Here is a 55534-nt window from a genome sequence, read left to right on the forward strand (position 1 = left end):
GTCGCAGACCGGCGCGGGCGACGTCGTACAGCTGCGGGCGCCGCGGGTCGGCGGCGGCTACCCGCTGATCGTGGAGCCCTGGCGGGTGACCGAGGTGCTCGAGCGGTTCGCGCCGACGAGCATCGAGTGGAGCGACAAGCTCACGCTGCTGCCCGTGGCGTGGTGGGGCCGGCACAACGGGGTGCGCAGCGTGCTGCTGTCGCACGAGCGGCTCGGCGACATGTTCGCCATGCGCACCGGCCTCGTGGCAACGTCGAAGGTCTCGATCGGCCTCCTCAACCGAGTCCTGGTGCGCAGCTTCGACGCCGTCGTGGTGACCTCCCGCTACGCCGGCGGGGAGTTCGCGACGGCGGCCGAGACCGCCGGCTGCCCGGTGCTGCGGGTGCCGCTGGGGGTCAACCTCGGTGCCTTCCGGCCGGCGGTGCCCGCCCCCGCGGCGGGACCGGTACTGCGCCTGGTGCACGCCGGGCGGCTGTCGCGGGAGAAGTCGCCCCACCTGGCGGTGGCGACCGCGGTCGAGCTGCACCGCCGCGGCGTACCCCTCCACCTCGACGTGTACGGCGACGGGCCGCACCGGGCCGAGCTCGAGGCGCTGGCCGCCGGAGCGCCCGTCGCGTTCCACGGATACGTCGGCGGACGGGCGCTGCTCCGAGAGCGCCTGGCCGCGGCCGACGTCGCGCTCTCGGTCTGCCCCGGCGAGACGTTCGGGCTGGCGGTGCTGGAGGCGCTGGCGTGCGGCACGCCGGTGGTCACGGCCGACCGGGGTGGCGCGCGGGAGCTGGTCGACCCGCTGTGCGGGGCCTGGGGTGCCCCCGAGCCCGGGGCCCTGGCCGACGCCGTACTGCGCCTGGCCGCCCGTCCCGCGGCCGCCCGCCGCCGGGCCGCCCGCCGCCGCGCCGAGCTGTTCCCGTGGTCGGCGACCGTCGAGCGGATGCTGGCCGTGCACGGTGGGGAGCAGGTGGGGGCGCTGAGTGCGTAGCGGGTCGGCGCTCAGGTGGCCGGTCAGGTAGCCGGTCAGGTGGCCGGTCAGGTAGCCGGTCATGTAGCCGGTCAGGTAGCCGGTCATGTAACTCGGTGTTCGGACGTCCACCACGGTGGAGGTGCATCCACCACGGAGTCAGGACCGGTCACAGCACCGTGGTAGTGGCACGAACACCGAGTTACATGTCTCCCGCCCCACCCCCCGGGCCCGGCCATCCAGCCCACCTCGCTGGACCGCACGGCACCCAGCGCCTCGACCCGGAGCACGACGACCGACGGCCGCAGCGTGGCGGCGGGTTGAACGCCCCCGCAACGGGGCAAGAACGCCGCAACGCCTCCCTGGAGGCGCGGTGGGCACTAGATTGCTGCCACTCGACCGGCGCGGTTCGGCGCGCCACAGACCCAAGGAGAACCCCCATGTCGTACAACCAGCCGCCGCCCCCGCCGCCGGGTGGTCCGGGTGGCCCCGGTGGCCCGAGCAGCCCGCCGCCGCAGGGCGGCTACGGCGCCCCGCAGTTCGGCGCCCCCGCCGGCGGCGCACGTCCCGGTGAGCTGCTCAACCGGTTCCTGGCCCGCCTGATCGACTTCGTCATCCTCGGCGTCGTCTTCGGGATCATCTTCTCGGTGCTCTCGGCGATCATCTACACCGGGTTCACGACCAGCTTCTTCGAGTACTTCCTCGTCTACACCCTGTCCTTCGTGCTCCAGGCGGTCGGCTACGTGGCCTACTTCGCGCTGCTGGAGTCGAGCCGCGGCCAGACGGTCGGCAAGATGGTGCTCAAGCTGCGCACGGTCGGCCCCGACGGGGTCAGCAACCCGACCCTCCAGGAGGCCGTCAAGCGCAACGCCTTCGCCGGCCTCGGCATCCTCGGGATCATCCCGTTCCTGGGTTGGTTCTTCCTCGGGTGGGCCGCGCCCATCGGCGCCGCCATCTTCATCGCCATCACGCTCAACAGCGACCAGCCCAACCACCAGGGCTGGCACGACAAGTTCGCCGGTGGCACCCGGGTCCTCCAGGTCGGCTGACCCGAGCCACCCGCCAGGGGCGTCCTCCGACCGGAGGGCGCCCCTTCGTCGTACCCGGGACCGGGGCCTAGCCTTCAGCCATGGGCCTGTTGACACCGATCGCGGTCAAGCTCGGATCGCGTCCCTGGATGCCGAAGCTGCTGCCCCAGATCACCTGGGCCGACACCACCCTCCAGCGCGTCACCCGGGGCAGGGTCACGCTGCTCGACATCGCCGGGCTGCCCAACCTGATGCTCACCGTGCGCGGGCGCAAGTCGGGCGTGCCGCGGTCCACGCCGCTGCTCTGCGTGCCCTGGAAGGGTGGCTGGCTCATCGCCGGGTCCTACTTCGGCGCACCCAAGGCACCGGTCTGGGCGGCCAACCTCCGGGCGGCGGAGACGGTGGAGGTCCGCTACAACGGCCGCCACCACACCTGCTCGTGGCGCGAGCTGACCGGCGAGGAGAAGCAGCGGGCCTGGAGCCACATGCTGGTGATCTGGCCCAACTACCAGAAGTACACCGAGTGGACCGACCGCGAGATCCCAGTATTCCTGCTGAATCCCCAGTAAGGCGAGGCTTGCTTTAGTCTTCGCCCCATGGGGGGCGGCGCCGAGAGGACACGTTTCGCGGCAGACCCCGCGCCGCCGTACGACGGCGGGCGGGTCTGCTTCGCGAGCGACCTCGCGCGCCACGGCACGCGGCACGCGCTGCGCACCGCCACCGGCGCGGTCAGCCACGCCGAGCTGGCCGAGCTGGTCGGCATCGCCCGGCTCGGCCTCGACGCCCTCGGCGGCCGCCAGCTCGTGCGGCTCCGCCCCGCCCCCACCGTCGACTTCGTCGTCGCCTGGCTGGCCGCCCTCTCGGGCGGTCACGCCACGCTGCTCACCCACGACGACGGACTGGCCCGGGCCTACGCCGCCTCCGCCGAGCACGACGGCGGCGCCTGGCGGCCGACCGGGCAGTGCGCGCCCGAGCTCCATCCGGACCTCCGGCTGCTGCTGAGCACCTCCGGGTCCACCGGCTCCCCCAAGCTGGTGCGCCTGTCGGCAGCCAACCTGGAGTCCAACGCGACCGCCATCGCCGGCTACCTCGGCCTCACCGCCGACGACTGCGCGCTGACCACGCTGCCCCTCGACTACTGCTACGGCCTCTCGGTGCTGCACAGCCACCTCGCGGCGGGCGCCTCGCTGCTGCTCGACGACCGCTCGGTCACCGACCCCGCGCTGTGGGCCGCGGCGCGCGCCGCCGGCGTCACGTCGTTCGCCGGCGTCCCCTACACCTTCGACCTCCTCGGAGCAGCCGGCTGGCCGGAGCTGCCCACCCTTCGCCAGGTCACCCAGGCCGGGGGCCGGATGGCGCCCGAGCGGGTCCGTGAGCTGGCCCTCCGCGGCCGCGACGAGGGCTGGGACCTCGTGGTGATGTACGGCCAGACCGAGGCGACCGCGCGGATGGCCTGGCTCCCGCCGCACCTCGCGGCCAGCCACCCGGCGACCGTGGGGCTGGCCATCCCGGGAGGCGAGCTCCGGCTCGACCCGGTGGCAGGGGCCGAGCCCGGGGTCGGCGAGCTCGTCTACCGCGGGCCCAACGTGATGATGGGGTACGCCGCCGGCCCCGACGACCTGGCCCGCGGACCGGAGCTCGACGAGCTCCGCACCGGCGACCTCGCCCGCTTCACGCCCGAGGGGCTGGTGCAGGTGGTCGGCCGCCGCTCCCGGTTCGCGAAGCTGTTCGGCCAGCGGATCGACCTCGACCGGGTGCAGACGCTGCTCGCCCTCGGCGGCCACGACGTCGCGTGCGCGGAGGCCGCCGACGGCACCCAGCTGGTCGTCGCGGTGCCCGGGGACCCGGACGCGCTCCTCCTCGACGAGGTCGCCTGCGCGACCACCGCCGGCACCGGGCTGCCGGCGCACGCGGTGCGCGTCGTACCCGCGACGGACCTGCCACGGCTGCCCAACGGCAAGGTCGACCAGCAGGCCGTCGCCCGGCTGCGGCCGCGGCCGGTCGTCGCGGACGCCTCGGCGACCAGCACGATCAGTGCGCTCTACGCACGGGTCCTCGGCCGTGACCGGGTCTCCCCGGACGACTCCTTCCTCGGGCTCGGCGGCGACTCACTGTCCTACGTCGAGCTCTCCCTGCGCCTGGAGCGGCGGCTGGGCCGGCTGCCCGGCGACTGGCCGCGGCGCACGGTGGCCGACCTCGCCGAGCTCGTCGAGACGACCCTGCTCAACGAGGGCCCCCGGCGGCGCGGCTGGCTGCGGCTCGACACCACGATCGTGCTCCGCGCGCTGGCGATCGTGATGATCGTCGGCTCCCACTCCAACGTGTGGGTGCTGCTCGGCGGCGCCCACGTCCTGCTCGGCGTCGCCGGCGCCAACTTCGCGCGCTTCCACCTCTCCGACGAGGACGCCCGCGACCGCCTGGGCCGCGTCCTCCGCGCCGCGGCCCGGGTCGCCGTGCCGTCGGTCCTGTGGATCGGGACGGTCGCGCTGGTGACCGGCGACTACGGGTGGCGCACGGTGCTCCTCCTCAACGACGTGCTCGGCGGCAAGGACTGGTCGGAGCCGGCCTGGCACTACTGGTTCGTCGAGGTGCTGCTCATCCTCGCGCTGGGGGCCGGCCTGCTCGCCTCCGTCCCGCGGGTGATGGCGATCGAGCGGCGCCACCGGTTCGCCCTGGCCGCCGGCATCACCGCCGTGGCGCTCGTCCCGCGCCACGGGGCCACGCTGTCGTCGTACGACGGCGACGTGATGCACTCCTCCCTCTTCGTCGCCTGGCTCTTCGCCGGCGGCTGGGCCGCGGCCGTCGCGCGTACGACGCCGCAGCGGCTCCTCGTCTCGGCACTGCTGCTCGCCGGCACCTGGGGCCTCACCGGCGACCTGGCGCGCGAGGCCGCCATCGGCGCGGGGCTGCTGCTGCTGGTCTGGGTGCGCACGGTGCCGTGGCCGCGGCTGCTCGTGGGCGTGACCGGCACCCTGGCCAGCGCCTCGCTCTACATCTACCTGACGCACTGGCAGGTGTACCCGCACCTCGAGGACCGGTGGCCGGTCCTCGGCCTGGTGGCCTCCCTCGCCGTCGGCGTCCTCGCCTGGCACCTGGTCGGCCGGCTGCTGGCCGGGACCCCCCTGCTCGACCGACCGCGTTCCCCTTACCCGTCCGACCATCTCGACCGACCCGACCTACTCGACCGACAGGAATCCCGATGATCGTCCGCCCCGCTGGCCGGCTCCCTCGTCTCGCCCTCGGCGTCGCCGCCGTGACGCTGCTCGCCCCGCTGCTCGCCTCGTGCGGCGAGGACGAGCCGAAGCTGGTGATCTACAACGCCCAGCACGAGCCGCTGCTCGAGGAGCTCGCGCCGGCGTTCACCGACGAGACCGGGATCGAGGTCGAGCTGCGCCACGGCAAGGACCTGGAGATGTCCAACCAGCTGGTGCAGGAGGGCGAGGCGTCGAAGGCCGACGTGTTCCTCACCGAGAACTCCCCGGCCATGTCCCAGGTCGAGGCCGCGGGCCTCTTCGAGGAGCTCCCGGCTGACCTGGTCGCGCCGATCCCCGAGCTCTACCGGCCGCAGAGCGGCCTGTGGACGGGCTTCGTCGCGCGGTCGACGGTGCTGGTCTACAACACCGACCTGATCGAGGAGTCGGAGCTGCCCGACTCGATCCTCGACCTGGCGGAGCCGGAGTGGGAGGGCCGGATCTCGTTCTCACCGACCGGCGCCGACTTCCAGGCCATCGTCGCCGCCGTGCTCGAACTGGAGGGCGAGGCGGCCACGAAGCGGTGGCTGGAGGGCATCAAGGCCAACGGCACCGTCTACGACGGCAACAACGTCGTGCTCGAGGCGGTCGACTCCGGCGAGTCCGAGGTCGGCATCGTCTACCACTACTACTGGGAGCGCGACCGCAAGGAGAACGGCGACGTCAGCGACAACAGCCAGCAGCACTACTTCACCGACCAGGACCCCGGCGCGTTCGTGAGCGTCTCGGGCGCCGGCATCCTCAAGTCGAGCGACATGAAGGAGGAGGCCCGCCGGTTCGTCGAGTTCCTCGTCAACGAGAGCGGGCAGCAGATCCTCGCCGACAGCTACGCCCTGGAGTACCCGCTGAACCCGGAGGTCGAGCTGGAGGGCGTGACCAAGCCGTTCTCCGAGCTGGAGCCGCCGCAGGTCAACGTGTCCGACCTCGACGCCGAGGCCGTGGTCGACCTGATGACCGAGGTGGGCTTCCTCTGAGCCCTCCGACGGGCCGGGTGACCGGGGGCGCCTCGCCTGTCCTGCTGGTGACGGGACTGGCGGTGGCCGCGCTCACCCTGGTGCCGCTCGGCTACGTGCTCTGGACGACGGCCGAGCTCGGCGCCCGGGAGGCCTCGGAGTTCCTCTGGCGGCCGCGGATCGGCGAGCTGCTGTGGAACACCGTGCGGCTGCTCGTCGTGGGCAGCCTCGCCAGCGTGGTGACCGGCGTGGCGGGCGCCTGGGTGGTCGAGCGCACCGACGTGCCCGCGCGCGGCTGGTGGCACGGACTGCTGTGCGCGCCGCTCGCCGTACCCGCCTTCGTCAACGGCTACGGCTGGGTGTCGACCACGCACGCCGTCCAGTCCTTCTGGGGCGCGGTCATGGTGGTCACGCTGTCCTACTTCCCGCTCGTCTACCTCCCGACGGTGGCGGCCCTCCGGCGGCTGGACCCGTCGGTCGAGGAGGTCGCCACGGCGCTGGGGCACGGGAGCGGCGGGGTGTTCTGGCGGGTCACGCTGCCGGCGATCAGCCCGGCCGTGCTGGGCGGGGCGCTGCTGGTGGGCCTCCACCTGCTGGCGGAGTACGGCGCCCTCCAGCTGCTCAACTACCCGACCCTGACCACGGCGATCCTGCAGCAGTACCAGACGGTGTTCAACGGCCCCGAGGCCACGCTGCTCGCCCTGGTGCTGGTGGTGTTCTGCCTGCTCCTCCTCGGCCTGGAGACCCTCGCCCGCGGCCGCCGCCGGCGAGCGCGGGTCGGTTCGGGAGCGGCCCGCAAGCCGGTGCGGCACGCGCTGGGCCGCGGCCGGCCCGCGGTGGCGCTGGCCCTCGCCAGCCTGGTGGCGTGGGCGCTCGCCGTACCGCTCTACGCGCTGGTCCGCTGGCTGGTGCGCGGCACCTCCACCTCGCTGGAGCTGGGCGAGCTGGCGGCGGCGACCACGACGACGCTCGGCCTGGCCGTGAGCGGCGGTCTCGTCACCACGGTCGTCGCCGTGCCGGTGGTCTGGCTGGCGGTGCGGCACCGGGGCGCGCTCACCACCGCGATCGAGCGGAGCGTCTACACCGCCAGCGCGATGCCGGGCATCGTGATCGGGCTGGCCATGGTGACCGTCTCCATCCGGCTGGTGCCCGAGCTCTACCAGACGGTGGTCGTGCTGGTCGCCGGCTACGTCATCCTCTTCGTCCCGCGAGCGGTGGTGAGCGTCCGCTCGGCCTTCGAGCTGGTGCCGCCGGTGCTCGAGGACGTCGCCCGCAACCTCGGCTGCTCCGGCCTCGCCGTGGCGCGCCGGGTGACCCTGCCACTGGTCGTGCCCGGGCTCTTCGCGGCGGCCGCGCTGGTCGCCCTCGCCGTCTCCACCGAGCTCACCGCCACGCTCCTGCTCGCGCCGACCGGCACGACGACGCTGGCGACCCAGTTCTGGTCGGACGCGTCCGCCATCGCCTACGGTGCCGCGGCGCCGTACGCGCTGGCGCTCGTCCTGCTCTCGATCCCGTCGACCTGGCTGCTCGGCCGGCTCAGCCTGAGGAGCGGCTCATGACGTCCGCGCTGGAGATCCGTGGCCTGGAGGCGGGGTACGCCGGCACGCGCGTGCTCCGCGGGCTCGACCTGATGATCCAGGACGGGGTGACCGCCATCCTCGGCCCGTCGGGGTGCGGCAAGACCACGCTGCTGCGCGCGATCGCCGGGTTCGTCCGGCCCACCGCCGGCCGGGTGTCGGTGGCCGGCGTGGAGGTGGTGTCCGACCGCCGCGTCGTGCCGGCCCGGCAGCGCGGGCTCGGCTACGTGCCGCAGGACGGCGCCCTGTTCCCGCACCTGACCGTCGAGGCCAACGTCGGGTTCGGGCTGCCGCGCGGACGCCGCCGCGACGCGGCGCGGGTCGCCGCTGCCCTCCGCCTCGTCGAGCTGCCCGCCGAGCTCGCGCAGCGCTACCCCCACGAGCTCTCCGGGGGCCAGCAGCAGCGGGTGGCGCTCGCCCGGGCGCTGGCTCCCCAGCCGCGCCTGGTGCTCCTCGACGAGCCGTTCTCCTCGCTGGACGCCTCCCTGCGCGAGGAGACCGGCCGCGCCGTCGTACGCGCGCTGCGGGCGGCCGGCGCCGCCGCCGTGCTGGTCACCCACGACCAGGGCGAGGCGCTGTCCCTCGCCGACCAGGTCGCGGTGATGATGGGCGGTGCCTTCCTGCAGGTCGCCAGCCCGGCCGAGGTCTACCTCGCGCCCGCCGAGCCGCGGGTGGCCGCGTTCCTGGGCCATGCCGCGCTGGTGGCGGGGACCGTCCCGGCCGACGCGGGCCCCGGCGGGTCGGTGACCTGCGCCCTGGGCGCGCTGCCGCTGCGGACCCCGACGGCGCCGGGCCCGGTGCAGGTGGCGATCCGCGCCGAGCAGGTGCAGATCTCCCCGGTCGAGGGACCGGTTGAGGGACCGGACGAGGGACCGGTCGAGGGGCCGGGCGACAGGCTGCACGCGGCGACCGGCGCGGTCCTCGACGTCAGCTTCTACGGGCACGACGCCACCATCCGCGTCGCGCTGGACTCCGGCGAGCGGGTCTCCGCCCGTACTCCCGCCGACAGCGTGCCGCGGACCGGCGACCGGGTGCGGGTCGGCGTCGTCGGCGACGTCGTGGCCTTCCCCGCCTGACCCGCGCCCCAACAGTTCTTGTCGCCCGTAAGGGCGTTCTTCGACGAAATCCGTTGGGGCGTCAGCCGAACCAGCCCGAGGGACCGAGCTCCGCACCCATCCGCGGCACGTACTGGTCGAAGTAGACGCGGGAGATGAGCTCGCGGCGGGACCGGACGTCGGCCTTGTCGAAGACCGACTTGAGGTGGTCCTGGACGGTGTAGGCGGAGAGGTGGAGGGTGGCCGCGATCTCCTTGGTGTCCACGCCCTGCAGCACCAGCTGGGTGACGTCGCGCTCCCGCGGCGTCAGGCCGAAGGCGGCGACCACGAGCGCCACGATCTCGGGCGGACGAGCCTCCTCGATGGTAATCACCACCTCGCCCTCCCGGTCGCCCGCCGACGACAGCGGACCGGCGTGGAGCACCAGCCACAGGCCGCTGGCGGTGCGCAGCCGGCAGCGCGGAGGTACGTCGGTCTCGCCGCGGCCGTAGCGCCGCGCGGCGCCGATCAGTGCGGCGACGGGAGCCAGCGGGTCGCCGTACGCCGGGCTGGTGGCGAGGTCGGCGAGCCGCTCCTCCGCACCGCGGCTCAGCTGCACGATCTGGTTGTCCCGGCCCACGATGACCACCGCCGGGCCGGACACCACGGGCCCGGGGCCGGTGACGTCGGCGAGCCGGGTCAGCATGCCGGTCCGCACGCCGTGGGCGAACGGGACGGAGAGGCCGGCGAGGAAGTCGACCTCGCCCTCGTCGAACGGCCGGTCGTCGTTGCCGCGGAAGAGGGCCATCGCCCCCCAGACCTGGCTGCCGTCGCGGAAGGCCAGCCGGGCCTCGTCGCCGAAGTCGAAGAGCGGCTTCATGAAGGTGGCCATCCGCCCGGAGCGCTCGACCTCCCCGCGGTGGACCAGGTGCACGCCGGCCGCCGGCACCTCGGCCTTCGCCAGCTCGGTGAACGCGGTGGCCTCGACCGTGCCGTACTCCAGGAGCCCGAACTCGTGGTCGTGGCTGTCGAGGTCGCGCAGGGCGCCGTACTTGCGGGCGCTGGTGAGCATGTGCGTGCTGGGGTCGTGGGTGCCGACACAGGCGCTCACCCACGGCACCGCGCGGGCGACCGAGGCCACCGCCTCCTCGAGGAACGTGTCGAGGTCCAGGCCGGCGCGGGCGACGACGTCGACGTCCTGGCGCACTCTCTCGGCGGTCAGTCCTCGGGCCATGGAAGCAGTGTGGAGCACGACCAGGGGTGCTCGTATCCCACTTTTCTGGGTTTTGTCCCTCCCAGATCCACCGGCCGCGGATCACCCATGCCGCGGGGATGGTCGCGACGGGTCCGCGGGTCCGAGGCTTGGCGGCATGCCCAGCACCCACGCCCCGCGGCTCCCGGACCCGGCCCCACGTCTCCTGGTCGTCGTCGCCCACCCCGACGACGAGGCCTTCGGCTGCGGCTCGGTGCTCGCCCACGCGGCGGCGAACGGGCTCCGGACCACGGTCGTCTGCGCCACCCGCGGCGAGCGCGGGGAGCCTGCGCCCGGCTCGGGGCTGACCCCCGCCGACCTGCCTCGCGTGCGTGAGGCCGAGCTGCGCGCGGCGTGTGCGCTGCTCGGCGTCGAGCGGGTGGAGCTCCTCGACCACCTCGACTCCGGGGTGGCCGGCCCGCCCAGCGCGGGCTCGCTGGCCGCCGCCGACCCCGCCCTGCTGCGCGACCAGGTCGCCGCCTTCGTCGACGACGTCCGGCCCGACGTGGTTGTGACCCTCGACGCCAGCGACGGCCACCGCGACCACGCCGCGGTCCGCGACGCCACCGCCGCCGCGCTGGAGGTCGTCGCGCACCGGCCCGCGGCGACGTACCTGTTCTGCCTCGCCCGTTCGCTGATGCAGGCGTTCACCGGCGAGGAAACGCTCGGCACCCCGGACGCGGGGATCACCACCGTGGTCGACGTCGCCGAGCACCTGGACCTCCGCTGGCGTGCGATCCGCACGCACGCATCCCAGGTCCCTCCCTTCGACGCGATGGACCCGGAACTCGGGCGCGGGTTCCTCGCCGTCGACCGGCTGCTGCGCATCGACCCGCCCTGGCGCGGCGGGCCGGTCGAGGACAGCTGGATCCCTTCCACCCCCACCGAACGAGAGGCTGCCTCATGACCACCACGCCCGACCTGACCGCCCTGGCCGAGCTCCGCTCCGCCTGCGAGATCCACCTCCCCACCGACCCCGGGTACGACGCCGCCCGCACGCCCTGGAACGTCGCCGTCGACCAGCGGCCGGCCGCGGTCGCGGTGCCCCGCACCGTCGCCGAGGTGCAGGCCGTGGTCCGCGCCGCTGCCGCCGCCGGGCTCCGGGTCGCGCCGCAGAGCACCGGCCACGGCGCCGCCGCGCTGGCGGAGCGGTCGCTAGAGCACGTCGTACTCCTGCGGCTCTCGGAGCTCACCGGGGTGAGTGTCGACCCGGCGACCGGAACGGCGCGGGTCGTCGGCGGCACGCTCTGGGGCGACGTCGTCCGCGCGGCGGCCGCCCACGGCCGCACCGCGCTGCACGGCTCGGCGCCCGACGTCGCCGTCGCCGGCTACGTGCTGGGCGGCGGGCTCTCCTTCTACGGCCGCCAGCACGGCGTTGCCGCCAACTCCGTGCGCGCCGTCGAGATCGTCACGGCCGACGGCTCCCTGGTCCGGGCCAGCGCCCACGAGAACCCCGACCTGTTCTGGGCCGTCCGGGGCGGTGGCGGCAACCTCGGCGTCGTCGTCGCGATCGAGATCGGCCTGCTCCCCTACGCCGACGTCTTCGCCGGGATGCTGCTCTGGGACCGCGAGCGGGCGCCGGAGGTGGTCCGTGCCTGGGTCGAGTGGACGAGGAGCGCCCCGGAGTCGGCCACCACCTCACTGCGGGTGATGAGCTTCCCGCCGCTGCCGGACCTGCCCCCGTTCCTGTCCGGGCGGGACGTCGTGGTCATCGACGGCGCCGTGCTGGAGGCCGACGACCGGGCCGCCGAGATCCTGGCGCCCCTGCGCGCGCTCTCGCCCGAGCTGGACACGTTCGGCCGGATCCCCGCCGCCGGGCTACTCGACGTGCACATGGATCCGCCGGGCCCGGCGCCCGCCGTCGGTGACCACAGCGTGCTCAGCGGGCTCGACGACCGCGGCGTCGACGCCTTCCTGGCTCAGGTCGGCCCCGGCACCGCCACCGGCCTGACGTTCGCGGAGCTGCGCCACCTCGGCGGCGCGCTCACCAGGCCGGTCGCGGGCGGCGGCGCCATCTCCTCGGTCGCGGGTGACTACGCCCTGCTGTGCGTCGCGATGGCACCGACGCCACAGGCGGCGGTCGCCGGCAAGGCCGCGGCCTTCGCCGTCGTACGGGCGATGTCGGCCTGGTCGCGCGTCGGCCTGGTGCCGACCTTCGCCGAGACCAGGGTCGACGCCTCCCGGTTCTACGACGGCGACGACTGGGCGGCGCTGTGCCGGATCCGGGACGCGGTCGACCCCGGTCGGTTGTTCACGGCCAACCACCCGCTCTGACGGTCTGGGTCGGCCGCACGCCCCAACAGATCTTGTCGTCCGCGCCCGCGATCATCGACAAGATCTGTTGGGGCGCGCCTCAGCCCCGGGCCTTCGCCGTCTTCCGGTTGTTGGCCTTGCGCAGCGCGTCGACCAGCTCGTCCTTGTTCATCTTCGAGCGGCCGTGGATGTCGGCCTTCCGCGCGAGGTCCATCAGGTGGTCCTTGGTGGCGTTGGCGTCGACGCCGCCGGCGGTCTTGCTGCTGCTCTTGCGGGCCGCGGCGCCGCCCTTCGCGGCCTGCTTGTCGGAGGGGCCCTTCTCGTCCTTGGGCTCCCAGTGGTCGCCGACCTTCTCGAAGGAGTGCTTGAGCGCGGAGAAGGCGGTGCGGTGGGCGCGCTCGCCCTCGCCGTACTCCTCGACCGCGCTGTCGTGCGCCTTGCTCCAGGTGCGCTGCGCCTTCTTGGGCGAGCGGCGGAGCGTCGACGGGAGCTCCTTGCTGGCTGGCATGTCGTTCACCTCCATGCGTCGGGTGTCCTTGAGCGGTACCCGACGGGAGGTGGCCGATACGACGCCGGCCGGCGAGCCCTCAGGCGGCGGCGCTGCCGGGCATGGCGACCGGTGGACAGCTGCAGCCGTCGCCGCACGCCAGGTGGACGTGGATGCCGTGCCCGCATCGGGGGCAGAGCATGTCGTGGGACAGGGGGCCGGTGAGCCCCGGAGCGGTGTTCCACATGGCCGACACCTCCTCTCGCGCTGGTTGTCCGTGCCCATCGGCGCGCTGCGAAGCCGCTGAAGTGGTCGACCCGAAGATGCTCGCGAAGTCATCGCGCACGGCCGCGTCGCGACGGACGCAGGGAGTGGAGTACGACGAAGCCCGGCCCCCGCGAGGGGGCCGGGCTTCGAGTGCCGTGGCAGGTAGTGGATTCGAACCACTGTAGGCAATGCCGGCTGATTTACAGTCAGCTCCCTTTGGCCGCTCGGGCAACCTGCCGGGCTCGTCCCCTCGCTCCGACACACCGGTGTTGGCGGCTCGAGGACGACGCGAAACAATAGCGCAGCCGGGGTCCCACCCACGAATCAGCCCGGCCCCGTCCGTACCGCCGAACCAGCAGGTGAAATCCATGGCCGACTCCTCCTTCGACATCGTCTCCAAGATCGACCGGCAGGAGGTCGACAACGCGCTGGGACAGACCGCGCGTGAGATCGCGACCCGGTTCGACTTCAAGGGCACCGGCGCCACCATCGAGTGGAAGGGCGAGGACGCCATCGAGATCACCGCGTCCGCCGACGACCGCGCCAGCGCCGTGCTCAACGTCTTCCAGGAGAAGCTGATCAAGCGGGGCCAGTCGCTCAAGATCCTCGACGCCTCCGAGCCACGGCCCTCCGGCCAGCAGTCGAAGATCGGGATCGCCCTCAAGGAGGGCATCTCGTCCGAGGACGCCAAGAAGATCTCCAAGCTGATCCGCGACGAGGGGCCCAAGGGCGTGAAGACCCAGGTCCAGGGCGACGAGCTCCGCGTCTCGTCGAAGAAGCGCGACGACCTGCAGGCCGTGATCGCCCTGGTGAAGGCGCAGGACTACGACTTCGCGGTGCAGTTCACCAACTACCGCTGAGCCGGGCCCGACGGGCCCCACCGCAGCCGTCGGACCCTGCCCCTCACCACGCCCGGCGCAGCAGCGCCAGCACCTCCGGCCCGCGCACCGGCGCCGGGTTCGGGTACGGCGCCGCCGCGACCCGGTCCGCCACCGGCGGCAGCGCGTCCTCCGGCACGCCGAGGTCGCGCAGCCGGACCGGACCGCCGCACGAGGCGGCCAGCCGGGAGATCGTGTCGGCGGGGTTGTCGCCGGCGGCCCGGGCCAGCCGGGTCGCCGCCTCCGGGGCGTGCGGCAGGTTGAACCGCAGCACGTGCGCGAGCAGCAGCGCGTGGAGCTCGGCATGCGGGAGGTCGAACGTGCCGCCGAGCACGTGGGCGAGCTGATGGTGCAGCCCCATCTGCGCGGTGGCCAGGCAGGTGCCCGCGAGCCAGGCGCCCTGCTGCAGCCGGCTCCGCGCGGCGAGATCGTGCCGGTCGTCGAGCACGGTCGGCAGCGAGCCGAGGATCAGCGCCGTCGCCTCCGTGGCGAAGGCATCGGTGACCGCCGTCGCGTCGGGCGCCCAGAGCGCCTCCACCGCGTGCGCGAGCGCGTTGAGCGCGCTCCGCAGGGAGAGGCCCGCCGGCATCGCGAGGGTCAGCTCGACGTCGTACACGACGGTGCCGGGCAGGAGCGACCGGTCGCGGCGGGTCACCTTCTCGCCGTCCCGCGTCTCGCCGAGGACCGGCGTCACCTCCGAGCCGGCGTACGTCGTCGGCACCGCGAGGTGCGGCATCGGGCTCCTCGCCACGAGCGCCTTCCCGAGACCCACCGCGGAGCCGCCGCCGACCGTCACGACCGCGTCCACCCGTGCCTCGCGGACGGTACGCATCACCTGCTCGGTCACCGCGACCGGCGTGTGCACGACCGGACGGTCGAACCGCGCGACCGCCAGCTCACCGAGATCCCGCGCGACCTCCTCCGCCGCCGCCCGGGCCGAGCCGCCGGCCACCACCAGCACCCGGCGCACGCCGAGCCGGTCGACCTCCCCCGGTATCGCCCGGCGCGCTCCTGCCCCGAGCAGGACGCGGGAGGGCACGGTCTCGTGGACGATCACCCGGTCGACGCTAGCGCCGCTGCGTGGACCTGTTGCAGCGCCCTGCCCGCGGGCCTACGTAGGTTGGAGCAACTCCCCCCACTCGAACCTAGGCTGGAATCCATGGCGAACCTTCGCTCGGCACAGAAGGCGATGACCCGGGGCCTGTTGCTCGAAGCAGCCCTGCAGCTCTTCCGCGACAAGGGCTACGCCGCCACGACCGTCGACGACATCGCCACCGCCGCCGGCACCACGCGAGTCACCTTCTACGCCTACTTCACGTCGAAGGCCGACGTGGTGCGGGCGCTCATGGTCGAGTGCCTCAACGAGGTGCTGCGCCGGACCAGCACGCCCGAGGGCGGCTCCACCGCGCTGGACCTGGTCCACGCCGTGGCCGACGGACGGGCCGAGGCGATCGGGTCGTGGCTGCGGCAGACGTCGGAGCTGTGGCCGCTGGTGCGGCCCATCATCCGGATCGGACGCGACGCGGCGGCCGCGGAGCCGGAGCTCCGGGGCCTCGTCGGCCGGTGGCTGGAGGAGGCGATCAGCGACATCGCCGAGGGTCTCGAGCTCGCCGGGCGGTTCGAGCCGCACCAGCGCCACTTCCGCGGCGTGCTGGCGATGGCCGAGCTCGACTACGTCGCCCAGCACTGGGGCGACAACGACTGGAGGCTCGACCGCGAGCAGATGCTGACCGAGCTGAGCGCGAGCTGGGCGCGGCTGCTCGGCGAGCCCACCGAGTAGCCCGGCGGCCCGCGGGCCGTCGTACTTCCGAGTAACCGACGGCTCGGCGCACACTGCCGTGGTGAAGACCGTCACCGCCTCGTCCAACTCCATCACCATGCGACTGCACACCGATCCCGACCACGGCGTGGTCGGCGCCGTGGCGACCGCGATCTCCCGAGCCGGCGGCGTGGTGACCGCGATCGACGTCGCCGACTCCAGCCACGACCGGCTGGTCGTCGACGTCACCTGCTCCTCGGCCGACGCGGAGCACGCCGCCCAGCTGGAGGAGGCGGTGCAGGCGGTGGCCGGGGTGACCGTGCACAAGGTCTCCGACCGCACCTTCCTGACCCACCTCGGCGGGATCGTGGAGATCGCCTCCAAGGTGCCGCTCAAGACCCGCGACGACCTGTCCCTGGCCTACACCCCCGGCGTGGGCAGGGTGGCCGCCGCCCTGGCCGACCACCCCGAGGACGTCCGCCGGCTGACCATCAAGGGCAACACCGTCGCCGTGGTGACCGACGGGTCGGCGGTGCTGGGCCTGGGCAACCTCGGCCCCGGTGCCGCCCTGCCGGTGATGGAGGGGAAGGCGGCGCTCTTCAAGAGGTTCGGCGACATCAACGCCTGGCCCATCTGCCTCGACACCCAGGACACCGACGAGATCGTGCGTGCCGTCGAGCTGATCGCTCCTGGCTTCGGGGGGATCAACCTAGAGGACATCGCCGCACCCCGGTGCTTCGAGATCGAGGCGCGGCTGCGCGAGCGGCTCGACATCCCGGTGTTCCACGACGACCAGCACGGCACCGCGATCGTCGCGCTCGCCGGCCTGACCAACGCGCTGCGGGTGGTCGACAAGCCGCTGTCCTCGACGCGGATGGTCGTCGCCGGCGCCGGCGCCGCCGGGACCGCGATCGTCACGCTGCTGCTCGCTGCGGGCGTCTCCGACATCGTCGTCTACGACCGCGAGGGCTGCCTGGTGGAGGGCGACGCCTCGCTGTCGGCCTCCCACGCCGACCTCGCCGCGCGCACGAATCCCCGGAGGGTGCGCGGGACGCTGCGCGACGCCCTGCAGGGGGCCGACGTCTTCATCGGCGTCTCCGCACCGGGCATCCTGCCTGCGGAGTGGATCGCGGAGATGGCACCGCAGCCCATCGTGTTCGCGATGGCCAACCCAGACCCCGAGGTGGACCCGGTGGCGGCGTCGAGGTACGCCGCGGTGGTGGCCTCGGGCCGCTCGGACTTCCCCAACCAGATCAACAACGTGCTGGCGTTCCCCGGCGTCTTCCGCGGCCTGCTCGACGCCCGCGCCAGCGAGGTCACCCTCGCGATGATGCTTCGCGCCGCCGAGGCCATCGCCCACGTGGTCAGCGACGAGGAGCTCAACCCCTCCTACATCATCCCCACGGTGTTCCATCCCGAGGTGCACCACGCGGTCGCGAGCGCCATCTCCGGCGCCTGAGCGAGGATGGAGCGGTGGACGCCTCCGCGAGCATCGAGATCGACGCGCCGCTCGACGTGGTGTGGCAGGTGATGGTCGACACCGACCGGTACGGCGAGTGGAACCCGTTCGTCGAGCGGGCCGAGACGCCGCAGCCGCCCGCCGTCGGCAACCCCATCGTCCTGCACGTCCGGTGGGCGAACGGGGGGCGCGCCCGCTCGCCGGAGCGGATCACCGCGCTCGAGGGCCCGGCCGTCGACCCGGGCACCGGCGCGACCACCGCGGTGATGACCTACGTCTACGAGGGGGTGCCGGCCCGACTGGGTCTGGTGCGCGGCACCCGCCACCAGCGGCTGAGTCAGCTGCCCGGTGGCCCGACGTCGTACGACACGGTCGAGGAGTTCCGGGGCCCGTTGGTCCGGCTGGCCGGTCCGGGCCGGGTCGCCGACGGCTTCCGCCGCCACGCGGAGGCCCTCAAGCAGCGGGCTGAGTCGCTGGCGCGCTGAGCCGGTCGGCGTTGCGGGCGGCCCACAGCGCGAACCCGAGGACGGCGACGCCGCACAGGATGTCCGCGACGACGTGGGCCTGGCGCCACCAGACCATGTCGAACGCTCCCGGCGCGGTGTAGTGGCCGACGCCGATCAGCCCCGACACCGAGTAGCCGACCAGGGCGAACGCGGCGGGAACGATCCGGCGCCGCAGCCAGAGCACCACGCCCGCGACGCCGGCAGCCGTGAAGAGGAACCAGCCGGCCGCGATCAACGTCACCGAGGGCGCCGGCACCGCTGCGTCCGGTCCGGGCACCGGGTAGTCGTCGTAGTTGACGTAGTTGTCGACGTAGTGCACCACCGACACCAGCACTGCGATCCCGAGCAGCCACCACAGCAGCCGCGACGCCTGCAGATAGCTCACCGTCCCAGGCTAGGCGCCGCCGGCCGTCGGCGCGACGGCCGGCATGACCGACGTCACACCACCTCGGTGCCCACCGGTCGGCGCAGGAATGGGGTGCTCGCTCGGCGCGGACTACCCTGGGAAAGCCTTGCCGCGCGGCTGTCGAACGCTCGCTGGACAAGTGTCCACCGTTAAGTGGAACACGTTCTAGAATGCGTCCTCAGGAGCCGCCCGAGACGTCAGGGGCGCGGCCGTCGCCAACATGTTGAGAGAAGTGGACCGAACGTGAGCCAGACCAAGCAGGTCAAGCAGCTGGACCGGGTGATCATCCGGTTCGCCGGGGACTCCGGCGACGGCATGCAGCTGACCGGTGACCGGTTCACCCAGGAGTCGGCCGTGTTCGGCAACGACCTGGTGACCCTCCCCAACTTCCCCGCCGAGATTCGCGCGCCCCAGGGCACGCTGCCGGGCGTCAGCTCGTTCCAGATCCACTTCGCAGACCACGACATCCTCACCGCCGGCGACCGCCCCGACGTCCTGGTCGCGATGAACCCGGCTGCACTCAAGGCCAACGTCGGCGACCTGCCGAAGGGCGCGGCGATCATCGTCGACACCCACGACTTCACCAAGCGCAACCTCGACAAGGCCGGCTACGACGTCAACCCGCTGGACCTGCTCGGCGACAGCAACGACATGCTCGGCGACTTCCAGGTCCACCCGGTCGACCTGACCGGCATCACCGTGGAAGCGGTCAAGGAGTTCGGCCTGTCCCGCAAGGACGCGGCCCGTGCGAAGAACATGTTCGCCCTCGGCCTGCTGTCCTGGATGTACGGCCGGCCGACCGAGCCGACCGTCGCCTTCCTCGAGCGGAAGTTCGCCAAGGTCCCCGACATCCTCGGCGCCAACATCGCCGCCTTCAAGGCGGGGTGGAACTACGGCGAGACCACCGAGACCTTCGTCGTGCAGTACGAGATCAAGCCGGCGAGGATGCAGGCCGGCACCTACCGCAACATCACCGGCAACCTCGCACTCTCCTACGGTCTCATCGCTGCCGGCGTGCGCTCGGGGCTTCCCGTCTTCCTCGGCTCCTACCCGATCACGCCCGCGAGCGACATCCTCCACGAGCTGAGCCGGCACAAGGCGTTCGGCGTCACCACGCTGCAGGCCGAGGACGAGATCGCCGGCATCGGTGCCGCGATCGGCGCCTCCTTCGCCGGTGCCCTCGGGGTGACGACGACGTCCGGCCCGGGCGTCGCGCTGAAGTCCGAGGCGATGGGCCTGGCGGTGATGACCGAGCTGCCGCTGGTCGTCGTCGACGTCCAGCGCGGCGGCCCGTCCACGGGCCTGCCGACCAAGACCGAGCAGGCCGACCTACTGCAGGCGATGTACGGCCGCAACGGCGAGGCTCCGCTGCCGATCATCGCGCCGCAGTCCCCGGGCGACTGCTTCGCCGCGGCGGTCGAGGCGGCCCGGATCGCGATCACCTACCGCACCCCGGTGATGCTGCTCTCCGACGGCTACCTCGCCAACGGCTCCGAGCCGTGGGCCGTGCCGGCCGTCGAGGACCTGCCCCGGATCGACCCCGACTTCGCCACCGCCCCCAACCACGCCTCGAAGCCGACCGGCGCCGACGGCGCCGCGGAGCCCGACACGTTCTGGCCCTACCTGCGCGACCCCGAGACCCTGGCCCGACCCTGGGCCGTCCCCGGCACACCCGGGCTGGAGCACCGGATCGGTGGTCTCGAGAAGGCCGGCACCCTCGACGTGGGCCACGGCAACATCTCCTACGACCCCGCCAACCACGACCAGATGGTGCGGCTGCGCGCGGAGAAGGTGCAGCGGATCGCCGACTCGCTCCCGCCACTGGAGGTCGACGACCCCTCCGGCGAGGCGAAGGTCTTCGTGATCGGGTGGGGCTCGACGTACGGCCCGATCGGTGCCGCCTGCCGGCGGGTCCGTCGCGCCGGCTACAACGTCGCCCAGGTCCACCTGCGCCACCTCAACCCCTTCCCCAAGGATCTCGGCGCGATCCTGAAGCGCTACGACAGGGTGCTCGTGCCCGAGATGAACCTGGGACAGCTGTCCCGCCTGCTCCGCGCCGAGTTCCTGGTCGACGCGGTCGGCTACAACCACGTCTACGGCCTCCCGCTCAAGGCGGCGGAGCTGGCCGAGGCCGTCGGAGCCCTGGTCGGCGAGGCTGAGGGTCGCGACGTCGACCTCGGCGAGCACGGCCTCAACCAGCCCTCGGACCACGAGGAGGTCCCCGCATGACCGCCCCCACCAGCACAGAGCTCGGCATCCCCGGGTTCCGCTCGGGCACCGAGCTGGTCCCCGCCGTCGAGGAGGGCCACACCCAGACCGCCAAGGAGTTCTCCTCCGACCAGGAGGTCCGCTGGTGCCCCGGCTGCGGCGACTACGCCGTGCTCAAGGCCGTGCAGTCCTTCCTGCCCGACCTCGGCCTGCGCCGGGAGAACATCGTGTTCGTCTCCGGCATCGGCTGCTCCAGCCGCTTCCCCTACTACCTCGACACCTACGGCATGCACTCCATCCACGGACGTGCCCCCTCGATCGCCACCGGCATCGCGACCGCCCGCGAGGACCTCTCCGTGTGGGTGGTCACCGGCGACGGCGACGCCCTCTCCATCGGCGGCAACCACCTCATCCACGCCCTGCGCCGCAACGTCAACATGACGATCCTGCTGTTCAACAACCGCATCTACGGCCTCACCAAGGGCCAGTACTCACCCACCTCCGAGGCCGGCAAGGTCACCAAGTCGACCCCCGTCGGCTCCATCGACCACCCGTTCAACCCCGTCTCCCTCGCGCTCGGCGCCGAGGCCACCTTCGTGGCCCGCACCATCGACTCCGACCGCAAGCACCTCACCTCCGTGCTCGCCGCCGCGGCCGCCCACCGCGGCACCTCCCTGGTCGAGATCTACCAGAACTGCCCCATCTTCAACGACGGCGCGTTCGACGCGATCAAGGACCGCGAGACCAAGGACCACGCGATCATCCCCCTCGAGCACAGCAAGCCGATCACCTTCGGCCTGCGTGACGAGGCCACCGGCCTGGGCGACAAGGCCCTCGTCCGTGCCGCGAGCGGCGGCGTCGAGGTCGCCGACACCGCGTCGGTGCCCGTCGAGCAGGTCCTGGTCCACGACGCCCACAACCCCGACCCGTCCACCGCCTTCGCGATCAGCAGGCTCACCGACGCCGGCTACCTCAACCGGTCGCCCATCGGGATCTTCCGCCAGGTCGAGCGGGCGACGTACGACGACCAGGCCCGCGCCCAGGTCGCCGCCGCCCAGGCGAAGGTCACCGGGACCGCCGAGGAGCGCCTCGCCGGGCTGATCGGCGCGGGGGACACCTGGACGGTCGCCTGAGCCCAGCGCCGCGCAGGCGCAGCCCAGGCACAGACGACAGTGGGCCCCGCCGGAAGGCGGGGCCCACTGCTGTCCTCCTCCGGTCAGCCGCAGGTGATCGTGCCGAAGTAGGAGTGCAGCTTGCCGTCGGCCAGGCCGTAGTTGAACCAGGCCGTCGAGGTCTGCTGGCGATCGCCCTTGATGTAGATCCGGTACTTGTGGTTGCACAGGCCGCTGAAGCGGAACACGAAGCGGCCACTGGTCCGGTCGGAGACCGTGGACTTCCGCGTCGCCCAGCGGTTGGTGCCCTTGCGTGCGGACTGCAGGTAGATGCGCTGGCCCTTCGCCGTGTAGGCGAGGCCCTTGGCGTAGAAGACGCCGTCCCGGCTGGTCTCGCCGGCGGAGAAGTTGTCGATGTCGTGTCGCGGCTTCGCGGCCTGCGCGGGCACGGTGGTGAGGCCGAGCACGACGGCGGTGAAGGCGGCGACGAGCGCGAGAACGATACGGCTGGAACGCATGGTGGGGGGTCCCCCTCGAGATCGGGATGATGCGTGGACGTGCCCTACCTGCCCCGCGTGCGCCGGCCCAAACCATCGAACGCGGGGAAATGCGAGGACCGGCCGACGGAGGGCTAAGGTCCCTCCGTGTCCGATGCTCGGCGCGGCTTCCTGCTCGGGGTGGCGGCGTACGCCATGTGGGGGGCCTTCCCGCTCTACTGGCCGCTGCTGCAGCCCAGCGGCGCCGTGGAGATCCTCGCCCACCGCGTCGTCTGGTCGCTCGTGGTGATGGGCAGCCTGGTGGTGCTGCTGCGTCGCGGAGCCGCGGTCCGGGCGGCGCTGACCGACCGGCGCCGGGCGGCCCTGCTCGGGGTCGCGGCGGCGGTCATCACCGTCAACTGGGGCACCTTCATCTACGGCGTCAACAGCGACCGCGTCGTCGAGACCTCGCTCGGCTACTTCATCAACCCCCTCGTGACGGTCCTGCTCGGCGTCCTCGTCCTGGGCGAGCGGCTCCGGAGCACGCAGTGGCTCGCGCTGGGCATCGGCCTCCTGGCGGTCGTGGTGCTGACCGTGGACTACGGGCGGCCTCCCGTCATCGCGCTGGTGCTGGCGTTCTCGTTCGGCAGCTACGGGCTGGCGAAGAAGGCGGCCGACGTCGGCGCGGTGGAGAGCCTGACCTTCGAGACCGCGCTGCTGACCCCGGTCGCCCTCGGCTACCTGGTCTGGCTCGGTGCCGTGGGCGAGGCCCACTTCGCCGGCCGGGGCCCCGGCCACGTGGCGCTGCTGCTCGGCGGCGGTGTGGTGACCGCGATCCCGCTGCTCTGCTTCGGCGCCGCCGCGACCCGGGTGTCGATGACGACGCTGGGGCTCCTGCAGTACCTCGCGCCGATCCTCCAGTTCCTGCTCGGCGTGACCCTGTTCGCCGAGCGGATGCCACCGGGACGCTGGGTCGGCTTCGGCCTGGTGTGGCTCGCCCTGGCGCTCTTCACCGCCGACGCCCTTCGCACTCGGCGCCGCCAGCTGGCGCTGGCCGCCGAGGCCGCCGCCCTGTGACGGACGGGGTGCTCGCAGCGCGTCAGGCCGAGCGGACGGCCACGACGTCGGCGAACGCCTCGAGCGCGCTGCGCACCGAGCCGGCCGGCAGGGCCTCGAGGAGCCGCTTGGCCTCCTGGGCGCGCGCCACGACGTACTCCCTGGCCTCGTCCATCGCGGGGTGCTTGCGGAGCAGGTCGAGCGCCTCGGCGTGGAGTGCCGCGTCGCCGGCGAGATCCGTGCGGCCGCTGTCGAGGAGCTCGAGGAGCCGCTCGTCGGCCGGGTCCTGCGATGCGCGGGCGATCAGCACCGGCAGCGTCGGCACGCCCTCCTTGAGGTCGGTGCCCGGGGTCTTGCCGGACTCCTCGCTCTCGGAGGCGATGTCGAGGATGTCGTCGGAGAGCTGGAAGGCCGTGCCGACCAGCTCGCCGTAGGAGGTGAGGGCGTCGACCACGGTCGGGTCCGCCCCGGCGAACAGCGCGCCGTAACGCGCCGAGGTGGCGATGAGCGAGCCGGTCTTGCCGGCAACGACGTCCAGGTAGTGCCGGAGGGGGTCCTCGCCGGGACCCGGCTTCACCGTCTCGAGGATCTGGCCCTCGACCAGTCGGGTGAAGGTCTCGGCCTGGATCCGTACGGCCTCCGGTCCCAGCTGGGCGGTCAGCTCGGACGACTTCGCGAAGAGGAAGTCGCCGGTGAGGATGGCGACCAGGTTGTCGAAGCGCGAGTTCGCCGAGTCGGAGCCGCGGCGCAGCTCGGCCTCGTCCATCACGTCGTCGTGGTAGAGCGAGCCGACATGGGTGATCTCCACGATGCACGCCGCGGTGAGCACCTCGTCGCAGTCCGGGCGAGGGCCGGTCTCGGCGGCGAGCAGCACGAGGAGGGGGCGGAACCGCTTGCCTCCGGCCGCCAGCAGGTGCCGCGCCGCCTCGGTGACGTACGGCGCCCGGCTGGACGTGTGCGCGAAGAGCTCCTCCTCGACCCTCGCCAGCCGCTCGCGCAGCCGCTCCGCCAACGCGGTGTCGGCGATCGGCAGGGCCAGGTCGGCGGGACTTGCAGGATCGGTCACCTGATGAAGTCTCCCGTACTGGTCACCAGGTCCAGCACCGGGCCCGGGAGCACCCCGAGGACCAGCGTGGCCGCCAGGCACACCGCCACCGTCGCGGAGGTCAGCAGCGACGACTGCGTCACCGTGCCCGCACCGCCCGGGTGCGGCTCGGTGAAGAACATCAGCCGGATGTGGCGCACGTAGAAGGCCACCGCGATGATGCTCGACGCGATCGCCACCAGGACGACCGGCCACGCGCCCGCCGAGAGCGCCGAGGTGAAGACCGCCCACTTGCCGATGAACCCGGCGGTGAGCGGGATCCCCGCCATCGAGAGCAGGAAGAACGCGAACGCGAACGCCATCAGCGGCGACCGCCGCCCCAGCCCCGCCCACCGGTCGTAGTGGGTCGCCTCGCCACCGCTGTCGCGCACGAGCGTCACGATGGCGAAGGCGCCGATCATCGCGAACCCGTAGGTCGTGAGGTAGAACAGCACGCCCTCCAGCGAGGTGTACTGCCCGTCGGCGAGCTCGCCGGCGCTCTGCACCCCGAGCACGCCGGTGAGCAGGAAGCCGGTGTGCGCCACCGAGGAGTAGGCCAGCATCCGCTTCACGTCGTTCTGCACCATGGCGAGGATCGCGCCGAGCAGCATCGAGGCGATCGCGACCACCCACAGCATCGGCTGCCAGCTCCAGCGCTCGCCGCCGAAGGCGACGTACAGCAGGCGGAGCAGGGCACCGAACGCCGCCACCTTGGTGCCCGCGGCCATGAACGCGGTGACCGCGGTGGGCGCGCCCTGGTAGACGTCGGGGGTCCAGGCCTGGAACGGCGCGGCGCCGACCTTGAACAGCAGGCCCACGGCCAGGAGCGCGATCCCGGCGAGCAGCAGGCCGTGGTTCGCCGCACCGGCGCGGACCGCCTCGTTGATGCCGGCGAAGGTGACCGACCCGGCATAGCCGTAGACCAGCGCGGCGCCGTACAGGAAGAAGCCGGAGGAGAAGGCGCCGAGCAGGAAGTACTTCATCGCGGCCTCCTGGCTGAGCAGGCGGCGGCGGCGGGCGAGCGCACACAGCAGGTACAGCGGCAGGGAGAGCACCTCGAGGGCCACGAACATGGTGAGCAGGTCACCGGCGGCCGGGAACAGCAGCATGCCGACGACCGCGAAGAGGAGCACCGGGTAGACCTCGGTGTGCTCCATGCTCCGGGTCGACGACTCGCGCTCGTGCTCCGTGCCGGGCAGCGCCGCGGCCTGGCCGGTGAACGTGCTCACCCCGCCCTCGAGCCGGCGCTCGGCGAACAGCGCGACGCCGCCGATCGCGAACACCAGGATCAGACCCCACAGGTAGACCGTGGGTCCGTCCACGACGATGCTGCCCTCGGCACCGACCAGGCCGTAGGCACGAGAGCCGGCCGCGCCGGTGTGCTCCTCGAGGCTCGCACCGGCCACGATCGTCGCGACCAGCGCGCCCACGACCGTCACGAGCGCGAGGGCCACCTGCGGCAGCCAGCGCCGGCCTCGGGGCAGGAACGCCTCGAGCAGGACACCGAGGCACGCGCCGCCGAAGACGAGGAACAGCGGGAGGAGCTCGGCGTACTCGAGCTCGGGCTTGGTGAAGTCCATCAGTGCGCCTCCTCGTCCCCGGCTGCCTCGTGGTCGTCGCCGGGCGGGACGTCCGGCTCGTCGTCCGCCACGCCGACCTGCTCCATCAGGTCGGCCACCATCGGGTTGCTGACCTCGAGCAGCGGCGCCGGGTAGAACCCGAAGAGGACCAGCGCCACGGTGAGCGGCGCGACCGCGACCAGCTCACGGAGCCCGAGGTCGCGGGTGACGGGCCGTGCCTCGGCGACCGTCCCGGCCGTCCCGGAGCCCGCCGGCGCCGCTGCCGGTGCCGGCGCCGCTGCGGGCGTCTCGGCAGCCGCCTCGACCGGCGTGGGGCCAGTCATCGAGCGCTGGTAGAGCCATAGCACGTAGATGGCGGAGAGCACGACCGCGGTGACCGCGATCGCGCCGACGTACCACGCGTAGTCGAAGGCGGCGACGAAGACGAGGAACTCACTGATGAACGGCGAGAGCCCCGGCAGGCCGAGGGTCGCCAGCCCGGCGACGAGGAACAGGCCGGCGAGCACGGGGGCCAGCCTCTCCTGCCCGCCCATCCGGCTGATCAGCGTGGTGCCGCGCCGGTCGCACAGGTAGCCCGCGGTGAGGAACAGCGCGGCCGTGGCGAGGCCGTGGTTGACCATGTAGAGGATGGCCCCGGTGCCGCCCTGGCTGCTCAGCGCGAACACGCCCACCGTGATCAGGCCGAAGTGGCTCAGCGAGGTCAGGCCGATCAGCCGGAACACGTCGTCCTGGCCGATGGCGAGCAGGGCGCCGTAGACGACCGAGATCAGGGCCAGCACCATCACCAGTGGCGTCGCCCACTGCGAGGCCTCGGGGAAGATGCCGAGGCAGAAGCGCATCATCCCGAACGTGCCGATCTTGTCGAGGATGCACACCAGCAGCACGCCCGTCCCCGGCGTCGCCCGCTCCGTGGTGTCGGCGAGCCAGGTGTGGACGGGGAAGAGCGGCGCCTTGATGGCGAAGGCGATGAAGAAGCCGAAGAACAGCCAGCGGCCCTCCGCCGTGCCGATGTCGAGGCTCTCCAGCTCCGACAGCAGGTACGTCGGGGACCCCGCACGCGCGGACACGACGTAGAGCCCGATCACCGCGGCGAGGAGGATCAGCCCGCCGGCGAGCTGGAACATCAGGAACTTGAGCGCGGCGGCGCCCCGGCCGTCCTTGCCGAACCCGCCGACGAGGAAGTACGCCGGGATCAGCGTGGCCTCGAACACGACGTAGAAGAGGAAGACGTCGGTCGCGCAGAAGACGGCCAGCGCCAGGCCCTCGAGCGCGAGGGCCCAGGCCACGAACGCCTTGGCGCCGGCGCCGGCCGGGTCGTCGGCCTTGACCCACTCCGCCACCAGCACGAGCGGCACGAGCAGCACGGTGAGCAGGACCATCAGCAGCCCGAGGCCGTCGATCCCGAGCGCGTAGTGGACCCCGAAGGCCCCGATCCACTCGTGGACCTCCTCGAGCTGGCGGCCGCCGTCGAGCTCGTAGCCGATCGCCACGACGGCGCCGACGACGAGCGTCGCGAGCGCGACGCCCAGTCCGGTCACCTTGCTGACCGTGGCGGGCAGCACGGCGACGGCGACGGCGCCGACGATCGGGAGCCAGATCAGCAGGGAGAGCACAGGGAAGTCACCCATCTCAGAGGTTCACCGCCACGAGGGTCAGGACGAGCACCACGGCGCCGGCGAGCAGCGACAGCGCGTACGAGCGGACGTAGCCGGTCTGCAGCAGCCGGAGCCACTGCCCGGTGCCGGCGAGCAGCGTCGAGCCGCCGGTGAAGGTCCCGTCGACGACGGTCCGGTCGGTGGCGACCAGACCGGTGACCAGGGTGCCGCCGGGGCGGACGACGAGGCCGTCGTTGATCGCGTCGCCGTAGAGGTCGGCGCGTGCGGCCCGGGTCGCGAACGACACGTCGGTCGGCGCCTCGCGGGGCACCTCCCGCTTGCCGACGAGGAACCACGCGAGGGCGACGCCGACGGCCACCACGGCGACGACCACCAGGGTGACCACGATGGCCGGCACCGGCAGCTCGTGGTGCTCCCCGTGCCCGACGACCGGGCTCAGCCAGTCGACGATCCAGTTGCCGGCGAGCAGCAGGCCACCGAGCACGGAGAGCGCGGCGAGCACGATCAGCGGCACCGTCATCACGGCGGGGCTCTCGTGGGGGTGCACGTCCTTGGCCCAGCGCTTCTCGGTGAAGAAGGTCATCAGCATCAGCCGGGTCATGTAGAAGCCGGTGATGCCGGCGCCGAGCAGCGCGCAGAGGCCGACCAGCCAGTTCTCGGCCAGCGCCGTCTCGATGATCTTGTCCTTCGACCAGAACCCGGAGAAGCCGGGGAACCCGATGATCGCGAGATAGCCCATCGCGAACGTCAGGAAGGTGACCGGAAGCATCTTGCGCAGGGCGCCGTAGTGGCGCATGTCGACGTCGTCGTCCATCGCGTGCATGACCGAGCCGGCCCCGAGGAACATGTTGGCCTTGAAGAACCCGTGGGTCAGCAGGTGGAAGATCGCGAAGGCGTAGCCGGCGGCGCCGAGCCCGGCACCCAGCATCATGTAGCCGATCTGGCTCATCGTGGAGCCGGCGAGCGCCTTCTTGATGTCGTCCTTGGCGCAGCCGATGATCGCACCCCACAGCAGGGTCACGGTCGCGACGACGACCACCGCCGTCTGGGCGACCGGGGCGAGCTCGTAGACGAAGTTGGACCGCGTGATCAGGTAGACGCCCGCCGTCACCATCGTCGCCGCGTGGATCAGCGCCGAGACGGGGGTCGGACCCTCCATCGCGTCGAGCAGCCACGCCTGCAGCGGCACCTGTGCGGACTTGCCGCACGCGCCGACGAGCAGCAGCACGCCGATCCAGTTCAGGGTGGTCTCGGTCGCGCCCGGTGCGGCGGCGCTGATCACGCTGAAGCTGGTGGACCCGAAGGTGACGATCATCAGGAAGATCGCCAGGCCCAGGCCCATGTCGCCGACCCGGTTGATCACGAAGGCCTTCTTGGCGGCCGCGGCGGCGGACGGCTTGTGCTGCCAGAACCCGATCAGCAGGTACGACGCCAGGCCGACGCCCTCCCAGCCCAGGAACAGTCCGACGTAGTTCTCCGCCAGGACCAGCATCAGCATCGCGGCGACGAACAGGTTCAGGTAGGCGAAGAACCGGCGGCGGCGCGGGTCGTGGGCCATGTAGCCGATCGAGTAGACGTGGATCAGCGAGCCGACACCGGTGATCAGCAGCAGGAAGAGCGACGACAGCGGGTCGTAGAGCAGGTCCAGCCCGATCTCCAGGCTGCCGGCCTCGATCCAGTCGTAGAGGTGCTGGGAGATCTGGCGCTCGCCCTCCTCGCGACCCAGCAGGGCGAGGAACAGCACCAGGCTGATCACGAACGAGCCGACGGACATCGCGGTGCCCAGCAGGTGTCCCCACCGGTCGGTGGCGCGGCCACCGAGCAACAGGATCGCGGCGCCGAGCAGGGGCAGCGCGATGATCAGCCACAGCAGCGCGAACGGGCCGTCGGCGGCCGTCGGGTCGACCGCGGGCGCGTGCGTCTCGGCGGCCTCGACCGCCGCGGCGGAGAGTGCGTTCATCAGTCGGCTCTCCTCAGAACTTCAGCAGGCTCGCGTCGTCGACCGAGGCCGAGCGACGGGTCCGGAAGATGGTCACGATGATCGCCAGCCCGACCACGACCTCCGCAGCGGCGACGACCATCACGAAGAACGCTGCGACCTGGCCGTCCAGGTTGCCGTGGTGGCGGGCGAAGGCGACGAAGGCGAGGTTGCAGGCGTTGAGCATCAGCTCGACGCACATGAACACCACGATCGCGTTGCGGCGGGTGAGCACGCCGATGGCACCGATCGTGAAGAGGATCGCGCTCAGGACGATGTACTCGGTCATGCCTCGTTCTCCTCGCTCGAGCCGGTGGCGGCGGACTTGCCCGCCGTCTCCGGCTTGTGCGCGGGGTCCACGCCCAGCTGCGACTGCACCTTGTCGATGTCGCGCAGCCCGGTGGGCCGCATCGTGCCGCGGGCGGCGAGCACCCGGCTGACCGACTGCGCCGCGGGGCTGCCGTCCGGCAGCAGGGCCGGGGTGTCCACGGCGTTGTGGCGGGCGTACACGCCCGGCGCCGGGAGCGGTCCGAGGTGGGCGCCCTTCTCGCCGTACGCCCGGACCCGATCGGCGGCGATCTCGGTCTGGGTGCGCCGCTGGCCGAGACGCTCGCGGTGGGTCAGCACCATCGCGCCGATGGCCGCGGTGATGAGCAGGGCGCTGGTGACCTCGAAGGCGAAGACGTAGCGGGAGAACAGCACGCTCGCGAGCGCCTGCACGTTGCCGGCCGCGTTGGCCTCCTCGAGCCCGACGGCGGTGCCGAAGCTGACCTGCGCCAGTCCCACGACGAGCAGGACCGCGAAGAGCAGTCCGACCAGCCAGGCGAGCGCACGCTGGCCCTTGATCGTCTCGACGAGGGAGTCGGAGGCGTCGACACCGACCAGCATCAGGACGAAGAGGAAGAGCATCAGGATCGCGCCGGTGTAGACGATGATCTGGACCGCGAAGAGGAACGGCGCCTCCAGCACGGCGTACAGCACGGCGAGGCTGATCATCACCACGGCCAGCAGCAGGGCGGCGTGCACGGCCTTGCGCACGAAGAGAATGCCCAGCGCCGCGATCACCATGATCGGCGCCAGGACCCAGAACGCGGTCACTGATCGGCCCCCTGGGCGGTCGGCGGTGCGGTGGGACCGGCGGGTGCCGCCGGGTCGGTCGGCTTGAACTCGCCGCGGTAGTAGTCCTGGTCGTCGTCACCGAGGCGCATCGCGTGCGGCGGGGCCTCCATGCCGGGGAGCAGCGGCGCCAGCAGGTCCGACTTCTCGTAGATCAGGCTCGCCCGGCTGTCGTCGGCGAGCTCGTACTCGTTGGTCATCGTGAGGGCGCGGGTCGGGCAGGCCTCGATGCACAGGCCGCACAGGATGCAGCGCAGGTAGTTGATCTGGTAGACGCGTCCGTAGCGCTCACCCGGCGAGAACCGGGCGCTCCCGTCGGGGTCGTTGCCGTTCTCGGCGCCCTCGACGTAGATCGCGTCCGCGGGGCACGCCCAGGCGCACAGCTCGCAGCCGATGCACTTCTCCAGCCCGTCCGGCCAGCGGTTGAGCTGGTGCCGGCCGTGGAACCGGGGTGCGGTGGGGAGCTTCTCCTTGGGGTACTGCTCGGTGACGACCTTGCGGAACATGGTCCGGAAGGTCACGCCGAAGCCGGCGACGGGGTCCCAGAGCTGCTCCTTGAGCGTGGGGCCCTGCTGACCGGCCTGCCCTGCGTGCTCAGCCATTCTTCACCTCGGTGTCGGTGTGGACGTCGGAGCGGAAGGTGAGCGGCGCGGCCGCACCGCGCACCGGTCCGCCGGCCGGCATCGGGGGCACGGGGTAGCCGCCCGAGCGGGGCTCGGCCACCGGAGCGGCCGCCGGCTCGTCCGACTTCTCGGGGATGAGGAACGTCACCAGCAGCACCACGAGGAGCACGCCGCCGGCGATCAGCCAGAACTGCGGGTCCTGGGCGAAGCCGTCGTCGAAGAGGCCCTCGTTGCGTGCGGCGCGCATCGTGGCCACGGCCACGATCCAGACCAGGGCGACGGGGATCAGCCGCTTCCAGCCGAAGGCCATGAACTGGTCGTAGCGCAGCCGCGGCAGCGACCCGCGGAGCCAGATGAACAGGAAGACGAAGAAGAAGACCTTGCCGAAGAACCAGAGCACCGGCCAGTAGCCCTCGTTGGCGCCCGCCCACACCTCGTCGATCCAGAACGGCGCGTGCCAGCCGCCGAGGAAGAGGGTGGTGGCGAGAGCCGAGACGGTCGCCATGTTGATGTACTCGGCCAGGAAGAACAGCGCGAACTTCAGGCTGGAGTACTCGGTGTGGAAGCCGCCGACGAGCTCGCCCTCGGCCTCCGGCAGGTCGAACGGCGCCCGGTTGGTCTCGCCCACCATCGCGATCAGGTAGATCACGAAGGACGGCAGCAGGATCAGGCCGAACCACAGGTCGTCCTGTGCGGCGACGATCTCGCTCGTCGACATCGACCCGGCGTACATGAACACCGAGACGAAGGCCAGGCCCATCGCGACCTCGTAGGAGATCATCTGGGCGCTCGATCGCAGCCCGCCCAGCAGCGAGTACGTCGACCCGCTGGACCAGCCGCCGAGGACGATGCCGTAGATGCCGATCGAGGCGATCGCGAGCACGAACAGCACCGCCACCGGCATGTCGGTGAGCTGGAGCGGCGTCCGCTCCCCGAAGAAGCTCACCTCCGGGCCGAACGGGATCACGCTGAAGGTGACGAAGGCCGGCACGGTGACGATCACCGGGGCGAGGACGAAGACCACCTTGTCGGCGGCCCGGGGGATGAGGTCCTCCTTGAAGGCCAGCTTCACGCCGTCGGCCAGGGACTGCAGGAGCCCGAACGGACCGTGCACGTTGGGACCGATCCGGTGCTGCATCCGGGCCACGACCCGCCGCTCCCACCAGATGTTGAACAGCGTCAGCAGCACGAGGACGACGAAGATCAGCACGGCCTTGAGGCCGATCACCCACCAGGGGTCGTTGCCGAAGGCGCTCAGGCCGTCGCTCATGCCCCGCCCTCCTTCCCGTTCGAGGCCGGACTGCTCGCAGCGGCCTCCGCGCCCTCGACCGGACGGCCCCCCGAGATGGTGACCGGACTCCCGGCCGACGCCAGGTCGGCGAGGACGCCCCGTCCCACGGAGCCGGCCGGCACCCACACCACGTCGTCGGCGAGGTCGTCGGCGATCTCGGCCGGCAGGGTCATCGACCCGCGGTCGCCGCGGAGCGTGACCGTCGCGCCGTGCGACTCGAAGACGCTGCGCGACACGAGGGCGACCGGGGTCCGCGCGGTGGCCTTGAGGTACTTGTCGCCGTCCTGCATGCGCCCGTTGTCGAGCATCTGCTTCCACGTCGCGAGGGCGAGCTCGCCGGCCCCGCGCTCCGGTCGGGCTGCCGCGGCCCCGGCGGCGCCGGTCGGCGCAGCGGGTCGCGGGCCGTCCCAGGGCCCGAGCTGCTGAAGCTCGGCCCGCGCCTCGTCGACCGTCCGGAAGCCGAGCGGGCTGCCCTGGCCGAGCAGCGCGAGCTCGTCGGCCACGCCCGCGAGCGCGCGCAGCTCGGGCAGCGACGACGGGTTGTGCAGGGCGGCCTCCCAGGAGCGCACGCGGCCCTCCCAGTTGACGAAGCTGCCAGCCTTGTCGGTCACCGGCGCTACCGGGAACACCACGTCGGCCGCGCTCGTCACGTCGGTCGCGCGGAGGTCCAGGGCGACCACGAACCCGGCGGCGGCGATCGCCGCGCGGGTGGCCGCCGGGTCGGCGGTGTCGTCGGGGTCGACGCCGGCGATCACGAGGCCGTGCAGGTCACCCGCGACGAGCGCGGCGACGATGTCGTCGGCGTCGCGGCCGTCGGCCTCCGGCAGCGACGGCACGCCCCAGGCCGTGGCCACGTCGACCCGCGCCCCGGGATCCGCCACCGGGCGGCCGCCGGGGAGCAGGTTCGGCAGGCAGCCGGCCTCGACCGCTCCACGGTCGCCCGCGCGGCGCGGCACCCAGGCCAGGCGAGCGCCGGACTTCGCGGCGAGCTCGGCGGCGGCGGTCAGGGCGCCGGGCACGGCGGCGAGCCGCTCGCCGACCAGCACCACCGACGTGGAGTCGACGCCGTGCTCGCTGCCGAGCAGCGCGTCGATCGCCTCAGGCTCCTGGCCCGGCGCGGTCCGCACCAGCCGGGCACCGAGCTTCGTCAGGCCCCGCGTTGCGAAGGGAGCGACGGCGACGACCTGGGTGCGCCCGGCCGTGACCCCCTTGCGCAGGCGGAGGAAGATCGCGCCGGCCTCGTCCTCCGGCTCCAGGCCGACGAGGACGACCTTCGGCGCCGACTCGAGGTCGGCGAAGGTGACGCCGCCGTTGTCGGGGGTCGTCAGCGCCACGGTCGAGGCGAGGAAGGCGGACTCCTCCGCCGAGAGCGGTCGGGCGCGGAAGTCGATGTCGTTGGTGCCGAGCGCCACGCGGGCGAACTTGCTGTAGGCGTAGGCGTCCTCGACACTCAGCCGGCCACCGGTCAGGACGCCGACTCCGCCCGCGGCCCGCGCGGCCGCCAGGCCCCGCGCCGCGACGGTGAACGCCTCGGGCCACGACGCCGGCCGCAGCTGGCCGTCCTCGCCGCGCACCTGGGGGTAGGTGAGTCGGTCGTCGAGGTCGGCGTAGCCGAACGCGAACCGGTCCTTGTCGGTGACCCACTCCTCGTTGACGTGGGGGTCGTTGCCGGCCAGCCGTCGCACCACCTTGCCGCGGCGGTGGTCGATCCGGATCGCCGACCCGCACGCGTCGTGCTCGGCGATGCCCGGCGTGGAGACCAGGTCGAAGGGACGGGAGCGGAACCGGTACTGCTCCGACGTGAGCGCGCCGACCGGGCAGATCTGGATCACGTTGCCGGAGAAGTAGGAGAGGAACGGCGCGTCCTCGGCGATGCCGATCTGCTGCTGCGCGCCGCGCTCGAGCAGCTCGATGAACGGGTCGCCGGCGATCTCGTCGGCGAAGCGGGTGCACCGCTGGCAGACGATGCAGCGCTCGCGGTCGAGCAGGATGTTGGGCGAGAGGTTGATCGGCTTGGGGAAGGTGCGCTTGACGCCGAGGTTGCGGTCGTCGGAGAAGCGCGACTCGGTACGCCCGTTGGACATCGCCTGGTTCTGCAGCGGGCACTCCCCGCCCTTGTCGCACACCGGGCAGTCGAGCGGGTGGTTGATGAGCAGCAGCTCCATCACGCCCTGCTGCGCCTTGTCGGCGACCGGGCTGGTGACCTGCGTGCTGACGACCATCCCCTCGGCCACCGGCAGCGTGCAGGACGCCTGCGGCTTGGGGAACCCGCGGCCGTTGCCGGCGTCGGGGATGTCGACGAGGCACTGGCGGCACGCCCCCACCGGCGCCAGGAGCGGGTGGTCGCAGAACCGCGGGATCTGCACCCCGATCTGCTCGGCCGCGCGGATGACGAGGGTGTCCTTGGGAACGCTGACCTCGATCCCGTCGATGGTGACGGTGACCAGGTCGGACCTCTCGACGGCCTGCTGGCCGGACTTCTCCGGTGTCGTGGTCATGCGGTGGCTCCCTTGCCTGCAGGCTGCGGCGCCTGGTCGGCCCACGCGGTGGAGCGCGCGGGGTCGAACGGGCAGCCGCCGTTGGCCAGGTGTGCGAGGTACTCGTCGCGGAAGTACTGGATCGAGCTGGAGATCGGGCTGGTGGCGCCGTCGCCGAGGGCGCAGAACGACCGGCCGAGGATGTTGTCGCACTGGTCGAGCAGCTGGTCGAGGTCGGCCTCGCTGCCCTGGCCCCGCTCCAGCCGGGCGAGCGCCTGCACCAGCCACCAGGTGCCCTCGCGGCACGGGGTGCACTTGCCGCAGGACTCGTGCTTGTAGAACTCCGTCCACCGCAGCACGGCGCGCACGACGCACACGGTGTCGTCGAAGATCTGCAGCGCGCGCGTGCCGAGCATCGAGCCCACCGCGCCGACGCCCTCGAAGTCGAGCGGCACGTCGAGGTGCTCGGCGGTGAGCAGCGGCGTGCTGGAGCCGCCGGGCGTCCAGAACTTCAGCCGGTGCCCCTTCCGGACCCCGCCCGCGAGGTCGAGCAGCTCGCGCAGGGTGATGCCGAGCGGTGCCTCGTACTGGCCGGGCCTCTCGACGTGGCCCGAGAGCGAGAAGATGCCGTGGCCCTTGGACTTCTCGGTGCCCATCGACGCGAACCACGCGGCGCCGTTCTTCACGATGGCGGGCACGGAGGCGATCGACTCGACGTTGTTGATCACCGTCGGGCTGGCGTAGAGGCCCGCGACCGCCGGGAAGGGCGGGCGCAGCCGCGGCTGGCCACGGCGGCCCTCGAGGCCCTCCAGCAGCGCCGTCTCCTCGCCGCAGATGTAGGCGCCCGCACCGGCGTGCACGACGACGTCGAGGTCGTAGCCGGAGCCATGGATGTCCTTGCCGAGGTGACCCGCGGCGTAGGCCTCGGCGACCGCGGCCTGCACCCGCCGGATCACGTGGAGCACCTCGCCGCGGATGTAGATGAACGCCTTGTTGGCGCGGATCGCGTAGGAGCTGAGGATGACCCCCTCCACGAGCACGTGCGGGTTGCCCATCATCAGCGGGATGTCCTTGCAGGTGCCCGGCTCCGACTCGTCGGCGTTGACGACGAGGTACTTCGGCTTCGGGTTGTCCTGCGGGATGAAGGACCACTTCATGCCGGTCGGGAAGCCGGCGCCGCCCCGGCCGCGGAGGCCGGAGTCCTTCACCGCGGCGATGACGTCGTCGGGGCTCATCCCGAAGGCGACGTCCAGCGCGGCGTACCCGCCCCGCTCCTCGTAGGCGGGGAGCTTCCACCCCTGCTCGACGTCCCACAGGTCGGTGAGGACCGGGGTCAGCATGTCAGCCACGACGGGTCACCTCCACGACGGCCGTCGCCGGGCTACGACGGACCAGGATCCTCATGCGTCACCCTCCCGGGCCTCGTCGCCGCCGCCCACCTCGAGCTCGCCCGCCGTCGGCGCCGACCAGCCGCGCTCGCGGGCGATCCGGAGACCGACGAGGCTCGGCTCACCGGCTCCCGGGCCCTCGTCGACCCGGCCGTCGGGGAAGCCTGCGAGCACCCGCTCCGCCTCCCGCCAGGTGCACAGCCGCGGACCCCGCGTGGAGGAGACCTCCTGGCCGGCGCGCAGCGCCTCGACCATGCCGACCGCGGAGTCCGGGGTCTGGTTGTCCATGAACTCCCAGTTGACCATCACCACCGGTGCGTAGTCGCACGCAGCGTTGCACTCGATGTGCTCGAGGCTCACCGTGTGCTGGTCGCCCTCGCGGCGCGCCGCGACCTCGTCGTTGCCGATCTCGAGGTGGTCCTTGAGCCGGGCGAAGATCTCGTCACCGCCCATCACGGCGCACAGGGTGTTGGTGCAGACGCCGACGTGGAAGTCGCCGACGGCGTGCCGCTTGTACATCGTGTAGAACGTCGCCACGCCGCTGACCTCGGCGGCGCTGATGTCGAGCACCGCGGCACAGGCCTCGATGCCCTCCGGGGTGATCCGGCCCTGGACGGACTGCACCAGGTGCAGCATCGGGAGCAGCCCCGACCGGGGCTGGGGGTAGCGCGCGGCGATCTCGCGCAGCTCGCCGAGCGTCTTCTCGTCGATCGGTGCGGTGGTCACCGGTCCACGCCTCCCATCACGGGGTCGAGGCTGGCGATGGCGACGACGACGTCGGACAGCATGCCGCCCTCGCTCATCAGGCCCATCGCCTGGAGGTTGTTGAAGCTGGGGTCGCGGAAGTGGGCGCGGAACGGACGCGTCCCGCCGTCGGAGACGACGTGGGCGCCGAGCTCGCCGCGGGGGGACTCGACCGGCACGTAGGCCTGCCCGGCGGGCACCCGGAAGCCCTCGGTCACCAGCTTGAAGTGGTGGATCAGCGCCTCCATCGACTCGCCCATGATGTGGCGGATGTGGTCGAGGCTGTTGCCCATGCCGTCGGCGCCGATCGCCAGCTGGCTCGGCCAGGCGATCTTCTTGTCGGCGACCATCACCGGTGCGCCCTCGAGCCGCGCGAGGCGGTCGGCCGCCTGCTCGACGATCCGCAGCGACTCCCACATCTCGTTGAGGCGGATCCGGAACCGGCCGTAGGAGTCGGCGGTGTCCCAGGTCTGCACGTCGAAGTCGTAGGTCTCGTAGCCGCAGTAGGGCTGGGTCTTGCGGAGGTCCCACCCGTAGCCGGTGCTGCGCAGCACCGGTCCGGTGATCCCGAGCGCCATGCAGCCCTCGAGGTCGAGGTGGCCGACGTCCTGGAGGCGGGCCTTGAAGATCGGGTTGGCGTTGCAGAGAGCGGCGTACTCCGGCAGCCGCTTCTTCATCAGCGCGACGAAGCTGCGGATGTCGTCGAGCGCACCCGGCGGCAGGTCCTGCGCGACGCCGCCGGGGCGGATGAAGCCGTGGTTCATGCGCAGCCCGGTGATCAGCTCGAACAGGTCGAGCACCAGCTCACGCTCGCGGAAGCCGATGGTCATCACGGTCAGCGCGCCGATCTCCATGCCGCCGGTGGCGATGCAGACCAGGTGGGAGGAGATCCGGTTCAGCTCCATCAGGAGGACCCGCATCACCTGCGCCTTCTCCGGGACGTCGTCCTCGATGTCGAGCAGGCGCTCGACGCCCAGGACGTAGGTCGTCTCGTTGAACAGCGGCGAGAGGTAGTCCATCCGGGTGCAGAACGTGACGCCCTGCGTCCAGGAGCGGTACTCCATGTTCTTCTCGATGCCCGTGTGGAGGTAGCCGATGCCGCAGCGGGCCTCGGTCACCGTCTCGCCGTCCAGCTCGAGGATCAGCCGCAGCACGCCGTGGGTGGACGGGTGCTGGGGTCCCATGTTGACGACGACGCGCTCGGCGGCCTCGCCCTCGGCCAGGCCGGCCGCGATCTCGTCCCAGTCCTGGCCGGTGACGGTGAAGACCCGGCCCTCGGCGGTGTCGGAGGAGCCGGCGTACAGGTCCTCGTCGGTCTCGGTGGCCATCAGTTGTAGGACCTCCGCTGGTCGGGGGGCTGGATGGAAGCGCCCTTGTACTCGACGGGGATGCCGCCGAGGGGGTAGTCCTTGCGCTGGGGGTGGCCCGGCCAGTCGTCGGGCATCAGGATCCGGGTCAGCGCGGGGTGGCCGTCGAAGACGATCCCGAACATGTCCCAGGTCTCCCGCTCGTGCCAGTCGGCCGCGGGATAGAGCGCCACCAGGCTCGGCAGGTGCGGGTCGGCGTCGGGGACGCTCGACTCCACGCGGATCCGCCGGTTCCAGGTGTAGGACGTGAAGTGGTAGACCGCGTGCAGCTCGCGGCCGGTGTCCTCGGGGTAGTGCACACCGCTCACCCCGGAGAGGAACTCGAACCGCAGGGACGGGTCGTCGCGCAGCAGCCGCGCGACCTCCACCAGGTCGTCGCGCCGGACGTGGAAGGTGATCTCGCCGCGGTGGATCACCACCTGCTCGACGAGGGGGTCGAGCCGGTCGGCGACCGTGTCGAACCAGCCGCCGTAGGGCCGCTGGGCGGCACCGGGCAGCACCACCCGCGTCACCAGCCCGTCGTACCCGCTGGTGTCGCCGGAGCCACGGACGCCGAACATGCCCTGGCGGACGCCGACCGCCCGCACCTCCGACGCCGGGCCGTCCTCGAGGAGGTGCTCGGGCGCGTTCTCGGGGGACTGGTCGACCGCCGGCTGCTCGACCGCCTTCTCCGGCCGGTCGTTCGTCGGGTCGGTCACCGCAGCATGCCCTTCATGTCGCTGGTCGGCAGGGCGACCAGGCGCTCGGACTCCAGCTCGCGGATCTGCGCCTGCCGGTTGCTGCCCAGGGGCGTGGCCTGGACCTTGTCGTGCAGCTTCAAGATGGCGTCGATCAGCATCTCCGGCCGCGGCGGGCAGCCGGGCAGGTACATGTCGACCGGGACCACGTGGTCGACCCCCTGGACGATGGCGTAGTTGTTGAACATCCCGCCGCTGCTGGCGCACACGCCCATCGCGAGCACCCACTTGGGCTCGGCCATCTGGTCGTAGATCTGGCGCAGCACCGGCGCCATCTTCTGGCTGACCCGGCCGGCCACGATCATCAGGTCGGCCTGGCGGGGGCTGGCCCGGAAGACCTCCATGCCGAAGCGGGCCAGGTCGTACTTCGGCCCGCCCGACGTCATCATCTCGATCGCGCAGCACGCCAGCCCGAAGGTGGCTGGCCAGAAGCTGGCCTTGCGCATGTAGCCGGCGAGGCCCTCCACCGTGCTCAGCAGCACGCCGCTCGGGAGCTTGTCCTCGACACCCATGTCCGTTCCTCCCGCTCAGTCCCAGTCGAGCCCGCCGCGGCGCCACACGTAGACGTAGGCGACGAACACGGTGGCGATGAAGACGACCATCTCGACCAGCCCGAACCAGCCGAGCGCGTCGAAGTGCACGGCCCACGGGTAGAGGAAGATGATCTCGATGTCGAAGACGATGAAGAGCATCGCGGTGATGTAGTACTTCACCGGGAACCGGCCGCTCAGCGCCTGCGGCGTGGGCTCGATCCCGCACTCGTAGGAGTCGAGCTTGGCGCGGTTGTAGCGCCGCGGCCCGACCATGGTGCTCATCACCACCGAGCCGACAGCGAAGGCCGCGGCCAGGCCCGCCAGCACGAGCACCGGCGTGTAGAGCTCCATGAGCCTCCCTCTCGTGATCTTGTGAACAGAATCACTAGTGGCGTGGGGCACATCTTGCCACCCGCGGGACGGATCGGCACAGGGGGGTCGGGGTTGGCCGATCGCCCGCCAGGACGGCGATTTAGCGCACGGAGCGGTGTCCTAAATCGCCGCCGCGCGATCCGGCTCAGGCGGTCGCCCGGTGCAGCGCGACGATCCCGCCGGAGAGGTTGCGCCACTCCGCGCCGCGCCAGCCCGCCCGCCCGATCATCGCGGCGAGACCCCGCTGGTCGGGCCACGCCCGGATCGACTCGGCGAGGTAGACGTAGGCGTCGGGCGCGGACGAGACGGTGCGGGCGATCGCCGGCAGCGCCTTCATCAGGTACTCGAGGTAGACCGTGCGCCACGGCGCCCAGGTGGGGTGGCTGAACTCGCACACCACCAGCCGCCCGCCCGGCCGGGTGACCCGGCGCAGCTCGGCGAGCCCGGCCTCCGGGTCGACGATGTTGCGCAGCCCGAAGGAGATCGTGACCGCGTCGAAGGTGCCGTCGCGGAAGGGCAGCCGAGTGCCGTCGCCGGCGGTGAAGGGCAGGTGCGGGAGCTGCGCCTTGCCGACCCGGAGCATGCCGATCGAGAAGTCGCACGGCACGACCTGCGCCCCGGCGTCTCGGAACGGCTGGCTGGACGTGCCGGTCCCGGCAGCCAGGTCGAGCACCGCGTCGCCGTACCCCGGGTCCACCGCCTCGAGCACCTCGCGGCGCCAGCGCCGGTCCTGGCCGAAGGAGAGTACGTCGTTGGTCAGGTCGTAGCGCCGCGCGACGGTGTCGAACATGCGTCGTACGTCGGCGGGCTGCTTGTCGAGCTCTGCGCGGGCCACCGCGGCAGCCTAGCCGCGCGCGTCCGGGAGCCTCCCGCTCGGTCCTGTCGAAGTCGCACGCAACCGACCGGCTCGCTCAGGCGTCTCTCCAGTCATGAACACCAGGCTCGTCGTCGCCCGCCGGCTCACGCTGGTCACCGTGGTCGCCGCCCTCTGCTCCGTCCTCGCGTACGGCGCCGGCTGGGCCGCGCGCTCGACCACCCTCCCGTGGGAGGACGCCGCATCCCCGGCCGGCGCCCCGGCCGGCGCGGGAGACGGCCCTGCTGCGATGCCGGACGGTGACTCCGCGGGCGAGCCCTCGGCCGCGCCGACCGCGGACCCGCCGGAGCCGCGAGACCGGCAGGACGGGCAGGGCGGTGGGGACGAGCAGGACGAGCCGGTGGAGCCGGACCAGCCGGACCGGTCGGAGGAGCCGGAGGAGGCGCAGCCGCCCGCTCCGGGCCCGGCACTGCTCTCCCCCGGCCAGCGCGGTGCCGAGGTCCGGGACCTGCAGGCCCGGCTGGCCCAGATCGACTGGTTCCAGCAGGACGTCACCGGCTTCTACGGCGCCGTGACCGCCGAGGCCGTGCGCGGCTTCCAGGCCAAGCGGGGCATCGCCGTCACCGGAGAGGTGGACCGGCGCACCCGCGACCTGCTGCACGACATGACGCGGAAGCCGACGACGGGCGAGCTGACCGACCAGCCGCCCCCGTCGGGCGGCAACGTCCCCGGCGCGCTGGACCCGCGGTGCGCGACCGGCCGCGTGCTGTGCGTCGACAAGTCCAGCCGGACCCTGCGCTGGGTCGTGGACGGCCGGGTCCTGCGGACCGTCGACGTCCGGTTCGGCTCGGCCGAGCTGCCCACCCGCGAGGGCGCCTTCGCCGTGCAGCGCAAGAGCCGCGACCACGTCTCCAGCCTCTACGACACCCCGATGCCCTACGCCATGTTCTTCTCCGGCGGGCAGGCCGTGCACTACTCCCCCGACTTCGCCGCCAACGGCTACGCCGGGGCGTCCCACGGGTGCGTCAACGTGCGCGACGAGCGGGCCGTCGCCTGGCTCTTCGACCAGGTGCGGATCGGCGACCGGGTCGTCGTCTACTGGAGCTGACCGGCTGCGGCCTCAGTCGGTGGCGGCGAGCACGCTGTCGAGGAAGCCGGCGACCTGCTGCTCGTCGAACCCGTTGGCGAAGACGCTGTAGGCGAGGCCGTCGCGCTCCGCGCGGCACTCGACCTGGTAGCTGGCCGGGTTGGCCTCGCCACCCTCGGCCGGCATGCCCGTCGTCGGGTCGACCTGGTCGTTGAAGCTGATGCCGCAGCGGTAGCCGTCGACGTCCCTGAGCTCGTAGTGGGTGCCCTGGCTGTCGATCTGGAACGGGCCCCGCGGGATCACCAGCCCCGCCTCCCCCGGCACCACCGTGACGCCGAGCGACTGGACGCCCTGGCTCTGCGGGTCGGTCATCGAGTCAAGGCTCACGTAGGACCGCACGGCCGCGTCGTCGTACAGGCTGGCGAGGTGCTTCGCAGCCTCGCGGTCGCTGGCCTGCACGCGCTCGGTGAACTGCTCGATCTCGGCCGCCTCCTCCTCGCCCTGGGCGTCGGCCTCTTCGGGCGTGACGGCGGACAGCGCGACCACGTCGTCGCCCAGCCGGTCGGGGAGCTCGGGGATGTCGGCGGTGGCCTGGCCGCTGTCGCCGGCCACCTCGGGGAGGCCGACGGCGAACCCGACGAAGCCGGCGAGGAGCACGACGCCTGCGGTGAGTCCGGCGGCGGTGGAGCGATCGATCGGCATCGGGCCATCATGCCGCGTCCGGCTGAGAGGGAGGTGAACGGGTCCGCGCCGCCGGGGCCTCGGGCCTAGAGGTCGGAGCCGTCGCGGAGACGGACGTAGTCGAGGCCGGCCGCGCCGAGGATCCGGCCGAAGTGGCCGTCGGCGATGCCGAGACCCGCCTCGGAGTAGACCCGGTCGTGGATCGCCACGTTGCGGGCGGCGCCGACCGAGCGGGCGAAGTCGATGCCCTCGCTGACCTTCATCCACGGCGCCGACACCGGCACCAGCAGCACGTCGACCGGGACGCCCGGCCCGGTCAGCGCGTCGCCGGGGTGGAACACCGTCGTGTCGCCGACGGTCAGCAGGTAGCCGCTGTTGTGGAACCGCGGCAGCTCCGGATGGATCACCGCGTGCAGCTCGCCCACCGCTCGCACGCCGATGCCCCCGCGGGTGTCACCGCCGGTGTCGCCGATCGTCCAGCTGTCGTCGGGCCGGACGACGTGGACCCGCTCGGCGACGTCGGGCGCGTCCTCCCGGATCCGGGCCGCCACCGCGCCGATGGTGTGGATCGGCGCATCGGTCGCCCGCAGGTGGTCGGGGTCGTAGTGGTCGGGGTGCTCGTGGGTGACCAGCACCGCGTCGACCCCGTCGACGGCCTCCCGCTCGGTCCAGACGCCGGGGTCGACGACCACGACCGTGCCGTCGTGCTCGATGCGGACGCCGGCGTGCCCGAACTTCGTCAGTCGCATGCCACCGAGGCTAGGTGATGACGTCCGGGGCAGGCCCCGGTCAGCCCGTCAGCCCGTCAGCCCGTCAGCCCGTCAGCCCGTCAGGTGGTGCACGTAGCACCACCGCCAGCCCTCACCCGGCTCCACCGAGCGGATCACGGCGTGCCCGGTCTGCTGGAAGTGGGCGGTCGCGTGGCGGCCCGGAGAGGAGTCGCAGCACCCCACTGCGCCGCAGCCCAGGCACATCCGCAGGGCGACCCAGCGGGTGCCGTCGCGCCGGCACTCCGCGCACGCCGGCTCCTCCGGCCCGGGGCGGAGGGGAGCCGCAGCGATGTGGTCGCAGCCGTCGCGCAGCCGAGCGGTCGTCGTACTCCGGACCTCGGCGCGGCGGGCGCGGGCGGCCGAGAGCATCGACTCCTCGACGTCGAGCATGGCCAGCACCTCGCTGACGATCTCCGCCGGCACCGACCCGGTCGAGCGGATCTCCAGGACCCGCCGGCGCTCCGTCTCGATCATCTCCGAGCGCCAGCGGGTGTAGAGGTCGCTCGGGCTCTCCTCGCCGGCAGTGGTGCCGAGCCGCTCCCAGGCGGCGAAGTTGCGCTGCTCGAGCCGCTGGACGATCAGGCCGCGGATGTCGTGCGGGTCGTCGGCCGTCGCGGCGAGCTCGTCGAGGCGGTCGAGGGCGGCCTTGCCCGCCTGCTGCAGCAGGGTGGCCCGCGCCAGCGCGTCGTCGTGCGGGTCCGGGGACGGTACGGCGAGCCGCCGCGCGACCCACGGGAGGGTCAGCCCCTGGCCGAGGAGGGTGCCGGCGACGACGGTGAACGCGGCGATCAGCAGCAGCTCGCGGTGCGGCACGTCCTGGGGCACGACGAAGGCGGCGGCGAGCGTGACCACGCCACGCATCCCGGCCCAGCCGATGAGGAAGGTGTAGCGCCACGAGGGCGGCTCGCCGGTCACCGGGTCGGGACCGGGCCGGATCAGGGCGTAGCGGATGGCGAACACCCACAGCATGCGGAGCAGCACCGTCGCGGCGAGGGTCGCGAGGCAGGCGGCGAGGATCGTGGGCCCGGAGAGCGGGCTGTCGCGCACCTCGGCGACCAGCCACTCCGCCTGCAGGCCGATCAGCAGGAAGACGGTGTTCTCCAGGACGAACGCGATCGTGCGCCAGTTGGTGCGCTCGGCGATCCGGGACTGCGCGGACTGCAGCACCGGGGCGACGTGTCCCAGGAGGAGGCCCGCGACGACCACCGCGACCACGCCGGAGGCGTGGATCTCCTCCGCCACGATGTAGGCGGCGAACGGCACCACCAGCGAGATGGCCGTGTCGAGCAGCGGGTCCGTCACCCGCCGACGGAGGAAGCCCACGACGAGGAACGCCACCCCGCCGACCACCAGGCCACCTCCGGCGGCGAACGCGAAGTCGGCGCCCACCTCCCAGATCGTGACCACCTCGGCCATCGCGACGATGGCCATCCGCAGGGCGACCAGGGCGGTGGCGTCGTTGAGGAGCGACTCGCCCTCCAGAATCGTCACCACCCGCCGTGGCAGGCCCAGACGCCGGCCGATCGCGGTGGCCGCCACCGCGTCGGGCGGCGCGACCACGGCTCCGATGGCCAGGGCCAGCGGCCAGGAGACCTCAGGCACCACGAGCTTGACGACCGCACCGACGCCGACGGTGGTGAAGGCGACCAGGCCCACCGACAGCAGGAGGATCGACCGCCGGTTGGCGTTGAAGTCGACCAGCGACGTGCTCATCGCCGCCGCGTAGAGCAGCGGCGGCAGCAGCCCCAGCAGCACGACCTCGGGCTCCAGGCGCAGCTCCGGCATGCCCGGCAGGTACGACGCCGCCGCGCCGACGACGACGAGGGTCAGCGGCGCGGGCACGTCGGCACGGTCGGAGACAGCCGTGACCGTGAGCACCGTGACCGCGATCGCCACCAGCAGGATCGCGATCTCCACGGGCTCAGTCTGCCCCGGTCGCCAGCGCCCGGATGCGCTCGTCCAGCGTCCGGCGCCCGGCCCGGCTGATGGTCGCCTCGACCACCTCGATGCCGCCGTTGGGGCTGGCCAGCGCCTGCTCGAGCTCTGGCCGCGAGCCGACCTTGAGGTGCGGCACGCGGAAGGCCGCGCAGACCGCGCCCAGGTCGGCGCCGTGCGGGGTGCCGAAGAGCCTCTCGAAGCTCGCCGCGTGGGCGGGCGCCCCCTGCTCCAGCACCGAGAAGATGGCGCCCCCGTCGTCGTTGGCGACCACGATGGTCAGGTCCGGCCGCGCCTCCTCGGGCCCGATCACCAGGGCGGTCTGGTCGTGCAGGAAGGTCAGGTCGCCGACCAGTGCGAGGCTGCGGGTCGACCGCGGCCGGCCGAGCGCCGCCCCGATCGCCGTGCTGAGCGTGCCGTCGATGCCGGAGAGCCCCCGGTTGGCCACCACCCGGCGCCGCTCGCCGACGGGTGCCGGCCGGGCCATCAGGTCGAGGTCGCGCACCGGGCTGGAGGCGCCGACCACCAGCAGGCCGCCCGGCGGCAGCGCCCCGGACACGGCCGCCGCGACGTCGTAGCCGGTGAGGGCCGGCTCCTCGGCGAGGAGCCGGTCGAGCCGGCGGGCGACGTCGCGGTCGGCCCTCTGCCACGCCGCCAGCCACGCCGGGTCGTCGCGGTCGCCATCCCACGCCGGCGCGACCACCGGGGTCGAGCCCGGCGGCCGGACCGGCCACGCGCCCGGGCCGGTCACGACCAGCACCTCGACGTCGGCGCGGTCGAGCAGGCGGGTGACGGGCCGGGAGAGGGTGGGCCGCCCGAAGACGACGACCCGCTCGACCCGGTCACCGAGCCCGGAGGCCAGCAGCAGCCGGTAGCAGCGCAGCGCGTGGTCGCCGGTGCGGGCGCCGCTGGTGGGCTCGGCGAACAGCGGCCACCCGGCGGCCTCCGCGAGGTTGCGCGCCGGGGGGCCGGCGTCGTCGCCCGCGACCACCACGGTCCGCGGCCCGCGGGCAAGGACGGTCGGGACGGCGTCGTACCTGACGAACGCGTTGGGTTCCGCCGCCGGACCCAACGCATTGGTCAGGTACGACGCGGGGTCGGCGGGCACCAACGGCGCGTCCAGCTGCACGTTGAGGTGCACCACCTCCCCGGCGGGTGCGGGCACGCGGGTGAGGGCGGCGACCGTCGCGACGTCGTGGGTGGGCACCATCGGGCCGAAGATGCCGACCTGGTCGGTGGTCTGGTTGACGCCGGTGCCGCGGAGCCGGGCCGGCCGGTCGGCGGAGACCACGACCAGGCCGAGCCCGGCGTGCACCGCCTCGAGCACGGCCGGATGGACGTTGGCGACGGCCGTGCCGGACGTCGTCACGACGGCGGCGCGGGCGCCGACCTTGGTCAGCCCGAGCGCCAGGAAGCCGGCCGTGCGCTCGTCGATCCGGGTGTGCAGCCGGAGTGCGCCGGCCTCGGCGGCGGCCCAGACCGCGAACGCGAGCGGGGCGTTGCGCGAGCCGGGGGCCAGCACCACGTCGGTGACGCCGGCCTCCGCCAGCCAGCCGACCACGGCCGCGGCGAGGTCGGCGGCGGGATCCGGGTCCGGGTGCCCCCCGGCGGTCGGCGTCGGCGTCACGAGCGCCGATCCTCCCGCAGCGCGCGCACGGCGGCGAGCCGGCCCTCCCAGGCGGCCACCCGGTCCGGCGCGGCGGCCAGGAGCTCCAGCTGCGCGTCGTCGACCACGGGCCGCCGCACGGGCAGCGCTCCGGCGACCGGGAGCAGCGGCTCGCTGGCCACGTCGGCGGTCAGCAGCTGAACGGTGGCGAGCCCGCACGCATAGGGCAGCTCCGGCAGTGCGGCCGCGAGCGCCACTCCGGCGGCGATCCCCACCGACGTCTCCAGCGCCGAGGAGACGACGACCGGGAGCCCGATCTCCTCGGCGATCCGCAGGCACGCGCGTACGCCGCCCAGCGGCTGCACCTTCAGCACCGCGACGTCCGCGGCCTCCAGGTCACGGACCCGGAAGGGGTCCTCGGCCCGGCGGATCGACTCGTCCGCGGCGATCGGGACGTCCACCCGGCGTCGTACGGCGGCGAGCTCCTCGACGGTGGCGCAGGGCTGCTCGACGTACTCCAGGCCGCCGGCGGCGCGGTCGAGCCGGGCGATGGCCGGCACCGCCTCCGCCACGGGCCACGCCCCGTTGGCGTCCACGCGGACCCGGCCGCCGGGCCCCAGCGCGTCGCGCACCGCCGCCACCCGCTCCTCGTCCTCGGCGAGGGTCTGCCCCGGCTCGGCGACCTTCACCTTCGCGGTGCGGCACCCGCCGTCGGTCACGATCCGGTGCGCCCGCTCCGCGTCGACCGCCGGGACGGTGACGTTGACCGGAACCGACGCGCGCACCGGGTCGGGCCAGTCGCCCGCGGCCGCCTCCTCCGCGCAGCGCAGCCACGGCTCGGCCACGTCGGGCGGGTACTCCAGGAAGGGGCTCCACTCGCCCCAGCCGCCCGGACCGCGCAGCAGGGCCGCCTCGCGCACCGCGATGCCGCGGAAGCGGGTGCGCATCGGGATGGCGACCGTCCTCATGCCGGGTCCCCCGTGTCCCGTGACCGCGCGGTCGCTGCTTCCGGCACGTCCGCGGCGACCGCCCGGGCGAGAAGCGCCTGGCGGTCCGGCTTGCCGTTGGGCAGCAGCGGCAGCTCCGCGAGCGCCACCACCTGGCGCGGGGCCCAGGGCCGCGGGTGGACCGCGGCGACCCAGCTGCGCGCCTCGCCGGCGGAGACGTCGCCGACGACGAACGCCACCACGCGGCTGCCCCACTCGGGGTCGGGGACGCCGAGCACCTCGACGGCGGCGACCGCGGGGTGCTCGCGCAGGCGCGCCGCCACCGCCGGCGCCGGCACGTTCAGGCCGCCGCTGACGATCACGTCGTCCACCCTCCCGAGCACCTGCAGCCGGCCGTCCTCGTCGAACCTGCCGGTGTCGGAGGTGTGGAACCAGCCGTCGACGAGGACCTCCGCGGTCAGCTCCGGCCGGCCGAGGTAGCCGGTGAAGAGGGTGGGCCCGGCGACCCGGATCCGGCCGCCCGCGCCCAGGGCGACGGCCACCCCGTCCAGGGGCACGCCGTCGTAGACGCACCCGCCCGCCGTCTCCGCGGAGCCGTAGCTGGCGACGACCCGCACGCCGGCGTCGGCGGCCTGCCGGCGCAGGGCGGGGTCGACCGGGCCACCACCGAGCAGCACGGTGTGTGCCCGTCGCAGGGCCCGCAGGTCGTCGGGCGCCTGCAGCATCCGGCGGAGCTGGGTCGGCACGAGGGACACGAACCAGCCGTCGCCGTCCGGCCAGCCGGTGCGGTCGAGGACGACGGGGTCGTGCCCGGCGACCAGCGAGCGAGTGATCACCTGCACCCCGGCGACGTACGACGCCGGCAGGGCGAGGACCCACGGACCGGTCGCGCCGAGGCGGGCGGCGGAGGCCCGTACGGACGCCAGCACGGCCGACCGCGACAGCTCGACCCGCTTCGGGGTGCCGGTCGACCCGGACGTCTCCACCACCAGCGGCGGAGCCTCCCGGTCGTCGAGTGCGAGCCACCGGCGCAGCCGGTCGAGAACCTCGCCGGTGTCGCCGGTCACGCTCAGGAAATCCACCTGACAGACGCTATCGGGAGCGGAGAGGATTGCGCCGATGAGCACACCAGTCACCGCCGACGGGCGCGGCTTCGTCCGGCGACTGGTTCCCCCGCCGGGGCTGCCGCGCCGGCTGGCCACGCAGGGGATGCTCTTCGCCCTCGGCGAGAGCGCCTTCATGACCGGCAGCGCGGTCTTCCTGGTCAAGGTCGTCGGGATGTCGGCGGGCAGGGCCGGGCTCGCGCTCACCGTCATGGGCGTCGCCCAGTTCCTGTTCGCCTATCCCGCGGGGCGGATCATCGACCGGGTCGGACCGCGGCGGGTGTGGTCCTCCTCCACCGTCGGCCGAGCCGCGGTCTTCGCCGCGCTCCCCTTCGTCGAGGACTTCGCGCAGTACGCCGTGGCCGCGGCGGTCACCGGCGCGCTCCAGGCACTCGGCCGGTCGTCCCACCAGGCCTACACCTACGACGTGCTGCCGCCGGCGACCCGCGTGCGGACGCAGTCCTACATGTACTCCTGGCTCAACGTGGGACACACGCTCGGCGCCATGGTCGGCGGCCTCGCCCTGGCGACCGGCAGCCTCGAGGTGGTGCGCTGGACGCCCTGGTTCGCCGCGGTGCTGATGCTGGCCAACGCCTACTGGGTCGTCCGCCTCCCCGCTGCTCCCCACGACCTGCGGGTCACCAGCGGGGAGAAGCGGGTGCGGCCGGTCGGGCCAGGCCCCCTGCGCAACCCCGGCTGGATCCTCACCACGTTCTTCCTCGGCGTGCTGTGGACCAACCAGGTGCTGCTCAACGTGGTCATCCCGCTGTGGCTGGTCGAGGCGACCGATGCTCCCCACGTCCTGCTGGCGTGGCTGTTCGGCACCAACACCGTGCTGTGCATCTTCCTGCCGGCGTACACCTCCCGCGGCGTGCGGACCCTCGACGACGCGCTGCGCTACACGTGGATCTCCACCGGCTTCTTCGTGGTCTCGTGCGTGATCACGATGGTCACCCACTCCACCGTGGGCCTGGTGACCGTCCTCCTGGTGTGGCTCGGCCACCTCACGGTGACCGGCGCGGAGCTCGCCGTGTCCGGGGCCAGCTGGTCGTTCGAGGCCGAGCTCTCCGACCCGCAGCGGCGCGGGGAGTACCAAGGCGTCCAGGAGGTCGCCGGTGCGCTGGGCTTCCAGTGGTCGCCGGCGGTCTACACGTTCCTCGCGCTCGGCTGGGGCGCCGAGGGCTGGCTGGTCATCGCCGGCATCATCGTGGCGGCGACCATCGGGATCGGTCCGTCGGTGCGGTCGGCCCGCCGGTTCGCGGACCGGCACTTCACCCGGCCGATGCCGGTCGACGCGGCCGACCTGGTCGTCGGATGACAGCCCGGTGCGGGCGGACGCCGGTGGCGGGCAGCACCTGGCGCGGAGGAGTCGGGCCGCACCTGCTTGAATCGTGCGGTCATGGCCACCGCAGCCCATTGGATCGCAGGCGCCCGCCCCCGGACCCTTCCGGCCGCGGTCGCTCCGGTGGTGGCGGGCACCGCCGTCGCCGTCCACGAGGGCAGCGAGGTGTGGTGGAAGGCCGCGCTCGCGCTGGTCGTCAGCCTCGCCCTGCAGGTGGCGGTCAACTACGCCAACGACTACTCCGACGGCATCCGCGGCACCGATGACGACCGGGTCGGCCCCCTGCGGCTGGTCGGCTCCGGGCTCGCCTCTCCCGCGTCGGTCAAGCGGGCCGCGTTCCTCGCGTTCGCCGTGGCCGGCGTCGCCGGCACGGTCCTCGCCGCCACGACGGCCTGGTGGCTCCTCGCGGTGGGCGCGGTGTGCGTCGTCGCGGCCTGGTACTACACCGGTGGCTCGAAGCCGTACGGCTACCTCGGGCTCGGCGAGGTCATGGTCTTCGTCTTCTTCGGGCTGGTCGCCGTCGTCGGCACCACCTACGTCCAGGCCGAGACCTGGGACCCGGTCGGCTGGCCCGCCCTCGCCGCCGGCACCGGCATCGGTGCGCTGGCCTGCGCGATCCTCGTGGCCAACAACCTGCGCGACATCCCGACCGACACGGTCTCCGGGAAGCGGACGCTCGCCGTCCGCCTCGGTGGCCGGCGGACGCGGGGCCTCTACGCCGGTCTGGTCGTCGTCGCGGCGGGCGCGCTCGTCGCACTGGCCGCGCTCACCACCTGGTGGGCCCTGCTCGGCCTGGGATTCGCAGTTCCCGCCGCGGCCGCGGCGCGCATCGTGCTCGGCGGTGCCCGCGGGCCCGCCCTGATCCCGGTGCTCCAGCAGACCGGGGTCGCCGAGCTCGGCTGGGCGGTCCTGTCGGGGCTGGGGCTGGTGCTCGGCTAGCGACCACCGGCTGCGGTCAGTCGTCCTCCTTGGACCGCATGGCGTCGTACTTCTCCTCGATGGGGCGGGCGCGCTGCTCGACCTTGGCGGCGAAGGCGGCCCGCTGCTTGTCGAGCAGGACGAAGGAGGCGACGCCGCTGATCACGAAGGCGATCACGACCACCCACAGCAGCGGCACGTCGTCGGCGATCACGAACCACAGGCCGAAGACGATGCAGGCCGCGCCGACGAACAGGCCCAGGCGCAGCAGGGTGTAGATCCAGAACTCCTTCACCGCTCCAGCCTAGGCCGTGCGCCGCGTCACCCGCCCGGCGGGACAGGTGCGCCGACCAGCGACGACCTACGCTGGAGGGGTGAAGCTGTTGCTCGTCGTCGTGGTGTTCGCGGTCGTGACCTACCTCGCGATCCGTTGGATGCAGGACCGCGGGCTCGGGGGTCCGCCGGCGCAGCGCAAGCCGGCCCGGCCCAAGCCGCCCAGCCGCCCGGTGGCGCCCGACGACGACGAGACGTTCCTGCGCGAGCTCGAGCGGCGCAGGCGGCAGGAACGCCAGCGGGAGCAGCAGCCACCCGAGCCCGAGAGCTGAGGGATCAGGACCAGGAACTCAGCCCGGCCACGGCCTGCAGCCGGGGTCCCGGCTCCTCGTCGACCACCCGCTCCGCCGCGTACGAGTGCTGGCTGGTCGAGGAGAAGTAGTTGATCCCGATGAAGTTGAACCACAGCGTCGCCAGGCCCAGCAGCGCGAGGATCGCCGCGTTGCGGCCCTTCCAGCCCGCCGTCGCCCGGGCGTGGAGGTAGCCGGCGTAGACCACCCAGGTGATGAACGCCCACACCTCCTTGGGGTCCCAGTTCCAGTACCGCGACCAGGCCTCGTGGGCCCAGATCGGGCCGGTGATCAGCACCGCGAAGGTCCACACCGGGAAGGCGAAGGCGTGCACCCGGTAGGCCAGCCGGTCGAGCGCGGGCAGCGACGGCACCCGCGCCAGCCAGCCGGTCAGCCCCACACCGGCGGCCTGGACCTTGCGCTCGGCCCGCGCCCGGACGAGGTACATGATCGAGGCGATGCCACCGAGGGTGAAGGCGCCGGTGGCGATGATCGCGGAGACCACGTGGATCACCAGCCACGGCGAGTTGAGCGCCTCGGTGAGCGGCGCCACCTCGTCGTGCAGCCAGATCACCGCGACCATCAGCGTCGTCACGACGAAGCCGACGACCAGCGGACCCATCCAGCCGAGGCGGTACTTCCGGTAGAGCGCCACGTAGAGCAGCGTCACCACGAACGTGCCCGAGATCGTGAACTCGTACATGTTGCCCCACGGCACGCGGTCGGGGTCCGCGGCCAGGCCCCGGCCGACCAGCGCCACCAGGTGGACCACCCCGGCGATGCAGGTCAGCAGGAAGCCGAGCCGGCCGAGGAAGGCCACCCGCTCGGGCGTCGTACGACGCGGCTCCGGGCCGGCGCCTCGGCTCGCCGCCCGGTCGGCGTCGCCACCCGCCGCCACGCCGGCACCGACCAGGTCGCGCTCGCTCGCCACCTCCCGGACCGACGCCCACTCGACCAGGTGCGTGATCAGGGCGAGGAAGTACACCACGCCCGCCATCGTGATCGCCTGGTTGCTCAGGGTCTCCCACGCGGTGTCGCTCACGGTCTGCTCACTCCACTCTCCTGCAGCTGCTCCAGCAGAGCGGCGAGGACCTCATCGGTCTCGCCGTTGCCGGAGCGATCGAGGACGGCGACCTCGACGAGGGTGCCGCCGGTCCCGTCGGTGCCGTCCATTGTGTCCCCACCGTCGCCGGCCGGTGCACCCCGGTCGGCCGGCCGCGCGCGGACCCACACCCGGCGGGGGCGGACGAACAGGGAGGCGCAGAGGCCGATCAGGGCCAGCACCACGCCGGCCAGGGCGACCTCCTTGCCGGGGGTCTGGCTGATCTGCACGCGGATCCACGGCTCGACGCTCTCGAAGGTGACCGAGCCCAGCCCGTCGGGCAGCTCGACCGTGTCACCCGGCTGGAGGTCCACCCGGAAGGGCTTGCCGTCCTCCTCCACGAGGGACGCCTTGCTCTTGTCGAGCACGTAGACCGACTGCGACGCCCCCGAGTCCAGGCCCAGGTCGCCGGTGTAGGCGAGCATGGACAGGGTCGGGTTGAGGTCGTCGCCGAAGACGGTCACCGGGTCGCCGTCGACCAGCTCGAAGGTCGGGTAGAACAGGCCCTCCAGCCCGATCTGGCCGGGTTGCGCGGCCGGAGCCTTGATCACGCCGAACGACAGGAAGGTCGCGTCCTGCGGGAGGAAGACGGTGGGACCTGTGTAGGCGATCTCGCCCTCGCCGTCGCGGACCGTCACCACGGGCGCGTAGCCGTGGCCGATGAGGAAGACCTCGGTCCCGTCGATCGCGAGCGGATGGTTGACCCGGAGGGTGTAGTCGCCGGGCCGGTCCTGCTCGGCCGTGCGCCACCAGGTCAGGTCGGCCTCGAAGCCCTGGGCCTGCCCCGCCCGCGGGCCCTCCCGCAGCCAGTCGACGCGGAACTCGTCGACGCTGAAGTGGAACGGGTCCAGCTGCGAGGGCCGGAACAGGCCGCCGGGCTTGAAGTCGTCGTACTGGGTGAGGTTGTTGCTGAACGTGGTGCCCTGCACCAGGATCACGCCGCCCTGGTAGCCCCACAGGCCGCCCACCGCGAAGCCGGCGAGGACGATCAGCACCGAGAGGTGGAAGAGCAGGTTGCCGGCCTCGCGCAGGTGACCGCGCTCGGCGGCCACGAAGTCGTCGCCGTCGCCGGCCGCGCGGAGCCGGTGGCGCCGGCCGAGGACCGCGCGGGCGTGGGCGAGCACCTCCTCGGTGCTCCGCTCCGTGCGGTACGACGCCTGGACGGGCAGCCGCGTGAGGTGGCGCGGCGCCGCCGGCGGCTGGGCGCGGAACGCGCGGAAGTAGACGAACAGCCGCGGCACGATGCAGCCGACGAGCGACAGCACGAGCAGCAGGTAGATCGCGGAGAACCACGGCGAGTCGTAGACCGAGAACAGGTCCAGCCGCTCGTAGACCGGCGTCAGCCTCGGGTGCTCGTCCTTCCACCGGGTCACGGCGAGGGAGTCGACGCCCTCCTGGGGGATGACCGAGCCGGGGACCGCCGCGAGCGCGAGGAGGAGCAGCAGCACCAGGGCGGTGCGCATCGAGGTGACCTGGCGCCAGGTCCAGCGGGCGAGCTCGCGCGCGGTCAGCTCTCCGGGGCGACGCTCGACGTCCCCGGGACGGCGTCGGGTCATACCGCGACCTCGAAGTCGCTGACCAGGTGGATCTGCAGCCACTGCACGATGTGGTCCCACCAGCCGGTGAGCAGCAGCAGGCCGACGGCGACCAGCATCAGCCCGCCGACCCGCATCACGCAGGCCTGGTGGCGTCGTACCCACGCCAGAGCGCCGAGCGTGCGGCGGTAGGCGAGCCCGGCGACGATGAAGGGCAGGCCGAGGCCCAGGGCGTAGCACAGGGAGAGCAGGGCGCCCCGCATGGCGGTCGCGTCGACGTAGGTGAGGGTGACGATCGCGCCGTAGGTGGGACCGATGCAAGGGGTCCAGCCGATGGCGAACAGGGCGCCGATCAGCGGCGCGGCGCCGAGGCCCACCGCGGGGATCCGGTGGATCCGCCACTCCCGCTGCAGCCACGGGAGCACGCCGGCGAAGACCAGTCCGAGCACCACGAGCAGCACGCCGAGGACCACGGTGATCTCGTCCTGCCACGTGCGCAGCCAGACGCCGACGGACCCGAAGGCGGCCCCGATGAGCACGAAGACGACGGCGAAGCCGAGGACGAACAGCGCGGAGCCGAGCACCATCCGTCCGCGGTGGCGGCCCGCCTCGCCCGAGGCGAGGTCGGCCCCGGACAGCCCGGTCGCGTAGGAGAGGTAGCCGGGCAGCAGCGGCAGCACGCAGGGGGAGAAGAACGAGAACAGGCCCGCGACCAGCGCCACGGGCACGGCGAGCGCGAGGGAGCCGGTCGCCGCCTGCTCCCGGAACCAGTCACCCATCGGACTCGGCGACCAGCTCGTCGATCAGCGTCGTGAGGGTGCTCTTGGACGGGATCGGGCCGTTGATCATGGCCGCCACCCGGCCCTGGCGGTCCAGCAGCACGGTCGCGGGCGTGGCGTGCGGGGTGAAGCGGCCCATCCGCAGCAGGGTCTCGCTGCCCTGGTCGTAGAGCGAGGGGTAGCCGACGCCGCGATCCCGTTCGAAGCTCGCGGCGTTCTCCCGCGCCAGGTCGCGGATGTTGATGCCGACGAAGGCGACGTCGTCGGCGTCGGTCTCCTCGTCGGCCTCCACCAGCATCGGCATCTCGGTGCGGCACGGGCCGCAGCCGGACCACCACACGTTGAGCACGACGACCCGGCCCCGGAGGTCCGCCACGTCGAGCGGCTCGCCCTGCACCGTCGTACCGCTGATCTCGACGGGGTCCTCCCGGTCGCCGGGCGCGACCTGGATCACCTGGCCGTCGCC

At 72.8% G+C, this 55534-nt stretch carries 53 protein-coding genes and 1 tRNA gene (2 of these 54 cut by a window edge); 20 read left to right on the forward strand and 34 right to left on the reverse strand.

Going from position 1 to position 55534, the window contains the following annotated elements; genetic code table 11:
* From ACPOLA_RS08625 to ACPOLA_RS08655, 7 genes are all read left to right on the forward strand, one after another.
* On the forward strand, nucleotides 1-979 hold the 3' portion of the coding sequence (locus tag ACPOLA_RS08625) for a glycosyltransferase (RefSeq protein WP_435770004.1). Its footprint begins 137 nt before the window's first position; 979 of the gene's 1116 nt are visible here — the last part of the coding sequence; its start codon lies off the left edge, out of view; its stop codon occupies nucleotides 977-979.
* Between the two features lie 419 nt (nucleotides 980-1398).
* The gene (locus tag ACPOLA_RS08630; RefSeq protein ID WP_435770005.1) at nucleotides 1399-2007 is read left to right on the forward strand and encodes an RDD family protein; all 609 of its coding nucleotides are present in this window, start codon (nucleotides 1399-1401) and stop codon (nucleotides 2005-2007) included.
* Between the two features lie 80 nt (nucleotides 2008-2087).
* Nucleotides 2088-2555, forward strand: coding sequence for a nitroreductase family deazaflavin-dependent oxidoreductase (locus tag ACPOLA_RS08635; protein ID WP_435770006.1), 468 nt, complete (start codon nucleotides 2088-2090; stop codon nucleotides 2553-2555).
* Between the two features lie 27 nt (nucleotides 2556-2582).
* On the forward strand, nucleotides 2583-5189 hold the full coding sequence (locus tag ACPOLA_RS08640) for an AMP-binding protein (RefSeq protein ID WP_435770007.1): 2607 nt from the start codon (nucleotides 2583-2585) through the stop codon (nucleotides 5187-5189).
* Nucleotides 5186-6211 carry an iron ABC transporter substrate-binding protein gene (locus tag ACPOLA_RS08645; protein ID WP_435770008.1) on the forward strand — a complete coding sequence of 342 codons (1026 nt, stop codon included), beginning with the start codon at nucleotides 5186-5188 and terminating at the stop codon, nucleotides 6209-6211. The genes ACPOLA_RS08640 and ACPOLA_RS08645 overlap by 4 nt, the downstream gene beginning before the upstream one ends.
* 47 nt (nucleotides 6212-6258) lie before the next feature.
* Nucleotides 6259-7749, forward strand: coding sequence for an ABC transporter permease (locus ACPOLA_RS08650; RefSeq protein WP_435770009.1), 1491 nt, complete (start codon nucleotides 6259-6261; stop codon nucleotides 7747-7749).
* The gene (locus ACPOLA_RS08655; protein WP_435770010.1) at nucleotides 7746-8843 is read left to right on the forward strand and encodes an ABC transporter ATP-binding protein; all 1098 of its coding nucleotides are present in this window, start codon (nucleotides 7746-7748) and stop codon (nucleotides 8841-8843) included. The genes ACPOLA_RS08650 and ACPOLA_RS08655 overlap by 4 nt, the downstream gene beginning before the upstream one ends.
* 61 nt (nucleotides 8844-8904) lie before the next feature.
* Here the strand turns inward: ACPOLA_RS08655 and ACPOLA_RS08660 are convergent, their stop codons facing one another.
* Complete coding sequence (locus ACPOLA_RS08660; RefSeq protein ID WP_435770011.1) at nucleotides 8905-10035, reverse strand: helix-turn-helix transcriptional regulator; 1131 nt, start codon at nucleotides 10033-10035, stop codon at nucleotides 8905-8907.
* Nucleotides 10036-10171: 136 nt separating this feature from the next.
* Between ACPOLA_RS08660 and ACPOLA_RS08665 the strand changes: the two genes are divergently transcribed.
* The gene (locus tag ACPOLA_RS08665) at nucleotides 10172-10960 is read left to right on the forward strand and encodes a PIG-L deacetylase family protein (RefSeq protein WP_435770012.1); all 789 of its coding nucleotides are present in this window, start codon (nucleotides 10172-10174) and stop codon (nucleotides 10958-10960) included.
* Entirely contained in the window at nucleotides 10957-12327 is a 1371-nt protein-coding gene (locus ACPOLA_RS08670) for an FAD-binding oxidoreductase (RefSeq protein WP_435770013.1), read from the forward strand. Before ACPOLA_RS08665 ends, ACPOLA_RS08670 begins: the two co-directional genes overlap by 4 nt.
* 79 nt (nucleotides 12328-12406) lie before the next feature.
* Here ACPOLA_RS08670 and ACPOLA_RS08675 read toward each other — a convergent pair whose 3' ends face one another.
* From ACPOLA_RS08675 to ACPOLA_RS08685, 3 genes are all read right to left on the reverse strand, one after another.
* On the reverse strand, nucleotides 12407-12814 hold the full coding sequence (locus ACPOLA_RS08675) for a ChaB family protein (protein ID WP_435770014.1): 408 nt from the start codon (nucleotides 12812-12814) through the stop codon (nucleotides 12407-12409).
* 79 nt (nucleotides 12815-12893) lie between these two features.
* The gene (locus tag ACPOLA_RS08680) at nucleotides 12894-13040 is read right to left on the reverse strand and encodes a hypothetical protein (protein WP_435770015.1); all 147 of its coding nucleotides are present in this window, start codon (nucleotides 13038-13040) and stop codon (nucleotides 12894-12896) included.
* 176 nt (nucleotides 13041-13216) lie between these two features.
* Nucleotides 13217-13298: transfer RNA gene (locus ACPOLA_RS08685), tRNA-Tyr, on the reverse strand.
* A gap of 130 nt (nucleotides 13299-13428) precedes the next feature.
* Here ACPOLA_RS08685 and ACPOLA_RS08690 point away from each other — a divergent pair.
* Nucleotides 13429-13920, forward strand: coding sequence for a YajQ family cyclic di-GMP-binding protein (locus tag ACPOLA_RS08690; protein ID WP_435770016.1), 492 nt, complete (start codon nucleotides 13429-13431; stop codon nucleotides 13918-13920).
* A 43-nt stretch (nucleotides 13921-13963) separates the two neighbouring features.
* Here ACPOLA_RS08690 and ACPOLA_RS08695 read toward each other — a convergent pair whose 3' ends face one another.
* The gene (locus ACPOLA_RS08695; RefSeq protein ID WP_435770017.1) at nucleotides 13964-14995 is read right to left on the reverse strand and encodes a maleylacetate reductase; all 1032 of its coding nucleotides are present in this window, start codon (nucleotides 14993-14995) and stop codon (nucleotides 13964-13966) included.
* 102 nt (nucleotides 14996-15097) lie between these two features.
* Between ACPOLA_RS08695 and ACPOLA_RS08700 the strand changes: the two genes are divergently transcribed.
* The 3 genes from ACPOLA_RS08700 (at nucleotide 15098) to ACPOLA_RS08710 (ending at nucleotide 17641) form a co-directional block, all read left to right on the forward strand.
* Nucleotides 15098-15718, forward strand: coding sequence for a TetR/AcrR family transcriptional regulator (locus ACPOLA_RS08700; RefSeq protein WP_435770018.1), 621 nt, complete (start codon nucleotides 15098-15100; stop codon nucleotides 15716-15718).
* Nucleotides 15719-15779: 61 nt separating this feature from the next.
* Nucleotides 15780-17156, forward strand: coding sequence for an NAD-dependent malic enzyme (locus ACPOLA_RS08705; RefSeq protein WP_435770019.1), 1377 nt, complete (start codon nucleotides 15780-15782; stop codon nucleotides 17154-17156).
* A 14-nt stretch (nucleotides 17157-17170) separates the two neighbouring features.
* Nucleotides 17171-17641 carry an SRPBCC family protein gene (locus tag ACPOLA_RS08710; protein WP_435770020.1) on the forward strand — a complete coding sequence of 157 codons (471 nt, stop codon included), beginning with the start codon at nucleotides 17171-17173 and terminating at the stop codon, nucleotides 17639-17641.
* Here the strand turns inward: ACPOLA_RS08710 and ACPOLA_RS08715 are convergent.
* Entirely contained in the window at nucleotides 17610-18047 is a 438-nt protein-coding gene (locus ACPOLA_RS08715) for a hypothetical protein (RefSeq protein ID WP_435770021.1), read from the reverse strand. The genes ACPOLA_RS08710 and ACPOLA_RS08715 overlap by 32 nt on opposite strands.
* A gap of 264 nt (nucleotides 18048-18311) precedes the next feature.
* On the opposite strand from ACPOLA_RS08715, the gene ACPOLA_RS08720 reads away from it, so the two are divergent.
* On the forward strand, nucleotides 18312-20297 hold the full coding sequence (locus tag ACPOLA_RS08720) for a 2-oxoacid:acceptor oxidoreductase subunit alpha (protein WP_435770022.1): 1986 nt from the start codon (nucleotides 18312-18314) through the stop codon (nucleotides 20295-20297).
* Nucleotides 20294-21409 (forward strand): 2-oxoacid:ferredoxin oxidoreductase subunit beta, encoded by a 1116-nt coding sequence (locus tag ACPOLA_RS08725; RefSeq protein WP_435770023.1) that lies wholly within the window; start codon nucleotides 20294-20296, stop codon nucleotides 21407-21409. Before ACPOLA_RS08720 ends, ACPOLA_RS08725 begins: the two co-directional genes overlap by 4 nt.
* 83 nt (nucleotides 21410-21492) lie before the next feature.
* Here ACPOLA_RS08725 and ACPOLA_RS08730 read toward each other — a convergent pair whose 3' ends face one another.
* A complete protein-coding gene (locus tag ACPOLA_RS08730; RefSeq protein ID WP_435770024.1) occupies nucleotides 21493-21906 on the reverse strand; it encodes a hypothetical protein in 414 nt (137 codons plus the stop codon).
* Between the two features lie 126 nt (nucleotides 21907-22032).
* Here ACPOLA_RS08730 and rarD point away from each other — a divergent pair, with 126 nt between their 5' ends.
* Nucleotides 22033-22941 (forward strand): EamA family transporter RarD, encoded by a 909-nt coding sequence (rarD, locus tag ACPOLA_RS08735; protein WP_435770025.1) that lies wholly within the window; start codon nucleotides 22033-22035, stop codon nucleotides 22939-22941.
* 22 nt (nucleotides 22942-22963) lie between these two features.
* Here rarD and ACPOLA_RS08740 read toward each other — a convergent pair whose 3' ends face one another.
* The 16 genes from ACPOLA_RS08740 to ACPOLA_RS08815 all read right to left on the reverse strand — a co-directional run bounded on the left by ACPOLA_RS08740 (nucleotide 22964) and on the right by ACPOLA_RS08815 (nucleotide 40661).
* The gene (locus ACPOLA_RS08740; protein ID WP_435770026.1) at nucleotides 22964-23986 is read right to left on the reverse strand and encodes a polyprenyl synthetase family protein; all 1023 of its coding nucleotides are present in this window, start codon (nucleotides 23984-23986) and stop codon (nucleotides 22964-22966) included.
* Nucleotides 23983-25584, reverse strand: coding sequence for an NADH-quinone oxidoreductase subunit NuoN (gene nuoN, locus ACPOLA_RS08745; protein WP_435770027.1), 1602 nt, complete (start codon nucleotides 25582-25584; stop codon nucleotides 23983-23985). Before nuoN ends, ACPOLA_RS08740 begins: the two co-directional genes overlap by 4 nt.
* Nucleotides 25584-27212, reverse strand: a complete 1629-nt coding sequence (locus ACPOLA_RS08750; protein ID WP_435770028.1) for an NADH-quinone oxidoreductase subunit M — start codon at nucleotides 27210-27212, stop codon at nucleotides 25584-25586. The genes nuoN and ACPOLA_RS08750 overlap by 1 nt, the downstream gene beginning before the upstream one ends.
* Nucleotide 27213: 1 nt before the next feature.
* Entirely contained in the window at nucleotides 27214-29160 is a 1947-nt protein-coding gene (gene nuoL, locus ACPOLA_RS08755; protein WP_435770029.1) for an NADH-quinone oxidoreductase subunit L, read from the reverse strand.
* 13 nt (nucleotides 29161-29173) lie between these two features.
* Nucleotides 29174-29467, reverse strand: coding sequence for an NADH-quinone oxidoreductase subunit NuoK (nuoK, locus tag ACPOLA_RS08760; protein ID WP_435770030.1), 294 nt, complete (start codon nucleotides 29465-29467; stop codon nucleotides 29174-29176).
* A complete protein-coding gene (locus ACPOLA_RS08765; protein ID WP_435770031.1) occupies nucleotides 29464-30276 on the reverse strand; it encodes an NADH-quinone oxidoreductase subunit J in 813 nt (270 codons plus the stop codon). The genes nuoK and ACPOLA_RS08765 overlap by 4 nt, the downstream gene beginning before the upstream one ends.
* Nucleotides 30273-30896: an NADH-quinone oxidoreductase subunit NuoI gene (nuoI, locus tag ACPOLA_RS08770; protein WP_435770032.1), complete on the reverse strand. Its 624-nt coding sequence runs from the start codon at nucleotides 30894-30896 to the stop codon at nucleotides 30273-30275. The genes ACPOLA_RS08765 and nuoI overlap by 4 nt, the downstream gene beginning before the upstream one ends.
* The gene (gene nuoH, locus ACPOLA_RS08775) at nucleotides 30889-32187 is read right to left on the reverse strand and encodes an NADH-quinone oxidoreductase subunit NuoH (protein WP_435770033.1); all 1299 of its coding nucleotides are present in this window, start codon (nucleotides 32185-32187) and stop codon (nucleotides 30889-30891) included. The genes nuoI and nuoH overlap by 8 nt, the downstream gene beginning before the upstream one ends.
* A complete protein-coding gene (locus ACPOLA_RS08780) occupies nucleotides 32184-34706 on the reverse strand; it encodes an NADH-quinone oxidoreductase subunit G (RefSeq protein ID WP_435770034.1) in 2523 nt (840 codons plus the stop codon). Before ACPOLA_RS08780 ends, nuoH begins: the two co-directional genes overlap by 4 nt.
* A complete protein-coding gene (gene nuoF / locus ACPOLA_RS08785) occupies nucleotides 34703-36025 on the reverse strand; it encodes an NADH-quinone oxidoreductase subunit NuoF (RefSeq protein ID WP_435770065.1) in 1323 nt (440 codons plus the stop codon). The genes ACPOLA_RS08780 and nuoF overlap by 4 nt, the downstream gene beginning before the upstream one ends.
* Nucleotides 36026-36085: 60 nt before the next feature.
* Complete coding sequence (nuoE, locus tag ACPOLA_RS08790) at nucleotides 36086-36799, reverse strand: NADH-quinone oxidoreductase subunit NuoE (RefSeq protein WP_435770035.1); 714 nt, start codon at nucleotides 36797-36799, stop codon at nucleotides 36086-36088.
* A complete protein-coding gene (locus tag ACPOLA_RS08795) occupies nucleotides 36796-38145 on the reverse strand; it encodes an NADH-quinone oxidoreductase subunit D (RefSeq protein ID WP_435770036.1) in 1350 nt (449 codons plus the stop codon). Before ACPOLA_RS08795 ends, nuoE begins: the two co-directional genes overlap by 4 nt.
* Nucleotides 38145-38882: an NADH-quinone oxidoreductase subunit C gene (locus ACPOLA_RS08800; protein ID WP_435770037.1), complete on the reverse strand. Its 738-nt coding sequence runs from the start codon at nucleotides 38880-38882 to the stop codon at nucleotides 38145-38147. Before ACPOLA_RS08800 ends, ACPOLA_RS08795 begins: the two co-directional genes overlap by 1 nt.
* Nucleotides 38879-39433 carry a NuoB/complex I 20 kDa subunit family protein gene (locus ACPOLA_RS08805; RefSeq protein WP_435770038.1) on the reverse strand — a complete coding sequence of 185 codons (555 nt, stop codon included), beginning with the start codon at nucleotides 39431-39433 and terminating at the stop codon, nucleotides 38879-38881. The genes ACPOLA_RS08800 and ACPOLA_RS08805 overlap by 4 nt, the downstream gene beginning before the upstream one ends.
* Before the next feature lie 15 nt (nucleotides 39434-39448).
* On the reverse strand, nucleotides 39449-39805 hold the full coding sequence (locus ACPOLA_RS08810) for an NADH-quinone oxidoreductase subunit A (RefSeq protein ID WP_435770039.1): 357 nt from the start codon (nucleotides 39803-39805) through the stop codon (nucleotides 39449-39451).
* Nucleotides 39806-39971: 166 nt separating this feature from the next.
* Complete coding sequence (locus ACPOLA_RS08815) at nucleotides 39972-40661, reverse strand: demethylmenaquinone methyltransferase (protein ID WP_435770040.1); 690 nt, start codon at nucleotides 40659-40661, stop codon at nucleotides 39972-39974.
* Nucleotides 40662-40755: 94 nt separating this feature from the next.
* On the opposite strand from ACPOLA_RS08815, the gene ACPOLA_RS08820 reads away from it, so the two are divergent.
* A complete protein-coding gene (locus ACPOLA_RS08820) occupies nucleotides 40756-41748 on the forward strand; it encodes a L,D-transpeptidase family protein (RefSeq protein ID WP_435770041.1) in 993 nt (330 codons plus the stop codon).
* A 12-nt stretch (nucleotides 41749-41760) separates the two neighbouring features.
* On the opposite strand, the gene ACPOLA_RS08825 is transcribed toward ACPOLA_RS08820, so the two are convergent.
* The 6 genes from ACPOLA_RS08825 to ACPOLA_RS08850 all read right to left on the reverse strand — a co-directional run bounded on the left by ACPOLA_RS08825 (nucleotide 41761) and on the right by ACPOLA_RS08850 (nucleotide 48748).
* Entirely contained in the window at nucleotides 41761-42429 is a 669-nt protein-coding gene (locus ACPOLA_RS08825) for a hypothetical protein (protein WP_435770042.1), read from the reverse strand.
* Between the two features lie 65 nt (nucleotides 42430-42494).
* The gene (locus ACPOLA_RS08830; RefSeq protein ID WP_435770043.1) at nucleotides 42495-43157 is read right to left on the reverse strand and encodes an MBL fold metallo-hydrolase; all 663 of its coding nucleotides are present in this window, start codon (nucleotides 43155-43157) and stop codon (nucleotides 42495-42497) included.
* Between the two features lie 72 nt (nucleotides 43158-43229).
* Nucleotides 43230-45095, reverse strand: a complete 1866-nt coding sequence (locus ACPOLA_RS08835; protein ID WP_435770044.1) for a Na+/H+ antiporter — start codon at nucleotides 45093-45095, stop codon at nucleotides 43230-43232.
* A gap of 4 nt (nucleotides 45096-45099) precedes the next feature.
* Nucleotides 45100-46740, reverse strand: coding sequence for a 2-succinyl-5-enolpyruvyl-6-hydroxy-3-cyclohexene-1-carboxylic-acid synthase (gene menD / locus ACPOLA_RS08840; protein ID WP_435770046.1), 1641 nt, complete (start codon nucleotides 46738-46740; stop codon nucleotides 45100-45102).
* The gene (locus ACPOLA_RS08845; protein ID WP_435770047.1) at nucleotides 46737-47687 is read right to left on the reverse strand and encodes an o-succinylbenzoate synthase; all 951 of its coding nucleotides are present in this window, start codon (nucleotides 47685-47687) and stop codon (nucleotides 46737-46739) included. Before ACPOLA_RS08845 ends, menD begins: the two co-directional genes overlap by 4 nt.
* On the reverse strand, nucleotides 47684-48748 hold the full coding sequence (locus ACPOLA_RS08850) for an AMP-binding protein (RefSeq protein WP_435770048.1): 1065 nt from the start codon (nucleotides 48746-48748) through the stop codon (nucleotides 47684-47686). The genes ACPOLA_RS08845 and ACPOLA_RS08850 overlap by 4 nt, the downstream gene beginning before the upstream one ends.
* A 37-nt stretch (nucleotides 48749-48785) precedes the next feature.
* Here ACPOLA_RS08850 and ACPOLA_RS08855 point away from each other — a divergent pair, with 37 nt between their 5' ends.
* Together ACPOLA_RS08855 and ACPOLA_RS08860 are read left to right on the forward strand one after the other, a co-directional pair.
* Nucleotides 48786-50087, forward strand: coding sequence for an MFS transporter (locus tag ACPOLA_RS08855; protein WP_435770049.1), 1302 nt, complete (start codon nucleotides 48786-48788; stop codon nucleotides 50085-50087).
* Between the two features lie 81 nt (nucleotides 50088-50168).
* Nucleotides 50169-51050, forward strand: a complete 882-nt coding sequence (locus ACPOLA_RS08860; protein WP_435770050.1) for a 1,4-dihydroxy-2-naphthoate polyprenyltransferase — start codon at nucleotides 50169-50171, stop codon at nucleotides 51048-51050.
* Nucleotides 51051-51066: 16 nt separating this feature from the next.
* Here the strand turns inward: ACPOLA_RS08860 and ACPOLA_RS08865 are convergent, their stop codons facing one another.
* Complete coding sequence (locus ACPOLA_RS08865) at nucleotides 51067-51324, reverse strand: DUF4229 domain-containing protein (RefSeq protein WP_435770051.1); 258 nt, start codon at nucleotides 51322-51324, stop codon at nucleotides 51067-51069.
* A gap of 79 nt (nucleotides 51325-51403) precedes the next feature.
* Between ACPOLA_RS08865 and ACPOLA_RS08870 the strand changes: the two genes are divergently transcribed.
* Nucleotides 51404-51634, forward strand: coding sequence for a hypothetical protein (locus tag ACPOLA_RS08870; protein ID WP_435770052.1), 231 nt, complete (start codon nucleotides 51404-51406; stop codon nucleotides 51632-51634).
* Between the two features lie 4 nt (nucleotides 51635-51638).
* On the opposite strand, the gene ccsB is transcribed toward ACPOLA_RS08870, so the two are convergent.
* The 4 genes in view from ccsB to ACPOLA_RS08890 are tightly spaced (each overlapping or abutting the next) and all read right to left on the reverse strand, a layout consistent with a single transcriptional unit that may run on beyond the window.
* Nucleotides 51639-52694: a c-type cytochrome biogenesis protein CcsB gene (ccsB, locus tag ACPOLA_RS08875; RefSeq protein WP_435770053.1), complete on the reverse strand. Its 1056-nt coding sequence runs from the start codon at nucleotides 52692-52694 to the stop codon at nucleotides 51639-51641.
* Nucleotides 52691-54310 (reverse strand): cytochrome c biogenesis protein ResB, encoded by a 1620-nt coding sequence (gene resB / locus ACPOLA_RS08880; RefSeq protein WP_435770054.1) that lies wholly within the window; start codon nucleotides 54308-54310, stop codon nucleotides 52691-52693. The genes ccsB and resB overlap by 4 nt, the downstream gene beginning before the upstream one ends.
* Nucleotides 54307-55068 carry a cytochrome c biogenesis CcdA family protein gene (locus ACPOLA_RS08885; RefSeq protein WP_435770055.1) on the reverse strand — a complete coding sequence of 254 codons (762 nt, stop codon included), beginning with the start codon at nucleotides 55066-55068 and terminating at the stop codon, nucleotides 54307-54309. Before ACPOLA_RS08885 ends, resB begins: the two co-directional genes overlap by 4 nt.
* A protein-coding gene (locus ACPOLA_RS08890; protein WP_435770056.1) for a TlpA disulfide reductase family protein crosses the window boundary here: on the reverse strand, nucleotides 55061-55534 show its 3' portion. The gene runs 93 nt beyond the window's last position; the window shows 474 of its 567 coding nt (coding positions 94-567); the start codon falls outside the window, past its right edge; the stop codon is at nucleotides 55061-55063. Before ACPOLA_RS08890 ends, ACPOLA_RS08885 begins: the two co-directional genes overlap by 8 nt.

This window comes from Nocardioides proteolyticus (assembly GCF_051280635.3).
Classification (GTDB): domain Bacteria; phylum Actinomycetota; class Actinomycetes; order Propionibacteriales; family Nocardioidaceae; genus Nocardioides.

Bases quoted from the DNA above. Each gene is read 5' to 3' on its own strand.
- ACPOLA_RS08700 (WP_435770018.1), top strand. From the start codon at position 15,098: ATGGCGAACCTTCGCTCGGCACAGAAGGCGATGACCCGGGGCCTGTTG.
- ACPOLA_RS08855 (WP_435770049.1), top strand. From the start codon at position 48,786: ATGAGCACACCAGTCACCGCCGACGGGCGCGGCTTCGTCCGGCGACTG.
- ACPOLA_RS08680 (WP_435770015.1), bottom strand. From the start codon at position 13,040: ATGTGGAACACCGCTCCGGGGCTCACCGGCCCCCTGTCCCACGACATG.
- nuoN (WP_435770027.1), bottom strand. From the start codon at position 25,584: ATGGACTTCACCAAGCCCGAGCTCGAGTACGCCGAGCTCCTCCCGCTG.
- ACPOLA_RS08795 (WP_435770036.1), bottom strand. From the start codon at position 38,145: ATGGCCACCGAGACCGACGAGGACCTGTACGCCGGCTCCTCCGACACC.
- resB (WP_435770054.1), bottom strand. From the start codon at position 54,310: ATGACCCGACGCCGTCCCGGGGACGTCGAGCGTCGCCCCGGAGAGCTG.
- ACPOLA_RS08860 (WP_435770050.1), top strand. From the start codon at position 50,169: ATGGCCACCGCAGCCCATTGGATCGCAGGCGCCCGCCCCCGGACCCTT.
- ACPOLA_RS08810 (WP_435770039.1), bottom strand. From the start codon at position 39,805: ATGGAGCTCTACACGCCGGTGCTCGTGCTGGCGGGCCTGGCCGCGGCC.
- ACPOLA_RS08635 (WP_435770006.1), top strand. From the start codon at position 2,088: ATGGGCCTGTTGACACCGATCGCGGTCAAGCTCGGATCGCGTCCCTGG.
- ACPOLA_RS08780 (WP_435770034.1), bottom strand. From the start codon at position 34,706: ATGACCACGACACCGGAGAAGTCCGGCCAGCAGGCCGTCGAGAGGTCC.
- ACPOLA_RS08825 (WP_435770042.1), bottom strand. From the start codon at position 42,429: ATGCCGATCGATCGCTCCACCGCCGCCGGACTCACCGCAGGCGTCGTG.
- ACPOLA_RS08645 (WP_435770008.1), top strand. From the start codon at position 5,186: ATGATCGTCCGCCCCGCTGGCCGGCTCCCTCGTCTCGCCCTCGGCGTC.
- ACPOLA_RS08665 (WP_435770012.1), top strand. From the start codon at position 10,172: ATGCCCAGCACCCACGCCCCGCGGCTCCCGGACCCGGCCCCACGTCTC.
- ACPOLA_RS08630 (WP_435770005.1), top strand. From the start codon at position 1,399: ATGTCGTACAACCAGCCGCCGCCCCCGCCGCCGGGTGGTCCGGGTGGC.
- nuoI (WP_435770032.1), bottom strand. From the start codon at position 30,896: ATGGCTGAGCACGCAGGGCAGGCCGGTCAGCAGGGCCCCACGCTCAAG.
- ACPOLA_RS08640 (WP_435770007.1), top strand. From the start codon at position 2,583: ATGGGGGGCGGCGCCGAGAGGACACGTTTCGCGGCAGACCCCGCGCCG.
- ACPOLA_RS08750 (WP_435770028.1), bottom strand. From the start codon at position 27,212: ATGGGTGACTTCCCTGTGCTCTCCCTGCTGATCTGGCTCCCGATCGTC.
- ACPOLA_RS08730 (WP_435770024.1), bottom strand. From the start codon at position 21,906: ATGCGTTCCAGCCGTATCGTTCTCGCGCTCGTCGCCGCCTTCACCGCC.
- ACPOLA_RS08845 (WP_435770047.1), bottom strand. From the start codon at position 47,687: ATGAGGACGGTCGCCATCCCGATGCGCACCCGCTTCCGCGGCATCGCG.
- ACPOLA_RS08830 (WP_435770043.1), bottom strand. From the start codon at position 43,157: ATGCGACTGACGAAGTTCGGGCACGCCGGCGTCCGCATCGAGCACGAC.
- ACPOLA_RS08725 (WP_435770023.1), top strand. From the start codon at position 20,294: ATGACCGCCCCCACCAGCACAGAGCTCGGCATCCCCGGGTTCCGCTCG.
- ACPOLA_RS08805 (WP_435770038.1), bottom strand. From the start codon at position 39,433: ATGGGTGTCGAGGACAAGCTCCCGAGCGGCGTGCTGCTGAGCACGGTG.
- nuoK (WP_435770030.1), bottom strand. From the start codon at position 29,467: ATGACCGAGTACATCGTCCTGAGCGCGATCCTCTTCACGATCGGTGCC.
- nuoH (WP_435770033.1), bottom strand. From the start codon at position 32,187: ATGAGCGACGGCCTGAGCGCCTTCGGCAACGACCCCTGGTGGGTGATC.
- ACPOLA_RS08655 (WP_435770010.1), top strand. From the start codon at position 7,746: ATGACGTCCGCGCTGGAGATCCGTGGCCTGGAGGCGGGGTACGCCGGC.
- nuoF (WP_435770065.1), bottom strand. From the start codon at position 36,025: ATGCTGACCCCGGTCCTCACCGACCTGTGGGACGTCGAGCAGGGGTGG.
- nuoL (WP_435770029.1), bottom strand. From the start codon at position 29,160: ATGAACGCACTCTCCGCCGCGGCGGTCGAGGCCGCCGAGACGCACGCG.
- ACPOLA_RS08660 (WP_435770011.1), bottom strand. From the start codon at position 10,035: ATGGCCCGAGGACTGACCGCCGAGAGAGTGCGCCAGGACGTCGACGTC.
- ACPOLA_RS08820 (WP_435770041.1), top strand. From the start codon at position 40,756: ATGAACACCAGGCTCGTCGTCGCCCGCCGGCTCACGCTGGTCACCGTG.
- ACPOLA_RS08675 (WP_435770014.1), bottom strand. From the start codon at position 12,814: ATGCCAGCCAGCAAGGAGCTCCCGTCGACGCTCCGCCGCTCGCCCAAG.
- ACPOLA_RS08690 (WP_435770016.1), top strand. From the start codon at position 13,429: ATGGCCGACTCCTCCTTCGACATCGTCTCCAAGATCGACCGGCAGGAG.
- ACPOLA_RS08670 (WP_435770013.1), top strand. From the start codon at position 10,957: ATGACCACCACGCCCGACCTGACCGCCCTGGCCGAGCTCCGCTCCGCC.
- ACPOLA_RS08885 (WP_435770055.1), bottom strand. From the start codon at position 55,068: ATGGGTGACTGGTTCCGGGAGCAGGCGGCGACCGGCTCCCTCGCGCTC.